Source organism: Streptococcus cristatus (genome assembly GCF_003943465.1).
Classification (GTDB): domain Bacteria; phylum Bacillota; class Bacilli; order Lactobacillales; family Streptococcaceae; genus Streptococcus; species Streptococcus cristatus_C.
Map to the genome: position 1 here is coordinate 1 of NZ_RJPR01000014.1, position 47,446 is coordinate 47,446.

A 47,446-nucleotide genomic window follows, 5' to 3' on the forward strand; every position below is an offset into this window, starting at 1 on the left:
TCCATTTATAAAGTCAGAGAGCTTGTCTACCGATAACGTTGTCGTATTTTTATACTCATGCTCAAGGCGATATTTTGGGGTACTCGTCGGTAGAGTGGATTAGTTTGTCCCGCGAAAGTGATATTCAAGAAATTATCAACCACAAAGCCCTCACTTAGATTATACTTCTAAATGAGGGCTGTTGTCTTTATTTTCATGTTTCTGTGGGTGACGGCTATGTCGTCATGGCTGTCTGTCCCACTCTCTTTTGGAAATCATTTTCCTGCCTTGTCAAAATGGCCAAAATCTGCTATAGTAATTAGTAGATGAATTCCAAAGGAGAAGAGAAATGAATCCAACAATGATGATTATTTTTTTTGTTGTGCTAGTAGGAATGATGTATTTCCAAGTACGGACACAGAAAAAGCAAGCTGAAAAACGGATGGAAAGCCTTAATAAACTGCAAAAAGGCTATGAAGTCATTACCATTGGTGGCCTTTACGGAACTGTTGACGAAGTTGATTCAGAGCGTAAGACTGTTGTCTTGGACGTAGACGGTGTTTTCTTGACATTTGAATTGGCAGCCATTAAGACGGTTTTGCCATTGACAGAAGGCATCCCAGCTGCTACGGGAGTGGAAGGCGATATCGCTGTGTCTGATGAAGATACTGCAATTGAAGAATAGGATATAGGGCAGTCGAGAGGCTGTCTTTTTTATTTTAAGGACATTTTGTAAGCTCATCTTTTACAATATTATAGTTGCACAATACTAGCGAAACCTGCCTACATCCACTACTAACTATTTATCATCAGCTCTGATAGACGAAAAATCAGCTCTCCTGCCCACATTTAAAGGATTTATGATATAATGAAATGATAAAACTTTAAATAGGATAAAAAATATGTTTAGTTTTAAGAAAAAAGAAAAGCTCGATGAGGCCTTGCTTGTTCCCAAGCATATAGGGATTATCATGGATGGCAATGGTCGTTGGGCTAAAAAACGTATGCAGCCGCGCGTCTTTGGCCATAAGGCAGGTATGGAAGCCTTGCAAGAAGTGACGATTGCAGCCAAGGAGATGGGTGTGCAGGTCTTGACGGTCTATGCCTTTTCAACGGAAAACTGGGCGCGGCCAGAAAAAGAAGTGTCTTTCATTATGAATTTGCCGGTTGAGTTTTATGATCGCTATGTGCCAGAATTGCACAGAAACAATGTGAAAATTCAAATGATTGGCGACACGAAGCGACTTCCTAAAGCAACCTTTGAGGCCTTGGAGAAGGCTGAGGAGCTGACTCGCTTGAATACGGGGTTGATTTTGAATTTCGCCCTGAACTACGGCGGCCGAGCTGAAATTAATCAAGCGGTTCAGAAGCTTGCCCAAGATGTTTTAGATGCGAAAGTCCAACCAGCTGATATTACAGAGGAAATGCTTGGAGCTTATCTCTACACAAGCAGTCTGCCTGCAAGTTTACGGGATCCTGACTTGGTCATTCGTACGAGTGGCGAGCTGCGCCTTAGCAATTTCCTCCCTTGGCAGACAGCATATAGCGAGTTGTATTTTACAGATATTCTTTGGCCGGATTTCGATGAGAAGACTTTGAAAGATGCGGTTGTAGAGTATAATCGCCGCAATCGCCGCTTCGGCGGTGTATAAAGGGGGAAGAAAAAGATGAGTTTTGATTTACAAAGACGTCTTCTTTTTGGAGGAATTGCTCTAGCTATTTTTATTCCTCTAGTGAAGATGGGAGGGATTCCCTTCCAGATCAGTGTTGGTCTTTTAGCTATGCTAGCAGTGCATGAATTGCTTAAGATGAAGGGGCTTCCGACAGCGACCTTAGAAGGCGGATTGGCTATGCTGGCAGCTTTTGTCTTAACCTTGCCACTTGAGAATTACTTGAAGTTCTTGCCCGTGGACGGCAATGTGATGGCTTATGGTTTGGTTGTTTTTGCCTTGCTAGGAGCGACTGTTTTAGGTTCCTCTTATAGCTTTGAGGATGCGGCTTATCCGATTGCTTCTAGTTTTTATGTCGGTCTAGGTTTTAATGCTTTGATCGATGCCCGTTTGGTGAATGTGGACAAGGTTTTGCTGGCTCTCTTTATCGTCTGGGCGACAGACAGTGGGGCCTATCTGGTTGGTACCCGCTACGGACGGAGAAAATTATTGCCAAAGGTATCGCCAAATAAAACCATTGAAGGCAGTTTAGGAGGCATTATCTCAGCAGTGCTGGTTTCTGCGATTTTTATGTCTGTTCGTCCGCAAGTTGCCACTCCGTATAGCTTTGTGACCATGCTGCTCTTGACTGTTGTCTTTAGTATTGCTGGCCAATTCGGTGACTTGGTAGAGAGCGCTATTAAGCGTCACTTTGGTGTCAAAGACTCAGGGAAGTTTATTCCTGGGCATGGCGGCGTTTTGGATCGCTTTGATAGCTTGCTTTTTGTCTTTCCACTGATGCACCTCTTTGGCCTGTTTTAAGGGGTTTGGTGGCCAAGCAGCCGAAAGCCTTCTTGGCTTAATGAACAATCTTAAGAGAAAGATTAGACTTATGCAGATTATTACATTTATTATTATTTTTGGGATCATCGTGGTGGTTCATGAGTTTGGACATTTCTACTTTGCCAAAAAATCAGGCATTTTAGTTCGTGAGTTTGCCATTGGGATGGGCCCGAAAATCTTTGCTCATATTGGCAAGGATGGAACAGCCTATACGATTCGGATTTTGCCGCTCGGTGGTTATGTCCGCATGGCTGGCTGGGGCGAGGATTCGACAGAAATTAAAACAGGTACGCCAGCTAGTCTGACCTTGAATGAAGATGGAAAAGTCGTCCGCATCAATCTGTCTAGCAAGAAAATTGATCAGACGGCTCTGCCTATGAATGTGACCAGTTTTGATTTTGAAGAAAAGCTGGAGATTACAGGGCTGGTCTTGGATGCGACCAGGACTTATTCTGTTGACCACGATGCGACCATTGTTGAGGAAGACGGAACGGAAGTTCGGATTGCTCCGCTGGATGTCCAGTATCAAAATGCGACTATCTGGGGGCGACTCATCACCAATTTTGCTGGCCCTATGAACAATTTCATTTTGAGTATTCTAGTTTTCATGCTCTTGGCCTTTCTGCAAGGTGGAGTCCAAGATGAAAGTAGCAATCATTTTCAGGTGCTGGAAGGTAGCGCCGTTGCCAAGGCAGGGGTGAAAAGCGATGACCAGATTCTGAAAGTCGACAATTATGAGATTGCAAACTGGGATGACCTGACTAAAGCAGTGTCAGAAGCGACGAAGGATAAGGCAGATGCACCAAAATTGACCATCACTTATAAGAGCGGCAGTCAGACTCATAAAGTGGACATCGAGCCTAAAAAAGAGGGGGATCGCTATCTATTGGGCGTTTCACCTGCTATCAAAACTGGTTTTTGGGACAAGGTGGTCGGAGGTTTTACCGCTACTTGGACGACCACTGGTCGGATTTTGACGGCTTTGAAAGATTTGATTTTTAACTTTAATTTAAATAAATTAGGCGGTCCAGTTGCTATTTATAATGTCAGCAGTCAGGCAGCTCAGCAAGGTCTGCCGGCTATTCTGAGTCTCTTAGCTATGCTGTCCCTTAATATCGGGATCTTTAATCTAATTCCGATTCCGGCTTTGGACGGTGGAAAAATTGTTCTCAATATCCTTGAGGCTATCCGTCGCAAACCCTTGAAACGGGAAACAGAAAGCTATGTTACCCTCGCAGGGGTAGCTGTCATGGTTGTCCTTATGATCGCTGTGACTTGGAATGATATTATGAAATTGTTCTTCTAACATTTTAAAAGATTTAAAAATATTCTATGAAGGAGTTTTGTTTTTATGAAACAAAGTAAAATGCTAATCCCAACGCTACGTGAAATGCCAAGTGATGCTCAGGTTATCAGCCATGCCCTTATGTTGCGGGCTGGCTATGTTCGCCAAGTTTCTGCGGGAGTTTACTCTTATCTGCCACTGGCCAACCGCGTCATTGAAAAAGCGAAAAAAATCATGCGGGAAGAGTTTGATAAGATTGGTGCGGTTGAAATGCTGGCGCCTGCCCTGCTTAGTGCGGACCTCTGGCGCGAGTCAGGTCGTTATGAAACCTACGGTGAAGACCTCTACAAGCTAAAAAATCGCGAAAAGTCAGACTTTATCCTAGGTCCTACACACGAAGAGACCTTCACTTCCATTGTCCGTGACTCTGTTAAATCATACAAGCAATTGCCACTCAACCTCTATCAAATCCAACCTAAGTACCGCGACGAAAAGCGCCCACGTAATGGACTTCTTCGTACTCGTGAGTTTATCATGAAAGACGGTTATAGTTTCCATGCCAACTATGATAGTTTGGATGTAACTTATGATGAGTACAAATCTGCTTATGAGAAAATCTTCACTCGCAGCGAGCTAGATTTCAAAGCCATTATTGGTGACGGCGGCGCTATGGGTGGTAAGGATAGTCAGGAATTTATGGCGATCACGCCTGCTCGTACAGACCTTGACCGTTGGGTCGTTTTGGACAAGTCAGTTGCCTCATTTGATGAGATTCCTGCAGAAGTGCAAGAAGAAATCAAGGCAGAATTGCTCAAGTGGATGGTCTCTGGTGAAGATACGATTGCTTACTCTAGTGAGTCTAGCTATGCAGCCAACCTAGAAATGGCGACCAATGCTTACAAACCAAACAAAAAAGTAGTGACTGAAGCAGAGTTGGTGCGTGTGGAAACTCCTGACTGCAAGACCATTGATGAGGTGGCAGCTTTCCTACAAGTCGATACAGAAAAAACAATCAAGACCTTGGTTTACATGGCTGATGAAAAGCCTGTCGTAGCGCTCCTTGTCGGCAATGACCAACTCAACGAAGTTAAGCTGAAAAATCATCTGGGAGCTGATTTCTTTGAAGTCGCTAGTGAAGAGGATGTTCGTCAGATCTTGGGCGCAGGCTTTGGCTCACTAGGCCCAGTCAATCTGCCAGAAGATGTGACCATTATCGCGGACCGTAGAGTCCAAGACCTTTCTAACGCTGTAGCAGGAGCCAATGAAGATGGCTATCACCTGACTGGTGTTAATCCAGGCCGTGACTTTAGCCCAGAGTATGTGGATATCCGCGAAGTTCGTGAAGGTGAAGTGTCTCCGGACGGTCAAGGTATCCTCAAGTTTGCTCGTGGGATTGAGATTGGGCACATCTTCAAGCTGGGAACTCGCTATTCTGACAGCATGAACGCCAATGTCTTGGACGAAAATGGCCGAGCAGTGCCGATGATTATGGGCTGCTACGGTATCGGTGTCAGCCGTCTCCTGTCCGCCGTTATGGAGCAACACGCTCGCCTCTTTGTCAATAAAACTCCTAAGGGTGAATTCCGCTATGCTTGGGGAATCAACTTTCCGAAAGAACTGGCACCATTTGACGTGCACTTGATTCCGGTCAATGTCAAGGACGAGGAAGCTCTGGCTCTGACTGACCAAATCGAGGCTAACTTGTTGAGTGCGGGTTATGAAGTCTTGGTGGATGATCGCAATGAGCGCGCGGGTGTCAAGTTCAGCGACAGCGATTTGATTGGTCTCCCAATCCGTGTAACAGTTGGTAAGAAAGCCGCAGAAGGCATTGTCGAAGTCAAGATTAAGGCTACCGGGGATACTATTGAAGTCCACGCCGATAATCTGCTAGAAACTCTGTCTATTTTGACAAAATAAAATCAACTGCCAGTTTTGTCTGGCAGTTTTCTTTTGCTTATTGGCCTTGAAAATGCTATAGTAGGGAAAAATGAATTGGAGGAATGAATGATGGGATTATTCAGCGGTTTATTGGGCAATGCTTCTCAGAAGGATATTGAAAAAACAGAAAGAGAGTTGGAGAACATTTTGACGCCAGCAGAAAATGTGGAGCTGGCATTCAGCCTCATTCGCGACTTGATTGTCTTTACAGATAAGCGGTTGATTTTGGTGGACAAGCAGGGAGTGACAGGTAAGAAAACGGCTTATAAGTCTTATCCTTATCGCTCCATTTCTCGCTTTTCGGTGGAAACGGCTGGCCACTTTGATCTAGATGCTGAGCTGAAAATCTGGGTTTCCAGTGCTGAGGAACCAGCTGAAACCCTAACTTTCCGAAGTGATAAAAGTGTCATTGCCATCCAAAAAGCGCTGGCAGAAGCAGTATTGAGATAAAAAGCGGTTTCAACCGCTTTTTTTGCAAACAAAAACTAACCATAGCTTATTAGCTCGGTTAGTTCATAAATAGAGATTGACGATCTGGAATACTTCCTATCTAGTTGTCTTCACTAGGGAAAGATTCACCAAAATGCAGCTCAGAGTATGGAGTTTCAAAATGACCTCCGTCATAAGTTACCTTGACTGAAGTTATTCCGAAGTCAACGATTATTGGTTTTGCAGCTGTTATAAAGACATAGCGATTAGCGTTTTGCTTTATATCATAGACTTTTACTGCTCCGTAAATGGAATCGGAAGAATAGATATCTCCATTTTTAATCGATTTGCTTATCTCAATGGTCTTCTTAGCAGGAGAGTAGGATAAATTATAGGCTTCTTTTTTTCCGATGCCTTGTGTAATAAAAGTTTCGTTGTCATCACTTTTAGCTTGAAAGTGAATAAAATTTTTATCAAAACTTTTCTGAGCGTTGTTCATAACGAGAAATAAATTTACTCCCCATGAAGCTAAGCCCAAAATAAGAAGAGAAGCGATACCAATAAAAACAGTTTTTTTAGTTAAGCGCATAAAAACTCCTTGAAAATCATGCTATTGGAGAAGTGAAAGTCAATAGCTTGCTCTAAAAAATATTTTCTAAGTTTTTTCTTGCTGGCGAACTAAGGAGCTGGCTAGCAAGACAGGATAGTTTCTAAAGTAAAAAATAAGTCAGAAAAGATTTCATTCTTCTGTGAAACCTTGAGATAGCAGAAAAGCAAAGAAATCTTCGGGCTTTTCCTTAAGCTTTTTGAATAGGTTATCTTTAGTTGTTTCCCCTAAAGCAGCCATGACTTGTTTTTCTTTTGCTTTGCTGAGATCAAAGTGGGCAACTTGTGCAACGGTTTTCTTGTCCTCTGAAACTTTGACTTCAAGTGTGACTCCATCTAACTTGCTGAATTTATCATAAAAGTCACTGGCTTTCAATTCTTCCTGATAAATGTTACTGATTTCTTCAGGACTCTTGTTTTGCTCGTCCTCTTGAGTCGGTTTCGTAGCCATAAAATCGAAGGCTCGAATCTTATCTTTTTGATAATAAGTAACAATTTTATTATTGTATCCGTTAGGCATGTTGTAAGCAAAAGTTTTGGTTTTTACCTTTTCTTCTTTTTGGGGCTTGCTTTGGCTCTGACTTTGGTTGGGTTTGTTTTCGTGCTTAGTTTGCTTAGGCATGCTGCAGGCAGTCAAAGCCAGCAGACAGGCGCTAGCTAAGAGAATTTTTTTCATGATTCAGACTCCTTTGGATAGATGTTCTGTTCTATTATAGCATAACTTAGTTTTAAGACAAGAAAATAGATAAATATATAGACATCAACAGCTTTACTCCGCTCTTTTTCTGTCGAAAAAAGTGCTGATTTATGGTAAAATAGGGTCACTACTGTACGAGGAAATACCATGTCAAACAAGTTTGAAATTTTAATGCATCAGCTGGATATGCCACTGGAAATGAGAAATTCAGAGGCCTTTTTGAATGCTGAAATTGAGAAGGTTCTGGTCCACAAGGTCAGTCGGGTCTGGGAGTTTCATTTTTCTTTTGCGAATATTCTGCCCATTGAGATTTTTCGGGAATTGCAGAAGCGCTTAGCTCAAGAGTTTTCTAAGACGGGCAATCAAGCCGTTTTTGAAATTCACTGTCAGAATCCTCAGGTATCGGACGAGCTCTTGCAGGCTTATTACCAGCTGGCCTTTGAGGAAGGGCCTTGTGCTAGTCATGGCTTCAAGAGCCTGTATCAGGATTTGCGGGTTCATTTGGATGGGGACAAGCTGCTGATTGAGGGGGCTTCGACCATTGATACGGAGCATTTTCGTAAGAATCACCTGCCAAATCTCAGTCGCCAGCTGGTCAAATACGGCTTCCCTCATCTGACTTGTCAGGTGCAGCACAGTGATGAGCTGACCCAGCAGCAAGCGGAGAATTTTCAAGCGGAGAATGACAAGATTGTTCAGGCGGCTAATGAAGAGGCACTCAAAGCCATGGAATCCCTGCAACAGATGGCACCACCGCCAGAGGAAAAGCCGACTTATGATTTCCAAGCTCGAAAGGCTGCGGCTAAACCAAATCTGGATAAGGCAGAGATTACTCCTATGATCGAAGTTCAGACTGAGGAAAACCGTCTGGTTTTCGAGGGAATGGTCTTTGACTTGGAGCAGAAGGTTACTCGGACCGGCCGAGTCTTGCTTAACTTCAAAATGACAGACTACACTTCTAGCTTCTCCTTGCAAAAATGGATGAAAAACGAAGAAGAAGCCAAGAAGTTTGACATGATTAAGAAAGGCGCCTGGCTGCGGGTGCGGGGAAATGTGGAGATGAACAATTTCACCCGCGACCTGACCATGAATGTGCAGGATGTTCAGGCTGTTACCCACTATGAGCGCAAGGACTTGATGCCTGAGGGCCAGAAGCGGGTTGAGTTTCACGCCCATACCAATATGTCTACTATGGACGCCTTGCCTGAGGTAGAGGAAATCGTTGCAACAGCAGCCAAGTGGGGCCACAAGGCTGTCGCTATTACCGACCATGGCAATGTGCAGAGCTTTCCCCATGGCTATAAAGCTGCCAAGAAAGCTGGTATTCAGCTGATTTACGGTATGGAGGCCAATATTGTAGAAGACCGGGTGCCCATCGTCTACAATGAAGTGGACATGGCGCTGAGCGATGCGACTTATGTAGTTTTTGACGTGGAGACGACGGGACTTTCGGCGGTATACAATGACTTGATTCAGGTTGCTGCCAGCAAGATGCACAAGGGCAATATCATCGCTGAGTTTGATGAGTTTATCAATCCTGGGCATCCTCTGTCGGCCTTTACGACGGACTTGACCGGGATTACGGATGAGCATGTTCGCAATGCCAAGCCGCTAGAGCAGGTGCTGAAAGAATTTCAGGAATTTTGCCAGGACAGTGTCCTCGTTGCCCATAATGCCACCTTTGACGTGGGTTTTATGAATGTCAACTATGAGCGGCATGGCCTGCCGAAAATCACTCAGCCAGTCATTGACACGCTGGAATTTGCCCGCAATCTCTATCCAGAGTACAAGCGCCATGGTCTGGGGCCTTTGACCAAGCGGTTCCAGATTGCTCTGGAGCACCACCACATGGCCAACTATGACGCGGAAGCGACGGGCCGTCTCCTCTTTATCTTTATCAAGGATGTAGCTGAAAAGCATGGTGTGACTAATCTCAAGGATTTGAATACGGATCTGGTCGATGAGAATTCTTACAAGAAGGCTCGGGTCAAGCATGCGACTATTTATGTTAAAAATCAGACGGGGCTCAAGAATATTTTCAAACTAGTCAGTCTGTCCAATACCAAGTATTTCGAAGGCGTCCCGCGGATTCCACGGACCGTGCTGGATGCTCATCGTGAAGGCCTGATTCTGGGCTCAGCCTGCTCAGAAGGCGAAGTCTATGATGCTGTTGTCTCTCAGGGGGTGGATGCGGCTGTCGAAGTAGCCAAGTATTATGACTTTATCGAGGTCATGCCACCGGCCATCTATGAGCCACTGATTGCCAAGGAGCAAATCAAGGACCAGGAAGAACTGCAGACCATTATTCGTAATCTGATTGAGGTCGGCGATCGTTTAGGCAAGCCTGTCCTTGCGACGGGGAACGTCCACTATATCGAGCCGGAAGAAGAAATTTATCGTGAAATTATCGTCCGGAGTCTCGGTCAGGGAGCCGTGATTAACCGGACCATTGGTCATGGTGAAAATGCCCAGCCGGCTCCGCTTCCTAAGGCTCATTTTCGGACCACTAATGAGATGCTGGACGAATTTGCCTTTCTAGGCGAGGATTTGGCTAAGAAGTTAGTCATCACCAATCCGAATCAGCTGGCGGAGACCTTTGAGCCGGTAGAGGTGGTCAAGGGCGATCTTTATACGCCTTTCATTGACAAGGCTGAGGAGACAGTTGCCGAGCTGACCTATCAAAAAGCCTTTGAGATTTATGGCAATCCGCTGCCAGATATCGTGGACTTGCGGATCGAAAAAGAGCTGACCTCCATCTTGGGGAATGGTTTTGCCGTGATCTATCTGGCTTCGCAGATGTTGGTGCAACGCTCTAACGAGCGGGGCTATCTGGTAGGTTCACGGGGGTCTGTTGGATCCAGCTTTGTCGCGACTATGATTGGGATTACCGAGGTTAATCCTCTATCGCCCCACTATGTCTGTGGCAAATGTCAATACAGCGAGTTCATCACGGACGGCTCCTATGGTTCTGGCTTCGACATGCCGGATAAGGACTGCCCAGAATGTGGTCACAAGCTGAGCAAGAACGGTCAGGATATTCCATTTGAGACCTTCCTTGGATTTGACGGGGACAAGGTACCCGATATTGACTTGAACTTCTCGGGGGAAGATCAGCCTAGCGCCCACTTGGACGTACGGGATATCTTTGGTGAGGAGTATGCCTTTCGTGCAGGAACGGTTGGTACGGTGGCTGCTAAGACGGCCTATGGATTTGTCAAGGGTTACGAGCGCGACTACGGGAAGTTCTACCGAGACGCCGAAGTTGAGCGTCTGGCGCAGGGAGCGGCCGGAGTCAAGAGGACGACTGGACAACACCCGGGCGGAATCGTTGTTATCCCTAACTACATGGATGTTTATGACTTTACACCGGTCCAATATCCAGCTGACGATGTGACGGCCGAATGGCAAACGACCCACTTTAACTTCCACGATATCGATGAGAACGTCCTCAAACTCGATGTGCTGGGGCATGATGATCCGACCATGATTCGGAAGCTTCAGGACTTGTCTGGCATTGATCCAAATGACATCCCTATGGATGACGCTGGTGTCATGGCCCTCTTTTCTGGAACAGACATTCTGGGGGTGACTGAGGAGCAAATCGGCACGCCGACTGGTATGCTGGGGATTCCGGAGTTTGGGACCAACTTTGTACGGGGCATGGTTGATGAGACGCATCCGACGACCTTTGCTGAGCTCTTACAGCTATCTGGTCTTTCTCATGGTACGGACGTTTGGTTGGGCAATGCTCAAGACTTGATTAAACAAGGGATTGCTGACCTGTCCACCGTAATCGGCTGTCGGGACGACATCATGGTTTACCTCATGCACAAGGGCTTGGATCCTAAGATGGCCTTTACGATCATGGAGCGCGTGCGGAAGGGCCTTTGGCTGAAGATTTCTGAAGAAGAGCGCAATGGCTACATCGCAGCCATGAAGGAAAACAATGTGCCAGAGTGGTACATCGAGTCCTGTGGAAAGATCAAGTACATGTTCCCTAAGGCCCATGCGGCAGCCTACGTTATGATGGCCCTGCGGGTAGCCTACTTCAAGGTACATCATCCGATTTATTACTACTGTGCTTATTTCTCCATCCGGGCTAAGGCCTTTGATATCAAGACCATGAGTGGCGGTCTTGATGCCGTCAAACGTCGGATGAGCGAAATCGCTGAAAAGCGTAAGAACAACGAAGCTTCCAATGTAGAAATTGACCTTTATACGACTCTGGAAATCGTCAATGAAATGCTGGAGCGGGGCTTCAAGTTCGGAAAGCTAGATCTCTACAAGAGCCATGCGACCGAGTTTCTCATCGAAGGAGATACCCTTATCCCACCATTCTCTGCCATGGACGGTCTGGGTGATAACGTTGCCCGCCAATTAGTTAGAGCGCGGGAAGAAGGTGAATTCCTTTCTAAGACAGAGCTCCGCAAACGTGGCGGCCTTTCTAGCACCCTAGTTGAAAAAATGGACGACATGGGCATCCTGGGCAATATGCCCGAGGATAACCAGTTGAGTCTCTTTGATGAATTTTTCTAAAATATAGAAAGAGGTTTTTATGAAATTGACCATTTCCGCTCAGGATAAGCCTGCGCAAAAGGTGTTTGATTACCAGCTGGAGTTTGACCCAGATACGATTTTGAAAATGACCGCTTTGATTTGCGGTACGGTGGCAGCGGTTAGCCTGCTATCCCTGTTTAAAGAGAAATAACGAAAGAAAAGGAAACATTATGGTTCTGCCAAATTTTAAAGAAAACTTAGAAAAATACGCTAAACTATTGGTTGCCAATGGTATCAATGTGCAGCCGGGTCACACGGTGGCGCTCAATATTGATGTGGAGCAGCGTGAGCTGGCTCACTTGATTGTCAAGGAGGCCTATGCTCTGGGAGCTCACGAGGTCATCGTCCAGTGGGCGGATGATTTGACTACGCGGGAGAAATTCCTCCATGCACCGATAGAGCGCTTGGACAATGTCCCAGACTATAAGGTGGCTGAGATGAACTATCTCCTCGAAAAGAAAGCCAGCCGCTTGGGCGTTCGTTCATCTGACCCAGGAGCTTTAAATGGCGTGGATGCCGAGAAATTATCGGCTTCTGCTAAGGCTATGGGGATAGCCATGAAGCCGATGCGAATCGCAACCCAATCCAATAAAGTCAGCTGGACAGTCGCTGCAGCAGCCGGTACAGAGTGGGCTAAGAAGGTCTTTCCAAACGCAGCCAGTGATGAGGAAGCGGTAGACTTGCTTTGGGATCAGATTTTCAAAACCTGCCGTGTTTACGAAGAAGACCCCGTGAAGGCTTGGGAAGAACACGCTGCTATCCTTAAGAGCAAGGCAGAAATGCTTAATAAGGAGCAATTTTCAGCTCTTCATTACACAGCGCCAGGGACTGATTTGACACTTGGCTTGCCTAAGAACCACGTTTGGGAATCAGCTGGTGCCATCAACGCACAGGGCGAAGGATTCTTGCCAAATATGCCGACAGAGGAAGTCTTCACAGCCCCTGACTTCCGTAGGGCAGATGGTTATGTCACTTCTACAAAACCACTTAGCTATAATGGAAATATCATCGAAGGTATCAAGGTGACCTTCAAGGATGGCCAGATTGTGGACATTACTGCTGAGAAGGGAGACCAGGTTATGAAGGATCTTGTCTTTGAAAATGCGGGTGCTCGTGCCTTGGGTGAATGTGCCTTGGTACCAGATCCAAGCCCAATTTCCCAGTCAGGTATTACCTTCTTTAACACCCTTTTCGATGAGAATGCTTCAAACCACTTGGCTATCGGTGCAGCCTATGCGACCAGCGTGGTTGGCGGAGCAGATATGAGCGAAGAAGAGCTTGAAGCTGCGGGACTTAACCGCTCAGATGTTCACGTGGACTTTATGATTGGCTCTAATCAAATGGATATCGATGGCATCCGCGAAGACGGCAGCCGTGTAGCAATCTTCCGCAATGGAGATTGGGCAATTTAAGATTTTAAGTTGTTTTGACGGGCACTTTTAATCTGACAGCTCCCACCTGCTTCTTGAAAAGTATTCTTAGAAGCATAGAAAGAAGGATCCTATATGATTGGTAGTATGTTTGTCGGTTTTATTATTGGTCTCATGGCTGGGGCTGTCACCAGCCGCGGGGAACGTATGGGCTGTATCGGAAAAATCCTCTTGGGCTGGTTTGGTTCATGGCTTGGGCAATTGCTTTTTGGCCACTGGGGACCGATGTTAGCGGGCACAGCCATTCTTCCCTCAGTCTTGGGTGCTGTGATCCTCTTGGCTCTTTTCTGGGATCGAGGCACCTAGAATAGTGTAAAAGAAATACCTAGACGTGAAAACGTCTAGGTATTTTTGATTGCAATATATGGTCGTTTATTCCAGCACCAGCATGCCGTCCTTCACTGCAAATGGATCTTTTTCATTGATGCGGTCGTAAAACATGATGCCGTTGATATGGTCAATCTCGTGTTGAACCACGATAGAATTATAGCCTTTGAGTTTGATGCGGTGTTTTTGGCCATCCTTGTCAAAGTAATCCACGGTCACTCGTGCATGACGCACAACATAGCCTGGCACTTCTCGGTCAACAGAAAGGCAGCCTTCTCCATCAGCTAGAGCAGCATCTTGCACAGAGTGGGCAACAACTTTAGGATTGTACATGACCTGAGCTAGGGAGTAGGCTTCTTTAGGTGGATTTCCTTCTTCGTCCTCCAGATTTGGCACTAACACAGCGATAATCCGCTTAGAAATATCCAGCTGAGGCGCTGCTAGACCAACTCCGCCACGGAGTCCCATTTTTTCAGCCATGACAGGATCTTGAGAATGTTTCAAGAACTGCATCATTTTCTCACCTAAAATGATTTCCTGATCAGATAAGGGGAAGCTGACTTCTTCAGCCACCGCACGCAAGGTAGGATTTCCCTCGCGAATAATATCGCTCATATCAATCAAATGAGCTGCTTTGGTTAATTTATCCATAACCGATTTTTTTTCACTAACAGACATGATTCTCTCCTTTTTCTTTCTTTCATCATAACACAAATCCCTCCAGAAATAAAGAAAGGGCTTGTCCTTTTATCAGAGGAGAAATTTTTCGAAAGAATACTCTTTTTAATGGCTGAATTTTTAAGAAAAGATGATTGCGTCTTTTTCTAAAAAGCTGTATGATAGAATGAGTGTGATTTTTAAAGGAAAATAGAATGAAAAAGTTTATGGAAAAAGTGAGTATTCTCTCACTTTCTTTAGTGTTGACGACCTCCTTTTCGATTTCCAGTGCCCAATCGGCTATGTTTGCTTTTTATAAAGACTTGCCAGAAAGTTGGATTGAATTGTTGGTCTCTTTGCCATCGGCTGGGATTATGCTCATGCTAGTTTTAAATGGCCTAGTGGAGAAATATTTATCGGAACGAAAGATGATTGTGACGGGGCTCTTGATTTTCTCTCTTTGCGGCTTTGTTCCTCTCGTGAATAAGGAATATTGGGTGATTTTTGCCTCGCGCCTGATCTTTGGTATGGGAGTTGGTTTGCTCAATGCTAAGGCCATTTCGATTATCAGCGAACGTTATGAGGGCAAGGAACGGATTCAGACCCTCGGTCTACGTGGATCGGCTGAAGTTGTCGGGACGGCTCTCTTGACACTTGGAGTGAGCCAGTTGCTTCGCTTTGGCTGGGAAATCTCTTTCTTGGTCTATGCGTCGGGGCTGATTGTTTTAACTCTCTATCTGCTCTTTGTTCCCTATGGCAAGGAGGAGAAGCATCATGAGGCTCATCAGGAAGGAAAGGGTCTGACAGCTGCACAGTGGTTTCTGACAATCGGCCTAGCCCTGGTAGCAGCCGTGATTGTCTTGACGAATGTAGTTATCAACGTGCGCGTGCCCGGCCTGGTTGAAAAGTCTGGTATGGGCAGCGTTCAGACGGCAGGTTTGATTCTTTCAAGCATGCAGTTGATTGGTATTGCCGCAGGCTTGTCCTTTGCACCTCTTCTTCATTATTTCAAGGAAAATTTATTGACGGTTGCAGGAGTGGTCTTTGGTTTTACTGCGATCATGATTGGTTTGGCACCCAATCTCTTGCTCTTGAGTGTGGTTACCATCGCTTCTGGCTTTGTTTATAGTGTCAGTCTGACAGCGATTTTTCATATTCTTTCCGAGAGAATCCCTAGCAAATCCCTGAATAAAGTGACTTCGATTGTGATTTTAGGTTGTAGTGCTGGAGCTACCGCTACAACTTTCTTTTTGTCATTGATTAGTCAATTTTCAAGCCAAGCTTCCTTTATTTTTTGCGTTTTGGGAAGTCTGATGGTTTTAATGGCAGTGCTGGCATTCGGCATTCTCAAGAAAAAGTCTGCTTAGGAGAAGAGTATGCGTTTGGATAAATTTCTAGTGGAAAGTGGGCTTGGCTCACGTAGTCAAGTCAAGCAACTATTGAAAAAAGGTCAAGTCTGGGTCAATGGGGCAGCAGTCACGTCGGCCAAGACACAGATTGATGAGCGGTCGGATAAGATTGTGGTGGATGGTCAGACCTTGGTTTATGAAAAATTTGTCTACTATCTCTTAAACAAACAAAAGGGTGTCATTTCTGCCACTGAAGATGACCGCCATAAAACGGTTTTAGATTTGTTGGACCATACTGCCCGTCAAAAAGAAGTCTTTCCTGTGGGGCGGTTAGATGTGGATACGCATGGTCTTCTGCTTTTGACCAATAATGGTCAGTTATCGCACGCTATGCTGTCTCCCAAACGCCATGTGGCTAAGGTTTATCAAGCTCAGGTTGCCGGTCTGATGGATCAGGCAGATGTTGAGCGTTTTGCTCAAGGAATCGAACTCAAAGATTTCACTTGTCAGCCTGCCCAACTCGAAATTCTTGAAAGAGATGAGGTGGCGAAGACCAGTCTGGTCCGTATCACCCTATCAGAGGGTAAGTTTCATCAGGTGAAGCGGATGGTTTTAGCTTGTGGGAAGGAAGTCACGGACCTTCAGCGTTTGTCTATGGGACCTTTGCAGCTAGATCCAAATCTGGAACTGGGGCAATGGCGACGCTTGACTAAAGAAGAAATGCAGAGCTTGGAAATTTTTCAAGTTGAACTATAGAAAGCTAGGAAAGTGGAGCAATATATTGCTTCGCTTTTTTGCTCTATTTGACAGTTAAGCCTTGATATGATAAGATTTAGGTAACTATATCTAGAAAAAGTTTCAGAGGAAATTATGGCAATTGAAAAGACAGTCAGCGAGCTGGCCGAGATTTTAGGAGTCAGCCGTCAGGCAATCAATAATCGTGTCAAGGCCTTGCCGCCAGAGGATACAGAAAAAAATGAAAAAGGTGTCACAGTCGTGACCCGTAGTGGCCTGATTAAGCTAGAAGAAATTTATAAAAAGACCATTTTTGAAGATGAGCCTGTCAGTGAGGAAGTCAAGCAGCGCGAGTTGATGGAAATCTTAGTGGATGAAAAAAATGCTGAGATTTTGCGTCTTTATGAGCAACTCAAGGCTAAAGATAATCAGTTGGCTAAGAAAGACGAACAACTCCGTGTCAAGGACGTGCAAATTGCTGAAAAAGATAAGCAGCTAGACCAGCAGCAACAGTTGACAGCCAAGGCTATGAGCGAGCGGGAAACCCTTCTTTTGGAGCTGGATGAAGCCAAAGAGAAGGTGCAGAAGCAGGAAAACAAAGGTTTTTTTGCTCGTTTGTTTGGTAAATAAGAAAGAAAATCTCAGTTGAAAAGCTGAGATTTATTTTTCAAAGAAAGAGTAGAGATAAGGCAGAGAAACTGCCAAACGCAGATTTTCAGGAGCCATTTAGTCTTTGTTAGAGTTTGCCTATCCCTTTTTCGCCCAAATTTCTGAAAGAAGAAAATAAGATGAAACCAGAAAAACTTAGCTTTAAGCGCTTTTATCATAATTTAGATAAGATCCTAGTTCTCTTTTTCATGGTCTTTATGATGATGGAGTATGCATGGATCCCCTTTAATTCCTACGCAGCAGAATACCTGCTCAAACAGACAGGCTATCTCTTTTTGTCTTATAACAATGCCTGGGCAGTCCTCAGCTCTAATTGGCTGGTCGGTCTAGGTTTTCTAGTCCTCGTTGTGGTTAATCTCTTTGTCGCCTATTTCCAGAGCGGCATGATTTTCATGGGGATTCGCAACCTTTTGGACCAAGAAAATCGACCAGTATTCGCTTTTCTTGGAAAAACATTTAGGGACAGTTTTGCTATTGTCAAGAAGGCTGGACCAGGGAAAATGCTCTTTATCGTACTTTATATGGGCTTTCTTTTTCCCTTCTTGCGCCAAATTTTGAAAATATACTATCTCAATAAAATTTTGGTTCCGGATTTTATTGTCACCTATTTGGCAAATAATATTTTGTTCGCTGTTTTCATGGGACTTCTTGTGGTCGGCATGCTTCTGGTGGCAGTGCGACTAATGTTTGCCCTACCACAGCTCTTTTTTGAGCATGCGACAGTTCCTCAGGCAATTCGCTTTAGTCTGGCCAAGACTAAGAACCGCCTTTTCTTTTACACTAGGCATCTTTTTTGGATTATTATCAAAAGCTTTCTGCTTTATACTTTTCTCGCAGCTCCAGCTATACTAGGACAGCGGTACATGCACACTCAACCAAATGAGGTTGTCCTCTTTAGCGGTATTGTAGCTTTTGTCCTGATTAAGTTTGCCTACTATGCTATGTTGTCCTATTTCCTTCTCAAATTTGTCTCCTTCCTGACAGATCGTACCTTAAATGACTATCCAACGAAAAGAGGCCTGTCTCTAATGCGTTGGTTTGTTCTGACTATTGCCAGCTTAAGCTTCGCATTAGAAGGTTATGTCTATCTAAATTTCCCTTTGGAGAACGTTCCGATTACGATTTCCCATAGAGGGGTTTCGAGGGAAAATGGAATCCAAAATACCGTAGAAGCGCTGGAAAAAACAGCCTTGCTCAAACCTGACTTGGTAGAAATGGATGTGCAGGAAACCAAGGATGGGCAATTTGTCATGATGCATGACGCAAATCTGAAGCAGTTGGCAGGTCTTGATGCCCAGCCTCAAGACCTAACCTTGGCCGAACTAACTTCGCTAGAGATTTCAGAAAATGGCTATCGGGCTAAGATTTCTAGCTTTGACGATTACTTTACTCGTGCCAATCAACTCGGACAGCGCCTCTTGATAGAAATCAAGACCAGCAAGAAAGACTCCAAGGATATGATGGAGCGATTCTTGAGCAAGTATGGTGCCAAAATCAAGGTTTATCAACACCAGATTCAGTCTTTGGACTACCAAGTCATCGATCAGGTAGTCAAATATGACTCTTCTATCCCCAGCTTTTTTATCCTGCCCTATAATACAATCTTTCCACGGACTAAAGCTTCTGGCTACACCATGGAATATTCAACCTTGGATGAAAATTTTGTCAATAAACTCTGGCAATCCGACAAACGCCTCTATGACTGGACTATTAATGATGAGGATAGCATCGTCAAATCTTTTCGCTTAGGAGTGGATGGGATGATTACAGATAATTTGGAGTTGGTTCAGACTTCCATAAAAGAACTCAAGGATGATCCGGACTATACTACCCTTCTATTAAATAAGTCTTTAGACTTGCTAAGTTTTTCTTAGAATAGCAGTGGAAAATGAACACGAGTAATAGAGTAGAGTTATTGCATGTCTACCATAATATTCAGAAAATTTAGTTTACTTTTTTCCTTTCTTGTGCTATAATCCTAAGTAAACCTAAAAAACAAAATTGGAGAATTCGTATGAAAAAAAGCAAAGTATTAGCTTTAGCTGGGGTTAGCCTTCTTTCAGTAGGCGTTTTAGCTGCTTGTTCTGGTTCATCAAAAGGAAACAGCGCAGCAAAAGCTTATAATTATGTCTATACTGCTGAACCAGAAACATTGGACTATGTGACGTCTGGTAAGGCTTCAACATCTGACCTCGTGACTAACGGTGTGGACGGTTTGTTGGAAAATGACCAATATGGTAATTTTGTACCGTCTATTGCAGAGTCTTGGACTGTTTCTAAAGATGGTTTGACTTATACCTATAAAATCCGTAAAGACGCTAAATGGTATACTTCAGAAGGTGAAGAATACGGGAATGTGACAGCTCAGGACTTTGTGACTGGCCTCAAGCATGCTGCTGATAAGAAATCTGAAGCCCTTTATCTTGTGCAACAATCTGTAAAAGGCTTGGATGACTACGTAAATGGTAAAACACCTGACTTCTCTACTGTTGGAGTTAAGGCAGTTGACGACCACACTCTCCAATATACTTTGAACCAACCTGAACCACAGTGGAATTCAAAGACAACTTCACAAGTTCTTTGGCCAGTTAATGCTGAATTCCTTAAGAAACAAGGGGACAAATTTGGTCAATCTACTGACCCATCTTCTATCCTTTACAATGGACCATTCTTGATGAAGTCTATCACTGCTAAGTCTGCTGTTGAGTATCAAAAGAATGAAAACTACTGGGATAAGGAAAATGTTCATGTCGATACTATCAAGTTGTCTTACTTTGATGGACAAGACCAAGATGCCCTTGCTCGTAACTTTAAAGATGGCGCCTACACAGTAGCTCGTCTCTACCCTACAAGCTCAAACTATGCTGGAGTAGAAAAAGACTTCAAGGATAATATCTTTTTCACACCGCCAAGTGCTGGTGTAGCTGTTATGGGTGTCAATATTGATCGTCAAAGTTACAACCATACAAGCAAAACAACAGATGCTCAGAAGTCTGCTACTAAGAAAGCGATTCTTAACAAAGACTTCCGTCAAGCCTTGAACTTTGCTATTGACCGCACATCATACTCAGCACAGATCAATGGTAAAGAGGGTGCTCCTTACGCTGTCCGTAATACTTATGTACCACCTTCATTTGTTCAAGTTGGCGATAAATCTTTTGGTGACGTTGTAGAAGAGAAAGTTGCTGCATTGGGTGACGAATGGAAAGGTGTTAAACTTGAGGACGGTCAAGATGGCCTCTTTAATGCTGAGAAAGCAAAAGCAGAGTTTGCCAAAGCAAAAGCAGCTCTACAAGCTGACGGAGTGGAATTCCCAATCCATCTGGATCTCCCAGTTGCTCAGACTTCTAAGCCAATGGTTAACCGCGCACAATCGCTTAAGCAATCTGTTGAAAAGACTTTGGGAACTGAGAATGTTGTTGTAGATATTCAACAAATGTCAGAAGATGATCTTTACAACATTACTTACTATGCACCAAATGCTGCTGGCGAAGACTGGGATATCTCAACAGCTGTTGGTTGGAACCCTGACTATCAAGATCCATCAACTTATTTGGATATTTTGAAAACTACATCAACTAAAACTACAAAGACTTACCTTGGTTTTGAGGGAGCAGACAATGCAGCCGCTAAGCAAGTTGGTTTAGATGAATTTGACCGCTTGGTAGATGAAGCTGGTAAAGAGACTTCAGATGTTGCTACTCGCTACGAAAAATATGCAGCAGCTCAGGCTTGGTTGACAGACAACTCTCTTGTTGTTCCATTGATGGCAAATCCTGGTGCAGCACCATTTATCTCACGTATCGAGCCATTCTCAGGCGCTTATGCTCAAACTGGTAATAAGACAAGTTCTACTTACTTCAAACGTCTTAAAGTTACAAATGACGTAGTAACGAAGAAAGACTACGAAGCAGCTCGTAAGAAATGGCTGAAAGAAAAAGAAGAGTCAAATGCGAAAGCACAAAAAGATCTCGAAAGTCATGTAGAATAAATCGTTCACTAGAACTTTCTCTAATAACGAGAGAAAGTTCTTTTGAAATTTAAAGGAAACGATAAATGAAGAAATACATTTTTATGCGTATTTTACGCTCAATTGTGTCGATTTTCTTGGTAACGACCTTGACCTATACCATTATTTATACAATGGTTCCGAGAAGATTGATTTTCAAACAAGACCCGAACTACAATAAGATAGCCACAACCGAAGATAAAAAGACAAACTATGAAAATACAGTCTATGAACGGATGGGTTATATTGACTATTATGATACAAAAGAGTTACAGGAAAAAGCCAAGAAGGAAAATAAATCTGTAACTACTGAGGCAACTGATGAGAATAAAAAGATCTACGAAGCCTACGTTGAAAAACTTGGCAAAGGTTGGAAATTGTATCAATTCAAAGAAAGCAAAGAATTCTATGCTGTTCGTGAAGTTCCAGTTTACGAGCGTGTACTTGAGTTCTATGCTAATCTGATTCAGATTGATCATCCAAATGTGATTCAAGATGAGGAAAATCCAAATCTTAAGCGCTATATCCGTATCGAAAATGACCCTGCCATTGGTTGGTCAGTCGTAGGTTCTGGTACTCGTCATAAATATCTTCTATATTTTAATGGCCAATTCCCATTTGTTCACCAAAACTTTGTTAGTTTGAACCTAGGAAATTCTTACCCTACTTATGCGAATACACCTGTACTACAAGTTATTTCCCAAGGACAAGGTCAAACAAAATCATCAGAAGTTCAATTCCCAACAGGTAAGAAAACTTCTGCTGTAGATATTTACTCTCGTACCTACAAGACTCCAAGTAAGGCAGACTCTCAGGATATTGCTAAATATGGCAAGGGAGATGCTTACACTGCAACCAAGAATAACTATCAAAACCCATCGATGATTGTCAGCTCATCTATTATTGGTCTGATTGGTGTGGCGCTTTCTTATTTGATTGCTGTTCCTCTTGGTTCTTATATGGCTCGTTTGAAAAATACTTGGTTTGATAGTATTTCAACAGGTGGCTTGACCTTCATGATGTCACTGCCAACCATCGCTCTTGTTTATATTGTTCGTTTGGCTGGTTCAGCTATTGGTCTTCCAGATTCCTTCCCAATTTTGGGAGCAGGTGACTGGCGTTCCTATGTTTTGCCATCGCTGATTCTTGGACTTCTAAGCGCACCTGTGACAGCTGTCTGGATTCGTCGTTATATGATTGACTTACAATCCCAAGACTTTGTTCGCTTTGCTCGTGCCAAAGGTCTTTCTGAGAAAGAAATTTCGAACAAGCACATTTTCAAGAATGCGATGGTGCCGTTGGTATCTAGTATTCCAGCTTCTATCGTTGGTGTTATTGCAGGTGCGACCCTGACAGAAACTGTCTTCGCCTTTCCCGGTATGGGTAAAATGCTGATTGATTCTGTTAAGGCATCAAATAACTCAATGGTGGTTGGTCTTGTATTTATTTTCACCTGTCTTTCAATTTTTGCCCTCTTAGTTGGTGATATCTTGATGACAATGCTTGACCCACGTATTAAATTAACATCTAAAGGAGGTAAATAATGGCTACAATTGATAAAAGTAAATTCCAATTTGTCAAACGTGACGATTTTGCCTCTGAAACGATTGATGCTCCAGCTTATTCATACTGGCGCTCCGTTATGCGTCAGTTCTTGAAGAAGAAATCAACGACGATCATGTTAGGAATTCTGGTTGTCATCGTTTTGATGAGTTTCATTTATCCAATGTTTTCGAATTTCGATTTCAATGATGTCAGCAAGGTAAATGACTTTAGTATGCGTTATATCAAACCAAACGCTGAACACTGGTTTGGTACAGACAGTAATGGTAAATCTTTGTTTGACGGTGTTTGGTTTGGTGCGCGGAATTCTATCTTGATTTCCATTATTGCAACACTCATTAACCTGATTATCGGAATTATTATTGGTGCTATCTGGGGAATTTCCAAAGCGGTTGACCGGATCATGATGGAAGTCTACAATGTTATTTCAAATATTCCAGCACTCTTGATTGTCATTGTCTTGACTTACTCTATCGGTGCTGGTTTCTGGAACTTGATCTTCGCCATGACCATCACTGGCTGGGTAGGGATTGCGTATACGATCCGTATTCAAATTATGCGTTACCGTGATTTGGAGTATAACTTGGCATCGCGTACCTTGGGAACTCCAACATATAAGATTGTGACCAAGAATATCATGCCCCAGTTGGTATCTGTTATCGTGACGACAACTTCTCAAATGCTTCCAAACTTTATCTCTTACGAGGCATTCCTATCCTTCTTTGGACTTGGTCTTCCTGTAACAGTACCAAGTTTGGGACGCTTGATTTCCGACTATTCACAAAACGTAACAACCAACGCTTACCTTTTCTGGATTCCATTGACAACCCTGATCTTGGTATCCCTGTCCTTCTTCGTAGTTGGTCAAAACTTAGCCGATGCAAGTGATCCACGGACACATAGATAGGAGTAAATATGACAAAAAATAAAAATGTAATATTGACTGCTCGCGATATTGTCGTGGAATTTGACGTTCGTGACAGAGTATTGACCGCCATTCGAGGCGTTTCCCTTGACCTAGTTGAAGGTGAAGTTCTAGCTCTAGTTGGAGAATCTGGCTCTGGTAAATCTGTTTTGACAAAAACATTTACTGGAATGTTGGAAGAAAATGGCCGTGTAGCGCAAGGAACGATTGATTACCGAGGAACTGATTTGACGGCCCTAAAGAGCAACAAAGACTGGGAACCCATCCGTGGTGCTAAAATTGCGACTATTTTCCAAGATCCGATGACTAGTTTGGATCCGATCAATACCATCGGAAGTCAAATTACCGAAGTAATCGTCAAACACCAAGGAAAAACAAGCAAAGAAGCCAAAGAAATGGCAATCGACTACATGACTAAAGTCGGAATTCCTGATGCTGAGAAGCGTTTTGAAGAATATCCATTTCAATATTCAGGCGGGATGCGTCAACGGATTGTTATCGCGATCGCCTTGGCTTGCCGTCCAGACATTCTGATCTGTGATGAGCCTACAACGGCCCTCGATGTGACGATTCAAGCCCAAATTATTGACTTGCTCAAGTCATTGCAGGCAGAATACCATTTCACGACTGTCTTTATCACCCACGACCTTGGTGTTGTAGCAAGTATTGCTGATAAAGTGGCGGTTATGTATGCTGGCGAAATCGTTGAATATGGAACGGTTGAAGAAATCTTCTACGATCCAAAACATCCATATACATGGAGCCTGCTGTCTAGCTTGCCGCAGTTAGCTGAAGCAAATGGTGAACTCTACTCGATTCCAGGTACACCACCATCGCTATATACTAGCATTAAAGGGGATGCTTTTGCGCTTCGTTCGGACTATGCAATGGCTATCGATTTCGAAGAAAAAGCTCCTGCCTTTCAGGTTTCCGATACGCACTGGGCTAAGAGTTGGCTCTTGCACGAAGATGCACCAAGAGTTGAGAAGCCAACTATTATCGAAAACCTTCATGATAAAATTCGTTCAAAAATGGGCTTCAATCACTTAGAAGCTTAGGAGGAAGGAAATGACTGAAAAATTAGTTGAAATTAAAGATTTAGAAATTTCCTTCGGCGAAGGAAGTAAGAAATTTGTAGCTGTAAAAAATGCAAATTTCTTTATCAATAAAGGAGAAACTTTTTCCCTAGTAGGTGAATCTGGTTCTGGGAAGACAACCATTGGCCGTGCTATCATCGGCTTGAACGATACCAGTGCAGGGGACATCTTATACGAAGGTAAAAAGATCAACGGGAAGCAATCTAAAGCTGAGGAAGCTGAATTGATCCGTAAGATTCAGATGATTTTCCAAGACCCAGCTGCCAGTTTAAATGAGCGTGCGACGGTTGACTATATCATTTCAGAAGGTCTTTATAACTATCATCTTTTTGAAAATGAAGAAGACCGTCAGCAAAAGGTTAAGAATATCATTCGTGAAGTTGGTCTTTTAGCTGAGCATTTGACACGCTATCCCCACGAATTTTCTGGTGGTCAACGTCAGCGGATTGGGATTGCTCGTGCCCTAGTCATGGAGCCAGATTTCGTTATTGCGGATGAGCCAATCTCTGCCTTGGACGTTTCCGTTCGTGCGCAAGTCTTGAATCTTTTGAAAAAATTCCAAAAAGAACTTGGCTTGACCTATCTCTTTATCGCTCACGATCTTTCTGTAGTTCGCTTTATTTCAGATCGAATCGCTGTTATTTATAAAGGGGTTATCGTTGAGGTGGCAGAGACAGAAGAGTTGTTTAACAACCCAATCCACCCTTATACGCAGTCCCTTTTGTCTGCTGTACCGATTCCAGACCCAATTTTGGAGCGCAAAAAGGTCTTAAAGGTTTACGATCCAGAGCAGCATGACTACTCAGTGGATCAACCTAGCATGGTTGAGATCCGTCCTGGTCACTATGTCTGGGCTAATCAGGCAGAAGCTGACCGCTATAAAAAAGAATATAAATAAAAAGAAGCTGTAGAAACATGAAATTGAATGTTTCTCGGCTTTTTTTTATTTATATTTCAGCAAATTTATGGAAATATACGCAATCGCTTGCATACTAAAATTTCACCTTATTCTATATATTATTCCACTAAATATAGGAAAAAGTCCCGAAATAATTTTTATAAAAGCCTTTACAAAATTAAAAATAGTGGTATAATAGTATTATTCAATGCAAACGATTTCATCAAGGAGTGGTTTGTGAAAATATAAGGAGGTCTGGATGATGAAAGATTCATTCAAAAACATTTTTAGCTTTGAATTTTGGCAAAAATTCGGTAAAGCTTTGATGGTGGTTGTTGCGGTTATGCCCGCAGCAGGTTTGATGATCAGTATTGGTAAGTCAATTCCGATGATCAATCCTGAGCTAGGTTTTCTAGTGACTACTGGTGGCGTTTTAGAACAAATTGGTTGGGGGGTTATCGGTAACCTGCATATCCTCTTTGCTCTTGCTATTGGAGGTAGCTGGGCGAAAGAACGTGCTGGTGGTGCCTTTGCAGCAGGTTTATCCTTCATTTTGATTAACCGTATCACTGGGGTTATGTTTGGTGTATCAAGCGATATGCTGAAAGATTCTAAAGCAGTAGTTAGCACTTTCTTAGGAGGAAGCATCAAGGTTTCTGATTACTTTATCAGTGTTCTTGAGTCTCCTGCTTTGAATATGGGGGTTTTCGTCGGAATCATCGCTGGTTTTGTCGGAGCAACAGCTTACAACAAGTACTACAACTTCCGTAAATTGCCAGATGCTTTGTCATTCTTTAATGGTAAGCGTTTTGTACCATTCGTTGTTATCTTGCGTTCAGCAATCGTAGCAATTGTTTTGTCATTCGTATGGCCAGTTGTTCAATCAGGTATCAACAACTTCGGTGTTTGGATTGCAAATTCACAAGATACTGCACCAATCCTAGCACCATTCATCTATGGTACTTTAGAACGTCTCTTGCTTCCATTTGGTTTGCACCACATGTTGACTATCCCAATGAACTATACACAACTTGGGGGAACTTATGAAGTATTGACTGGTGCTGCTAAAGGAACTCAAGTATTCGGACAAGATCCACTTTGGTTGGCTTGGGCAACTGACTTGGTTGGTACTAAGACAGCTGATCCTACTAAGTACCAATATTTGCTTGACACATTCCACCCGGCTCGCTTCAAAGTTGGACAAATGATCGGTTCATTTGGTATCCTTATGGGTGTTGCTGCAGCTATTTACCGCAATGTAGATGCTGACAAGAAGCACAAATACAAAGGTATGATGATTGCGACTGCTTTGGCAACCTTCTTGACAGGGGTTACTGAACCAATCGAGTACATGTTCATGTTCGTTGCAACACCACTGTATATCATCTATGCTTTTGTACAAGGTGCTGCATTTGCAATGGCTGACATCGTCAACCTTCGTGTACACTCATTTGGATCAATCGAATTCTTGACTCGTACTCCAATGGCAATCAATGCTGGTTTGGGTATGGATGTCATCAACTTTATCTGGGTTACAGTTCTCTTTGCAGTGATCATGTACTTCATTTCTAACTTCATGATCAAGAAATTCAACTATGCAACTCCAGGACGTAACGGTAACTATGAAACAGCAGAAGGTTCAGATGAGGCTTCTTCATCAGAATCTGGTAATGGTAAAGTTGCTGCAGCTTCTCAAGCCGTTAATGTTATCAATCTTCTAGGTGGTCGCGCTAATATCGTTGATGTAGATGCATGTATGACGCGTCTGCGTGTGACTGTCAAAGATGCTGAAAAAGTTGGAACAGCAGAGCAGTGGAAAGCTGAAGGCGCTATGGGCTTGGTTATGAAAGGTCAAGGCGTTCAAGCTATCTACGGACCAAAAGCTGACGTTCTTAAATCGGATATCCAAGACTTGTTGGATTCAGGAGAAGTAATTCCTGAAACTCTACCAAGTCAAAAAGCTGAGTCTGCAGCTGCAGCAGTTAGCTACAAAGGCGTGACAGAAGCAATTGAAACCGTTGCTGATGGTGAAGTTGTCAAGTTGGAAGATGTTAAAGATCCAGTCTTCTCACAAAAAATGATGGGTGACGGATTTGCGGTTGAACCAGCAAATGGCAAGATCTATTCTCCAGTAGCTGGTAAAGTGACAAGTGTCTTCCCTACAAAACATGCTCTTGGTCTTTTGACTGAAGCTGGTCTTGAAGTTCTTGTTCATATCGGTTTGGATACTGTTAGCCTTGAAGGCAAACCTTTTGAAGTACATGTAGCAGAAGGACAAACCGTTGCTGCAGGTGATCTATTGGTAACAGCAGATTTGGCGGCTATTAAAGAAGCAGGTCGTGAAACAACCACTATCGTTGTCTTCACAAATGCTCCAGCAATCAAATCAGTAGCAGTTGAGAAATTCGGTAAAGTCGCTGCTAAGACAGTTGTGGCTAAAGTAGAATTGTAAGATAGAAAAGAGAAATCATGGCAAAATTCCTGACTTTAAATACTCATAGTTGGATGGAAGAAGAGCAAGAAAACAAGCTAAATCAGCTAGCTGAGCGGATTCTTCAAGAAAAATATGACGTCATTTGCCTGCAGGAAGTCAATCAATTAGTGGAGTCTGAACAGGTTGTTCAGGCTCCCTTCTATTATGCGGTAGATGGCGCTATTCCGATTCACCAGGATCACTATGCCCTGCGTCTGGTTGAGAAACTAGCTGAGGCAGGTCTGGACTATTACTGGTCTTGGGCTTATAATCATATTGGTTTTGATATTTACAATGAAGGGGTTGCAATTCTGTCCAGAAAGCCCCTGAAGGCAAGAGAGCTCTTGGTGTCTGATGTCAATGATCCAAGTGACTATCATACGCGTAAAGTCTTGCTGGCAGAAACGGAGCTCGATGGTCAGCCTATCACGGTGGCTTCTTGTCACTTGTCTTGGTGGGATAAAGGTTTCCAAGGAGAGTGGGCTAAGTTTGAATCTGAGCTCTTGCAAGTTGAGACTCCGCTAGTTCTCATGGGTGATTTTAATAATCCCGTTGATTACGAAGGCTATCAGCACATTATCCAAAGTCCACTTGCTCTTCAGGATAGCCATAAGGTGGCTGACCAAACGATTGGTACAGCGACGGTTGAAGGCGATATTGCTGGCTGGGCAGGAAACAAAGATGCTCTAAAAATTGATTATATCTTTACAAGTAAAGATTTCAATATTGAAAGATCTGCTGTTGTTTTTGATGGGCAACGTGGTCCAGTCGTTAGTGACCATTTTGGCTTGGAAGCACAAGTCCATTTCTAAGCTTGTCTGAACAATAGAAATAAACTAAAAAATCGTTTTAAATGTTTGTTTTGCTTAAACAGCATTTGAAGCGATTTTTTGCTTTTTAGAGGAAAAGTGCAAAGAAGTCTAGAGCCTAGAAGTTCTGCTGCTAAAGATAGGATAATCTTTCCATTTCATGCCTCAGACGGAGGTTTTTTTGCTTAATTTTGTTACAATAGAGATGTAAGGAAGGGAATAGCTATGTGGAAAGTTCAATTATTCATCTTTGTTGAAGCGATTCTATTATCAATGGCACTGGTTACCATGCTGGCTGCCGATTTTTCGCGTGTTGTTCTCATCATGCTACTCTTTCTTTTGTTTTTATATTATTATTTCGGCAAGCAGAGAGGCAATTCGCTATTAGTCGCGACCATGATTGTCTTCTTTTTCATTGTCATGCTCAATCCTTACGTCATAGCTGCTGTCCTTTTCGCCTTGATTTACGGCATGATCGTAGCCTATCCTTATCTGTACAAGGAAAATCAAGAGACTCATCTTTTCTTTGAAGATGCGACCGAAGTTCGGGCTGAAAAAAATCGTTGGTTGGGAGATTTACAGCATTTCTCAAAGGATGACTGCCAGTTTCATGATATCAATCTCTTGAGAATGATGGGTAAGGACACCATTCACTTAGAAGACGTCATTGTGGTCAATCATGATAATGTCATCGTGATTCGCAAGGGCTTTGGGGATACCAAGATCGTCATTCCTTTGGATGTGGAAATTCAGCTTCAGATCAATACCCTATACGGAGACTTGAATTTTTTAAATCATCCGCCACGCAAGCTGCGCAATGAAACGATTTCTCTGACAACGCCTGACTATAAGCGAGCCAGCAAAACCGTAAAAATTGTTTTGGTCAGCTTTTTAGGAAATGTGGAGGTTGTTAGAAAGTGAAAAAAACAAGTTATTTGCTTATTTTTCTATATACCTTCTTTGTTTTAGGGATTATCTTTCATTACATTTTTAATCTTTTTAATTTAGAATGGCAAAAACTGCTGAATAATCTGGACTTGCTTCGTTCTTTTGCTTTCTTTGTTCTGGTTCTGGGCTCAGCGCTGACTATCCTCTTGGCCGCTGCTGCGCGCTTCCTTCAGCACCTGTCCCTTTCTCAAGTTCAAAAGAATTTAAAAGCTATTTTAGAAGGCAGAGGCATACAAGAAACCGGGCAGTTGGAATTGGACGATTCTCTCATCCGCTTAAAAGAAAAGGTGGATAGTCTAACCGAAAATTTGCAGAAATCTGAGAATCAGGCCTTGCAGGCGGAAGAAAAGATTATTGAAAAAGAACGCAGGCGGATTGCTCGCGATTTGCATGATACGGTCAGTCAGGAGCTATTTGCTGCCAATATGATTCTTTCAGGTGTCGCTGGGAATGTGGAGCGTCTTGATAAAGACAATCTCCAACAACAGTTAAAGGGAATCGCTGACATTCTGGATACAGCACAAAAAGATTTGCGGATCTTGCTCTTACATTTACGGCCGACAGAGTTGGAAAATCGGACCTTGGTAGAGGGCATGAATGTCTTAATCAAAGAATTGACAGATAAGTCGGACTTGACTGTCCAGTTTAAGCATGAGGTCATCGGTCTACCCAAGCAGATAGAGGAGCATATTTTTAGGATTATTCAAGAAATCATCAATAATACCTTGCGCCATGCTCAGGCCAGTCGTCTGGACATCTATCTCTATCAGACGCCAAATAGACTCAAACTCAAGGTTTCTGATGACGGAATCGGTTTTGATCCAGCTAGCTTGGCTGACATGAGTTATGGTTTGAAAAATATTGAAGATCGAGTGCATGATATGGCTGGCACCTTGAAGATTCTGACGGCTCCCAAAAAAGGAGTTTCTATCGAAGTCAGTGTTCCATTGTTAGAGGGGGAAAAGGATGAGAATATTACTAGTGGATGACCATCAAATGGTCAGATTGGGCTTGAAAAGCTTTTTTGAATTACAGGACGATATTGAAGAAGTGACAGAGGCTACCAATGGTAGAGAAGGTGTCGAAAAGGCTCTGGAAAGCCGTCCAGATGTGATTATGATGGATATTGTTATGCCAGAGATGAGTGGCATTGATGCCACCTTGGCTATCTTGAAAGAATGGCCAGAGGCAAAGATTTTGATTTTGACATCCTATCTGGACAATGAAAAAATCTATCCAGTGTTGGATGCGGGTGCTCGTGGCTATATGTTGAAGACTTCTAGTGCGGATGAAATTCTCCATGCCGTCAGAAAGGTTGCAAAGGGTGAATTTGCCATTGAAACAGAAGTCAGTAAGAAGGTCGAATACCATCGGAATCATATAGAGCTTCACGAGGATTTGACAGCGCGGGAGCGGGATATTTTGGGGCTTTTAGCCAAAGGCTATGAAAACCAGCGGATTGCTGACGAGCTCTTTATTTCCTTGAAAACGGTCAAGACGCATGTGTCTAATATTTTGTCTAAGCTAGAAGTGAGCGATCGGACCCAGGCAGTTGTCTATGCTTTTCAGCATCATCTTGTTCCGCAAGATGATTTTTAATGATATAATAGAGAAGATTAAATTGAAAGAGGAAGATATGAAGGCAAAATTAAAATATAAGGCGAAAAAGATTAAGATTGTTTTCTTTGATATCGATGATACCTTGCGGGTCAAGGAAACGGGCTTCATCCCAGAATCGATCAAAGTTGTATTTAAGCAGCTGAGAGAAAAGGGAATTCTGATAGGAATTGCTTCTGGTCGTGGCATTTTTGGAGTTGTTCCAGAAATTCGTGACTTGGATCCTGATTTTTTTGTTACCTTGAATGGGGCTTATGTTGAAAATCGAAAGGGCGAAGTCATTGCGAAAACGGTCATTCCACAAGAGTGTGTGGAATCCTACATTTCCTGGACCAAGGAAGTGGGCATTGAGTACGGTTTGGTAGGCAGTCACGAAGCGGCTTTGTCTGTTCGCAATCCTATGATTTCGTCAGCAATTGATATCATTTATCCAGATCTGGCTGTCAATCCTGATTTTTACCAAGATCATGAAATCTATCAAATGTGGACTTTTGAGGATGTAGGTGACAGTTTGCAGTTACCAGAAGATTTGGCCAAGTCTCTCCGTATGGTGCGTTGGCATGAGCATTCATCGGATGTCGTACCGAAAGAAGGTTCAAAGGCAGCTGGTGTTGCCAAGGTAGTGGAACACCTCGGTTTCAAACCAGAAAATGTCTTAGTTTTTGGCGATGGACTTAATGATTTAGAATTATTTGACTATGCAGGGCTCAGTATTGCTATGGGAGTTTCCCATGAGGAATTGCAGAAAAAGGCTGATTTTGTCACAAAAACGGTCGAAGAAGACGGCATCTTTGACGCCTTAGAGCAATTGGGCATGGTGGAGAAAGAATTGACCTTCCCACAGCTCCATCTTGATGTGGTTCAAGGCCCAGTTGCAAAGATCAAGACAAATCATGGTGAACTGAAGATTCAACTCTTCCCAGAGCAAGCACCCAAAACAGTTGCCAACTTTATCGCCTTATCAAAGGATGGCTACTATGACGGAGTAATCTTCCACCGAGTTATCAAAGATTTTATGATTCAAGGTGGCGATCCGACAGGTACTGGTATGGGCGGAGAGTCTATCTACGGCGAACGCTTTGAAGATGAGTTTTCACCTGAGCTTTACAATATTCGTGGGGCTCTTTCCATGGCGAATGCTGGACCGAATACCAATGGCAGTCAGTTCTTTATTGTCCAAAATAACAGTCTCCCCTATTCAACAAAGGAACTGACTCGGGGAGGATGGCCGAAGTCGATCGCTGAAGTTTATGCTAGCAAGGGCGGGACACCGCATTTGGACCGTCGACATACTGTGTTTGGGCAGCTAGTGGATGAGGCATCTTATGAAGTTTTGGATAAAATTGCAGCGGTTGAAACAGCTTCAATGGATAAACCACTTGAGGATGTTGTCATTGAGACGATTGAGGTTATAGACTAATGAAAATCGGAGATAAGTTAAAGGGCAAAATTACTGGGATTCAGCCCTACGGTGCCTTTGTCGAACTAGAAAGCGGTCTGATCGGCCTCATTCATATTTCTGAGATTCGGACGGGCTATATCGACAATATTCACGATATTTTGAAAATTGGTGATCAGGTTCTTGTGCAGGTAGTAGATTATGATGAGTTTTCTGGTAAGGCCAGCCTGTCAATGCGGACTTTAGAGGAAGAAAAACATCGTTTACCAAGACGGCATCGCTTTTCAAACGATCGTTGCAAAATTGGATTTGCGCCCTTAGGTAAGCAATTGCCAATCTGGATAAAGGAAGCCAAGGCTTTTCTGAAAGAACAAAAAGAGTAAAAAATTCCTACCCAAACGGGTAGGAATTTTGTTAACTCTTTTCACGATTAAGCGTCAAATTCATAGAGAGCGGTAGATAGGTAACGTTCACCATTATCAGGTGCAAGGGCAAGGACTTTCTTGCCAGCTCCTAGTTTTTTAGCGACTTCAATGGCTGCAAAAATAGCCGCAGCAGATGAAATTCCGACTAGGAAACCTTCCTGACCGCCAATGTAGCGTCCTAATTCTAGCGCTTGATCAGAAGTCACGCGGACAATGCTATCATAGGCTGCTGTATCCAAGGTCTCTGGAATGAAGCCAGCTGAAAGTCCTTGGATTTTGTGAGGACCTGGTTTCTCACCAGAAAGGATAGCAGATTCGTCTGCTTCAACCGCATAGATTTGGACATTTGGATTCGCTTTTTTAAGAGCATGAGAGACACCAGAGATAGTCCCACCAGTTCCGACACCACCGACAAAAGCGTCCAGTCCAGTTTCACCGAAAGCAGCGACAATTTCTGCTCCTGTTGTTCGTTCGTGAACCTCTGGATTAGCCGGATTGTTAAACTGCAGTGGCAACCAGCCATTTCGCTTTTTAGCAATTTCTTCTGCCTTGGCAATAGCCCCTTTCATTCCTTCGCTACCCGGAGTCAAAACTAGCTCCGCTCCATAAGCTTGGATAATCTTGCGACGCTCCACACTCATAGTTTCTGGCATCACAATGACAACCTTGTAGCCTTTAGCTGCTCCAACCCATGAAAGGCCAATACCGGTATTTCCGCTGGTTGCTTCAACGATAGTATCGCCAGGCTTGATAAGGCCATCGCGTTCAGCTGCCTCAATCATGCTGAGAGCAATCCGGTCTTTGACAGAAGAGCCAGGGTTGAAGGCTTCTAACTTGACATAAACCTCAGCTGCTCCTTCAGGAACGATATTATTTAGTTTAACAATTGGCGTTCTTCCAACTAATTCTGTGATATTTTGATAAATGTTTGCCATTTTTCCTACCTCAATACTTTAATGAGACTAGTATAAGCTGAAAGAGGCACTTTGTAAAATATAAAAAAGCTATGACCACGATAAAAATTATTTATCACTAGGACTAGCTGTTAAGATTATTCAACTGTTAAAGGAATTTCAACCTCGCGCAAACCTTGATCATCAATTTGGATTTTTCCATTGAAAAACTCGATTAATTTCTGCTCTAGTGGTTCTTTTTCCTGCTTGTCGATATAGATGGTTGTAGCCACTAGATCCGTGAACTCTGTATCAAATTCGATCAGATCCTCGGCTTTCAAAAAGTTATCGAAATTTTGGTACTGGCTGTAAGACATTTTGAGACGCAAACCGGCCTGTTCCTTGATTTCGATGAGACCAATTTCTTTGATTGCAAAGGCAACGCTGCCTGCATAAGCCCGAATGAGCCCACCAGCTCCTAGCTTAATACCGCCAAAATAGCGCGTGACCACAAAGCAGACATTGGTCAGTTGGTGATTCTCCATGACACCGAGCATAGGAACGCCCGCTGTACCGCTGGGCTCACCGTCATCACTGGTTCGTTTGATTTCACTTTTCTCCCCGACAATAAAAGCAGAGCAATTATGAGTGGCTTTATAGTGCTCTTTTTTGATGGCAGCAATAAAATCCCTGGCTTCCTCTTCTGAGTAAACGCGCTTGGCGTGGCAAATGAAACGAGATTTTTTAATTTCTTCTTGGGCTTGGCCGTCTTGTCTAATTGTTCTATATTCCATAGTTTTATTGTACACAAAAAAATAGATTTTTCCAAAAGTTTTACGAATAAAAAAGTATGTTAGAAAGAAATGATTGCCTAGGTAGAATATTTACAGAAGATCAGCTTAGTCCTGAACTGCGCAAGCATGCTCAGCAGCTGCCAAGTATGCGAGAGGAAAGGAGAAAGTTATTTTGCGGCCGCTGTGGTTCTCAAGTGGACAAGGAGAACTACCAGCTACCTGTCAATGCCTACTATTGTAGGGAATGCGTGATTTTGGGGCGAGTCCGGAGTGACCAAGAACTTTATTATTTTCCGCAGGAAGATTTTCCTAAAAATCAGGTACTCAAGTGGCAGGGACAATTAACGACCTTTCAAGAAAGAGTTTCTCAGGGACTGTTAGAGTCAGTTACTCAAAAGCAGAATAGCCTAGTCCATGCAGTGACGGGGGCGGGCAAAACAGAAATGATTTATCAGGTGATTGCAGAAGTGATTGACTGTGGAGGTGTCGTTTGCCTAGCCAGCCCTCGGATTGATGTCTGTTTGGAGCTTTATCGCCGGCTCAAGCTGGATTTTGCCTGTCCTATTTCACTTTTGCATGGGGAATCCGAGCCATATTTTCGCAGTCCCTTGGTCATAGCCACCACCCATCAGCTTCTTAAATTTTATAGAGCCTTTGATTTGCTGATTGTGGACGAGGTAGATGCTTTTCCTTATGTGGACAATCCTGTGCTCTACCATGCCGTGGAGCAGTCGGTCAAGGAGGAGGGAACGACAATTTTCTTAACTGCCACTTCGACGGATGAGTTGGATAAAAAAGTCCAAAAAGGAGAATTAAAACGACTTAGTCTTCCTCGTCGCTTCCATGGCAATCCTTTGATTGTGCCCCAAAAAGTTTGGCTGGCAGATTTTCAAAAATATCTATTGAAAAAGAAACTACCGCCTAAATTGAAGAAATATATCGAGAGACAGAGAAAAACGGGCTTTCCCTTACTGATCTTTGCCTCGGAAATCAAAAGAGGTCAAGAATTTGCGCAAGTTTTGGAGGAGATATTTCCATCGGAAAGAGTTGGATTTGTGGCTTCGACAACTGAAGATCGTTTAGAAATCGTGGAAGAGTTTCGCAAGCGAGAAATTACCATTTTAGTCACGACGACCATCCTAGAGCGTGGCGTGACCTTTCCCTGTGTAGATGTCTTTGTTCTAGAAGCCAACCATCGTCTCTTTAGCCGTAGCGCCTTGGTGCAGATTTCTGGCCGAGTGGGACGTAGCATGGAGCGACCGACGGGAGATTTATTCTTCTTTCACGACGGCACTACACGTTCAATCGAAAAGGCGATTCGTGAAATCAAACTGATGAACAAGGAGGCTGGTCTATGAGAAATTGCCTGTTGTGCAGCCAGGCAGTAGAAGAAAATAGGACTTTTTCTTCCTTGATTTTATTGCAAAAAGAACAAAATACAATTTGTAAACATTGCCGAGCAGGATTTGAAGCGATTTCCTCTATCCATTGCCCGCGTTGCTGGAAAGATCGGGAAGCGAAAGTCTGCTCAGATTGTCAAATATGGGAAGCGCAAGGCTATTTGGTGCAGCATCAGGCTTGCTTTCTTTATAATGATTTGATGAAGGATTTCTTCAGCAAATACAAGTTTCAAGGGGATTATCTTCTGAGATTTGTGTTTGCAGAAGTTCTCAAAAAAAGTCTCAAAAACTTCAAAAAATATACTCTGGTTCCTATTCCGGTCAGCCCTGAAAAATACCAAAGTCGAGGTTTTAATCAGGTGGAAGGCTTCTTGCAAGCAGCTGGCTTGCCTTATAAACATTTGCTGGAAAAGCAGGATGCGCTTGCCCAATCCAGTAAAAATCGCGAAGAACGATTAAACAGTCAACAATGTTTTACATTGGTAAAAGATGTCCTTCTGCCAGAAAAAATTCTTCTGATAGACGATGTGTACACGACTGGAAAAACCTTACAATTGGCTCGAGAATTATTGCTGGAAGCAGGTGTGAAAGAAGTTTTGACATTTTCACTCGCAAGATAAGAAAATATTTGCAAAAAAAGAATGAAAGCGTTATAATGATATTGTAAATAAAACATTTATGTTTAGAAAGAAGGTACTTATATGCTTAAATATAGTATCCGTGGTGAAAACCTAGAAGTAACTGATGCTCTCCGTGACTACGTAGTTTCTAAACTTGAGAAGATTGAGAAGTATTTCCAAGCAGAGCAAGAACTTGATGCACGGGTAAATTTGAAAGTGTACCGGGAGAAGACGGCAAAAGTCGAAGTAACGATTCCTCTTGGTTCTATTACCCTTCGGGCAGAAGATGTTTCGCAAGATATGTACGGATCTATCGACCTAGTTATCGATAAGATTGAACGTCAGATTCGTAAGAATAAGACAAAAATTGAAAAGAAAAATCGGAACAAGGTTGCAACTAGCCAGTTGTTCACTGATGCTCTAGTAGAAGAAGCTGATGCAGCATCTTCTAAAGTAGTACGTTCTAAGCATATTGACTTGAAACCAATGGATCTAGATGAAGCTATTTTGCAAATGGATTTGTTGGGACATGACTTCTTCATCTACACAGATGTTGAAGATAGTACAACGAATGTTATCTATCGTCGTGAAGATGGAGATATCGGTTTGTTAGAAGTAAAATAATGAAAAAAAGCCGTCCAATGGACGGCTTTTTGTTGTAGGGAAAACTCTCGCTCATTCTACTCTAAATAATGTTTGCAAATAAAGAAATTCTATTTTATTTTTATAGCTGTCCTATGGTATAATAAAGGGATAAATGTTAGGTGGTAGGTATGGCTAAATTAATTCCTGGTAAAATTCGAACGGAAGGAATTGCCCTCTGTGACAGCAAAAAAGTCCAAATTCTTGACGTCAAAGATTCCTTTTTATACACGCGCGTGGATCAGTACAATCTGCGCTATAGTCTAGATGATGATGCAGTTTTCTGCTCCTGTGAGTTTTTCCAAAAGAAGAAGTACTGCGCCCATCTGGCTGCCTTGGAATATTTTTTGAAAAATGATTCGGCGGGTAAAGATCTGCTGGCGAAGATGACAGAAAAAGAGTCTTCTAGTCAGGAAGCCCAGAAATTGGTTTCTTTTGGTAGTCTTTTTTTGGATAAGATTTTGCTAGATAAATCCAGTCAGCAAGTCCGTTATGAGCTATTGGCGACCGGTCAGGAAGATACTTACACTGGACAATTCTTATGGAGTCTGCGGATCAGTCGACTGCCAGATGAGCGTTCTTATGTAGTGCGTGATATTTTGTCCTTTTTGAGAACCTTGAATAAGGGTGGCCATTATCAGATCGGCAAGAACTACTATGAGCCTATTCGCATGGATAATTTTGATGAAGCTAGTCAAGATTTGCTAGAATTTTTACGAGGCTTGGTGACGGATTATAAGGGGCAGGACTCTTCGTTGGTCTTTCCCAATGCTGGGCGGCACCTTTATTTTCCAGCCAGTCTTTTTGAGGAAGGCGTGACTCGCTTGATGAATCTCACTTCGTTTCGTTTGGAATATAGCTTTTATGATTATGCCGAGGTATTTTTCCAAGACTTGCATGAAGAGGCGGAGATTTATCAGTTTGAGGTGCAAGAGCGTGAAAACTTTTTTGAGCTGCTGATATCTGAAAAGAATTATAAGATGCTCTATGGAGGTCAATTTCTTTTTCATAATCAGACCTTCTATCAGCTGACGACTGAGCAGACCAAGTTAGTCAAGGCTTTACAGGAATTGCCGATTGAGCAAGAGCGGGGCAAGCGCCTGCAGTTTGATGTGTCTGAGCAGTCCAAACTGGCAGTGAGTCTGCTTGAGTTTAAAAAAATTGGCCGTGTGACAGCACCTGAGCGTCTGTTCATTCATGATTTCACCGTGGATTTCAATTTTTATTTGGGAGCTGACAAGCAAGTATTGCTGGACCTTGTCTTTGATTATGGTAGTCACACTGTCACCAGTCGTGAAGAGCTGAGAAAGCTGCCTTTTTCCAGCAATTTTGAGCGGGAACAGCAAGTTTTTAAAGCAATGCTGGAGGCAGGTTTTGCAGATGATTTTATCAGCCAGCGTCCGCCATTACGACCCGAAGAAATTTACCGTTTCTTCTCCGTCTTGATTCCACGCTTTAGAGCATTGGGCAATGTCTACTTGTCAGATGAGCTACTGGGCCTATCTCAAACAGAACCTCCGAAGGTTTCCATCAGTATGAATGGTGGGCTCTTGGATATTGGCTTTGACTTTACTGGTATCGATCAGTCTGAGGTGGATGATGTTCTAGATTCGTTGCTGAGCCAAAAAGATTACTTTATCAGCAAGACGGGTCAAGTTGTGATTTTTGATGAGAATAGTAAGCGAATCAGCCAGACCTTGCAACAATTGAGAAGCAAACATTCTAAAAATGGGGTTATCCAAACGCATAGCTTGGCTGCCTATCAACTCTCTGAATTGTTCAAAGATCAGGAAAGAGTTAACTTGGCGCAGGATTTTCGCCAGCTGGCTTATGATTTGACCCATCCTGAGGATTTTCCTCTGCCTAAGCTGAAAGTTCAGGCAGAGCTTCGAGATTATCAAGAAACGGGTGTAAAATGGCTATCCATGCTGAATAAATATGGATTTGGTGGCATTCTAGCCGATGACATGGGCTTGGGAAAGACCCTTCAGACCATTTCTTTCTTGACTGCTCATTTGACCAAGTCTAAGAAAGTTTTGATTTTGGCGCCGTCGAGTCTAATTTACAACTGGAGCGATGAGTTTGCCAAATTTGCTCCAGACTTGGATGTGGCCGTTGTGTATGGACTGAAAAATGTTCGAGATGCTGTGATTGCAGAAGACCATCAGATTACCATTACCAGCTATGCTTCCTTCAGACAAGATGTTGAAGAGTATAAAGGAGTTCATTTTGACTATTTGATATTGGACGAAGCGCAAGTCATGAAGAATGACCAGAGCAAGATTGCTCAATATTTGAGAGCATTTGAGGTGGAGCGGACTTATGCCTTGTCTGGCACGCCGATTGAAAATCATCTCGGTGAACTTTGGTCAATTTTTCAGATCGTCCTTCCGGGCTTATTACCGAGCAAGAAAGCTTTTTTGAAGATGCCTGCGGAAACAGTTGCGCGCTATATTAAACCCTTTGTCATGAGGCGTAAGAAAGAAGAAGTCTTGCAAGAACTTCCTGATTTGATTGAGGTTTCTTACCGTAACGAACTTGCAGACAGCCAGAAAACAATTTATCTAGCCCTGCTCAAGCAAATGCAGGAGCGAATTCTCCATGCAACGGAGGAAGAAATCAATCGCAGCAAAATTGAAATCTTGTCTGGACTTATGCGACTCCGTCAAATTTGTGATACTCCCAAGCTTTTTATGGATGATTACGATGGGGAAAGCGGTAAGCTGGAAAGTTTGCGTGAGCTGTTAGAGCAGATCCAAGACGGTGAACATCGTGTTCTCATATTTTCACAATTCCGTGGCATGCTGGATATTATCGAGCAAGAACTGAATCAGATGGGAATGGAGTCCTTCAAAATTACAGGCTCAACTCCGGCAAAAGAACGTCAGGAGATGACAAAAGCCTTTAATCAAGGAGAAAGATCTGCCTTTCTGGTTTCTCTTAAAGCTGGTGGTGTCGGTCTCAATCTAACTGGTGCAAATACGGTTATTTTAGTGGATCTTTGGTGGAATCCCGCAGTAGAAGCTCAAGCTATTGGTCGGGCTCATCGCATCGGGCAGGAACGGAATGTAAAAGTTTATCGTATGATTACACGGGGAACTATAGAAGAAAAAATTCAGGAATTACAGGACACTAAACGAAATCTGGTTTCAACGATTCTAGATGGTGCAGAGTCTCGCTCTAGTCTTTCGATGGAAGAAATTCGAGAAATTCTTGGAATTTCTTCTGAATCGCTTGAAAAATAGTTTGAATAGTTTATAATAATGAAGAGTTGAAAGGACATGCTATGACAAATACTAAATTTCCTATAATTGCTGATGACGAAATCATGTTGACAGAAATGCCACACATGAATTTGTACGATGAGTTGGATCTGATTAGCAACATTAAAGGGGACTACCAGGACCGTAATTATTTAGAGTGGATGCCGATTGCGAAGCCAGAAAATCCTGCTCCTAGTCAAACTGTAAGTAAAGCTAGAAAGAAGCAAGCTCCAGTTACGGATTTTAAAAAGCCGATTGATAAGAAGGATCCAGCTATTCGCTATGCTGAGCAAGCACGAGAGGAAGCTCGGGCTGATCTGAGGAAAAAACGTTCGGCTGCTTATTTGACGAGCAAGCTCCCAAATAAGGTTCGTAGTCGGAAGGTGGCACCTCCTTTTGAGGGAAATCCAGTTAAACCAACAGCCCCTTTCCAAAAGGAAAATCCAGGTGAGTTAACGAAGTTCAGTGATAAGCTAAAGCAAGATAGCTACATATTAGCAGATGTTCAGTCTCAACCTCTCATAGAAGTACCAACGAATCCAGAAAAAAAGAAAAAGAATAACTACGATTTTCTCAAAACCAGCCAAGTCTATAACAAGGGCAAGAAGCGAGAAAAACACAATAAACATAAAAAAGCTCAGGAATTGGACATCACCAAGTTGAGTTCAGATGCCCAAGGGCAATAAGGCTTCAGTTGTTTAAGATTTAAGGAGTAATCATGACGAAAACTTATCATTTTATCGGAATTAAGGGCTCAGGTATGAGCGCTTTGGCTTTGATGTTGCATCAGATGGGCCATAAGGTTCAGGGAAGCGATGTTGATAAATATTATTTCACTCAGCGGGGTCTGGAGCAGGCTGGGATTCCCATTTTGCCTTTCGATGAGAAAAATCTCCAGTCGGATTTTGAAATTATTGCCGGTAATGCCTTCCGTCCAGATAACAACGTGGAAATTGCCTATGCAGATGCCAATGGTATTAGCTACAAGCGCTACCATGAATTTTTGGGTAGCTTTATGCGTGACTTTGTCAGCCTAGGTGTGGCTGGTGCTCACGGGAAAACTTCGACAACGGGTATTCTTTCTCACGTTCTGTCCAACATCACAGATACTAGCTATCTGATTGGGGATGGTACAGGTCGCGGTTCTGCTAATGCCAAGTATTTTGTCTTTGAATCAGACGAGTACGAGCGTCATTTTATGCCTTATCATCCGGAATATTCGATCATCACCAATGTTGACTTCGATCATCCGGATTATTTCACAAGCTTGGAAGATGTCTTTAATGCTTTCAATGATTACGCCAAGCAGATTACAAAAGGGCTCTTCGTTTATGGAGAAGACGAGCAACTACGCCGCATTACTTCAAATGCACCGATTTACTACTATGGTTTCAAGGAAGAAGGCAACGACTTTGTTGCTCACGACCTCTTGCGCTCTACCAGTGGTTCAGGATTTAAAGTTTCTTTCCGTGGGCAAGAGCTGGGTGAGTTCCAGATTCCAAGCTTTGGCCGTCACAACATTATGAATGCAACAGCGGTCATCGGTCTCCTCTACATTGCAGGTATTGACTTGAATCTAGTAAGGAAACATCTCACGACCTTTAGTGGGGTTAAGCGCCGCTTTACAGAAAAGATTGTCAACGACACAGTCATTATTGATGACTTTGCCCATCATCCAACGGAAATTATCGCAACACTGGATGCAGCCCGTCAGAAGTATCCAAGCAAGGAAATCGTGGCCATCTTCCAGCCGCACACCTTCACTCGGACTATTGCTCTCTTGGACGAATTTGCGGAAGCCCTCAATCAGGCTGACTCAGTCTATTTAGCTCAGATTTACGGATCTGCGCGTGAGGTGGATAAGGGCGATGTTAAGGTTGAGGATTTGGCTGAAAAGATTGTGAAGCGTGCCAAGGTTATTGATGTGGACAATGTCTCTCCACTTCTTGACCACGATAATGCAGTTTACGTCTTTATGGGAGCTGGAGATATCCAGACCTATGAATATTCCTTTGAACGTCTCTTGTCCAATCTGACTAGCAACGTTCAGTAGGAGGAGACTTGATGGAAGCACCGATTCGAATCAGACAGGCTGACTTGAGCGACTGGGAGGAAATTCTTGCAATCGAGCAGCTGAATTTTCCAGCAGCAGAAGCAGCCAGTGCAAAAGTTATCAAAGAGCGGATTGAACGCATCTCGGATACTTTTTTGCTGGCAGAGCTACATGGTCAGCTGGCGGGCTATATTGTTGGGCCAGCTGTTCAAACGCGATATTTGACAGATGATCTCTTTAGCAAGGTGGGTGTTAATCCTTCAGAAGGTGGCTTCATTGCCGTCCAAAGTCTGTCCGTCCATCCGGATTTTCAGAGGCAGGGTGTCGGAACCTTGTTGCTTGCAGCTCTCAAGGAGACAGCTGTTCAGCAAAACCGGCGGGGCATTAGCTTAACCTGCCATGATGAGCTGATACCTTATTATGAGATGAATGGCTTTGTCCACGAAGGGATTTCTGACTCAACTCACGGTGGGACTATCTGGTCAAATATGGTATGGGAAAATCCCAATTTTAAGGAGAAGTGATGATTATCCGTCAAGCTCAAATGGCTGACTTAGATGCCATTTATGCTATCGAATTGGAAAATTTTAATCCAGAAGAGGCTATTAGTCGTGAAATATTGGCAAAGCACATTGAAATGATCCCTTCGACTTTTTTGGTTGCAGAAAAAAATGGCAAGATTTTGGGCTATTTAGAAGGTCCTGTCCGACCAGAACGCTATTTAAAAGATATTTCCTTTACGGAGGACGTTGAAGATTATAGCTATCTGGCTGGCGGATTTATCTCTGTAACCAGTCTATCTATTTCTAAAGAAGCACAGGGCTTAGGAGTCGGAAAATCCTTGTTGAACACTATGAAGGAAATTGCGATTGCTGATGAACGCCACGGCATTAATCTCACTTGTCATGATTATTTGATAGCCTATTATGAGCAACATGACTTTGTCAACGAAGGCCGTTCAGCCTCAACGTATGCAGATGAAGTATGGTTTGATATGGTCTGGGAAAATCCCCAGATATAACTTTCATAAATAATATAGTTTTAAAAGTCGGATATGATTGCATTTATCTGACTTTTAAGATATAATGTTAGGGATTATGAAGAAGGAGATCAAGTTTTTGACTGAAAATTCACAGGATAACGAAAAGACGCTGAGTTTTAAAGAGAAAATTTTGAATGAGTTGGCAGCAGCCAATGGTACCCAAAATCACTCAGTTCAGGAAGAAGCGCAGCCTCTTTTAGGTAAAGAAATGGAATTGGCGGAGAGCTTGGAATCTCTCGTTTCTGCTGTTGAAAAATCTCATGAGGTTCTAGAGAAGGATACTTCAGTAGAGGAAGAACCTAGTAAGATCAAAGTAGAAGAGCCAATGGGACAAAGCGAGCCTACTGTTCATACTCAGGCAGATGTGCTAGAAAATATAGTTCGTAATTCTACGATTTCAGAAGTTCCATCAAATGTTGATGGACCAGGACAAGCTGATGTTGCTAAGAAGGAAAGTATAGAGTCTGGAGAGGTTCAAACCTCTGTGCCTCATTCAGAAGCTTATCAAGAAAAGGTAGCGTCTGTTGCAGGTGAGATAAAAGAAACAGTGTTACCTGATTCAAACACTACAGATGAAAGAGAAGCTAAAAAAGACTTTTCTACTGCAGAACCAACGCTAAGCCGTAGAGATGTTGCTCATGGAAAGAAACGTTCACGTGCAGATCGTACCAATAGTAGTAAAAAGAAAAAACGTAAAAATGGCCTAGCCAATCGAATCGTGATGACAGTCTTGGTACTTTTCCTATTGGGCCTTGGTATTACTGGTTTTGTAGGATACAATTATGTCTCTTCCGCGCTGAAGCCAGTAGATGCCAAATCGACAGAATATGTGACGGTGGAGATTCCTGCCGGTTCTAGTACCAAACAAATCGGAGAGATTTTAGAAAAGAAAGGCCTGATTAAGAACGCTCAAGTCTTTAATCTTTATTCAAAAATCAGAAGTTATGGTAATTTCCAATCTGGCTACTATAATCTTCAAAAGAGTATGGATTTAGACACGATTGCTAAGCAATTACAAGAAGGTGGGACAGATACACCACAGCCTCCAGTTCTTGGCAAGATAACAATTCCTGAGGGATATACCTTGGAGCAAATCGCCGAGGCAACTACTGTCAATGCTGCAAAAACTGCGAACAAGAATACTAAAACACCATTCAGCAAGGAAGATTTTCTAAATAAAGCTCAAGATGAGGACTTTATTGCAAAAATGGCAGCTAAATATCCGCAGCTTCTAGCAACTTTGCCGAGCAAGGATAGTGGTGTTAAATATCGTCTTGAAGGTTATCTTTTCCCAGCTACTTATGATTATGGAAAAGAAACCACGGTTGAAGAACTGATTGACCAAATGTTAGCTGCTATGAATACAAATCTGTCGCAGTATTACTCAACAATTGAGTCTAAGAATCTGACGGTCAATGATGTTTTAACCCTCGCCTCTTTAGTTGAAAAAGAGGGATCAACTGATCAGGATCGCAAAGATATTGCGAGCGTCTTTTATAATCGTTTGAACCAAGCTATGCCACTTCAGAGCAATATTGCGCTTCTTTACGCTCAAGGAAAACTTGGTCAAAAGACAACTCTTAAAGAAGATGCTGAAATTGATACAAATCTTGACTCGCCTTATAATGTGTACAAGAAGCAAGGTTTGATGCCTGGTCCAGTAGATAGTCCAAGCCTGTCTGCTATCGAAGCTACTATTAATCCAAGCAAGACAGAGTACTTGTATTTTGTAGCAAATGTGGAAACAGGGGCTGTATATTTTGCAAATACTTACGAAGAACACGCTAAGAATGTGGAAGAACACGTTAATAGCAAATTAAACCAATAAGGTGAAAGTTCTAACAAAATTATGTGGTTTTCCACATAATTTTGTTTTATCAAAAAATAGAAAGAAGAGAGAAAATAAAGTAATGGCTGAAAAAACTTATCCTATGACCCTTGTAGAAAAGGAAAAATTAGAACAAGAATTAGAAGAATTGAAATTGGTCCGACGTCCAGAAGTAGTAGAACGCATTAAAATTGCTCGTTCTTACGGAGATTTATCAGAAAATAGTGAATATGAAGCAGCAAAGGACGAGCAGGCTTTCGTTGAAGGACAAATTTCAAGTCTGGAGACTAAAATTCGCTATGCTGTGATTGTTGATAGTGATTCAGTTGCTAAAGATGAAGTTGCCATCGGTAAAACTGTTACTATCCAAGAAGTCGGTGAGACTGAAGAAGAAGTATACATTATCGTTGGTTCAGCTGGTGCGGATGCTTTTGCTGGAAAAGTTTCAAATGAAAGTCCAATTGGTCAAGCATTGATTGGTAAGAAGACTGGTGATATTGCAACAGTAGAAACACCAGTTGGCAGTTATGATGTCAAAATCCTAAAAGTTGAAAAAACAGTCTAAGAAAGGTCGAGCACGCTCGGCTTTTTCTTTATCAATTTATGCTATAATATAGAACAAGCAAAGGAGATTGTATACTGATGGTTTTATCAAAAAAACGAGCACGCCATGTCATCGAGGAGATCATTGCCCTATTTCCCGATGCCAAACCAAGTTTAGATTTTAGAAATCACTTCGAGCTACTCGTGGCAGTCATGTTATCCGCTCAAACGACAGATGCTGCAGTCAATAAAGCTACACCGAATCTATTTTTAGCTTATCCTACTCCAGAAGCTATGGTAGCAGCATCCGAGGCAGATATTGCCAAGCACATTTCACGCTTAGGCCTTTATCGAAATAAGGCCAAATTTCTGAAAAAATGTGCTCAGCAACTCTTGGACGATTTCAATGGACAGGTGCCTCAGACTCGGGAAGAATTAGAAAGTTTAGCTGGGGTGGGGCGTAAGACAGCTAACGTGGTCATGAGTGTAGGGTTTGGTATTCCAGCTTTTGCCGTTGATACGCATGTTGAACGCATTTGTAAACACCACGATATTGTCAAAAAGTCAGCAAGTCCTTTAGAAGTTGAAAAACGTGTTATGGACGTTCTCCCACCTGAACGCTGGCTAGCTGCGCATCAGGCTATGATCTACTTTGGTCGGGCTATTTGCCATCCCAAAAATCCAGAGTGTGATCACTATCCTCAACTTTACAACTTTGATCATGTTTAAGATAGTGTCTGTGGAAACAAATTTTTACTAGGCGATGAGCGGTTTAAGGGACGTAAAAGACTGTTGCGAGAGTTAGAGGAATATTTAATAGACTTTAGCAGCACGGTGATATAGTGGATAGGGGAGAGGTAAGAAGAGTTAACCTTTCCCTTTTAGTTATTGATTTATAGGTGATTTTAGAGGGGGTTGGAAGAAAAGATGAAAAAAAGATAAAAAAATTTCAAAAAGGTGTTGACAAGGGAGTGGATAGGTGATATACTGATATAGTTGTCGCTTGAGAGAGCGGTAAAGACCTTTGAAAACTGAACAAGACGAACCAATGTGCA

At 42.8% G+C, this 47,446-nt stretch carries 42 protein-coding genes; 37 read left to right on the forward strand and 5 right to left on the reverse strand.

Annotated elements, in window-relative coordinates:
* Positions 1-328: 328 nt before the first annotated feature.
* The 6 genes from yajC to D8793_RS10785 all read left to right on the forward strand — a co-directional run bounded on the left by yajC (position 329) and on the right by D8793_RS10785 (position 6,144).
* Positions 329-664 carry a preprotein translocase subunit YajC gene (yajC, locus tag D8793_RS10760; RefSeq protein WP_125372110.1) on the forward strand — a complete coding sequence of 112 codons (336 nt, stop codon included), beginning with the start codon at positions 329-331 and terminating at the stop codon, positions 662-664.
* 217 nt (positions 665-881) lie between these two features.
* Complete coding sequence (uppS, locus tag D8793_RS10765; protein ID WP_125372112.1) at positions 882-1,631, forward strand: undecaprenyl pyrophosphate synthase; 750 nt, start codon at positions 882-884, stop codon at positions 1,629-1,631.
* A gap of 15 nt (positions 1,632-1,646) precedes the next feature.
* On the forward strand, positions 1,647-2,450 hold the full coding sequence (locus tag D8793_RS10770) for a phosphatidate cytidylyltransferase (RefSeq protein ID WP_125372114.1): 804 nt from the start codon (positions 1,647-1,649) through the stop codon (positions 2,448-2,450).
* Positions 2,451-2,520: 70 nt separating this feature from the next.
* The gene (rseP, locus tag D8793_RS10775) at positions 2,521-3,777 is read left to right on the forward strand and encodes an RIP metalloprotease RseP (RefSeq protein ID WP_125372116.1); all 1,257 of its coding nucleotides are present in this window, start codon (positions 2,521-2,523) and stop codon (positions 3,775-3,777) included.
* A 45-nt stretch (positions 3,778-3,822) separates the two neighbouring features.
* Positions 3,823-5,673 carry a proline--tRNA ligase gene (locus D8793_RS10780; RefSeq protein ID WP_125372118.1) on the forward strand — a complete coding sequence of 617 codons (1,851 nt, stop codon included), beginning with the start codon at positions 3,823-3,825 and terminating at the stop codon, positions 5,671-5,673.
* An 87-nt stretch (positions 5,674-5,760) separates the two neighbouring features.
* Positions 5,761-6,144, forward strand: coding sequence for a PH domain-containing protein (locus D8793_RS10785; protein WP_185760303.1), 384 nt, complete (start codon positions 5,761-5,763; stop codon positions 6,142-6,144).
* A 100-nt stretch (positions 6,145-6,244) separates the two neighbouring features.
* On the opposite strand, the gene D8793_RS10790 is transcribed toward D8793_RS10785, so the two are convergent.
* A complete protein-coding gene (locus D8793_RS10790; RefSeq protein WP_125372120.1) occupies positions 6,245-6,712 on the reverse strand; it encodes a hypothetical protein in 468 nt (155 codons plus the stop codon).
* Positions 6,713-6,862: 150 nt separating this feature from the next.
* Positions 6,863-7,405, reverse strand: coding sequence for a DUF1307 domain-containing protein (locus D8793_RS10795; protein WP_125372122.1), 543 nt, complete (start codon positions 7,403-7,405; stop codon positions 6,863-6,865).
* Between the two features lie 168 nt (positions 7,406-7,573).
* Here D8793_RS10795 and D8793_RS10800 point away from each other — a divergent pair, with 168 nt between their 5' ends.
* The 4 genes from D8793_RS10800 to D8793_RS10810 all read left to right on the forward strand — a co-directional run bounded on the left by D8793_RS10800 (position 7,574) and on the right by D8793_RS10810 (position 13,719).
* Positions 7,574-11,962 (forward strand): PolC-type DNA polymerase III, encoded by a 4,389-nt coding sequence (locus D8793_RS10800; RefSeq protein WP_125372124.1) that lies wholly within the window; start codon positions 7,574-7,576, stop codon positions 11,960-11,962.
* A 19-nt stretch (positions 11,963-11,981) separates the two neighbouring features.
* On the forward strand, positions 11,982-12,134 hold the full coding sequence (locus D8793_RS11945; protein ID WP_005591870.1) for a hypothetical protein: 153 nt from the start codon (positions 11,982-11,984) through the stop codon (positions 12,132-12,134).
* Positions 12,135-12,153: 19 nt separating this feature from the next.
* On the forward strand, positions 12,154-13,395 hold the full coding sequence (locus D8793_RS10805) for an aminopeptidase (protein WP_125372126.1): 1,242 nt from the start codon (positions 12,154-12,156) through the stop codon (positions 13,393-13,395).
* A 93-nt stretch (positions 13,396-13,488) separates the two neighbouring features.
* A complete protein-coding gene (locus tag D8793_RS10810; RefSeq protein WP_125372128.1) occupies positions 13,489-13,719 on the forward strand; it encodes a GlsB/YeaQ/YmgE family stress response membrane protein in 231 nt (76 codons plus the stop codon).
* Between the two features lie 66 nt (positions 13,720-13,785).
* On the opposite strand, the gene def is transcribed toward D8793_RS10810, so the two are convergent.
* On the reverse strand, positions 13,786-14,418 hold the full coding sequence (gene def / locus D8793_RS10815; RefSeq protein WP_005591873.1) for a peptide deformylase: 633 nt from the start codon (positions 14,416-14,418) through the stop codon (positions 13,786-13,788).
* A 194-nt stretch (positions 14,419-14,612) separates the two neighbouring features.
* On the opposite strand from def, the gene D8793_RS10820 reads away from it, so the two are divergent.
* The 16 genes from D8793_RS10820 to D8793_RS10895 all read left to right on the forward strand — a co-directional run bounded on the left by D8793_RS10820 (position 14,613) and on the right by D8793_RS10895 (position 33,271).
* A complete protein-coding gene (locus D8793_RS10820; RefSeq protein ID WP_125372131.1) occupies positions 14,613-15,764 on the forward strand; it encodes an MFS transporter in 1,152 nt (383 codons plus the stop codon).
* Between the two features lie 9 nt (positions 15,765-15,773).
* Positions 15,774-16,502: a pseudouridine synthase gene (locus D8793_RS10825; RefSeq protein ID WP_125372134.1), complete on the forward strand. Its 729-nt coding sequence runs from the start codon at positions 15,774-15,776 to the stop codon at positions 16,500-16,502.
* 114 nt (positions 16,503-16,616) lie between these two features.
* Complete coding sequence (locus D8793_RS10830; RefSeq protein ID WP_005591876.1) at positions 16,617-17,111, forward strand: DUF536 domain-containing protein; 495 nt, start codon at positions 16,617-16,619, stop codon at positions 17,109-17,111.
* Between the two features lie 158 nt (positions 17,112-17,269).
* Positions 17,270-19,024: a glycerophosphodiester phosphodiesterase gene (locus D8793_RS10835; protein WP_125372136.1), complete on the forward strand. Its 1,755-nt coding sequence runs from the start codon at positions 17,270-17,272 to the stop codon at positions 19,022-19,024.
* A 140-nt stretch (positions 19,025-19,164) separates the two neighbouring features.
* Positions 19,165-21,141 (forward strand): peptide ABC transporter substrate-binding protein, encoded by a 1,977-nt coding sequence (locus tag D8793_RS10840; protein WP_125372138.1) that lies wholly within the window; start codon positions 19,165-19,167, stop codon positions 21,139-21,141.
* Positions 21,142-21,206: 65 nt separating this feature from the next.
* On the forward strand, positions 21,207-22,703 hold the full coding sequence (locus D8793_RS10845; protein ID WP_125372140.1) for an ABC transporter permease: 1,497 nt from the start codon (positions 21,207-21,209) through the stop codon (positions 22,701-22,703).
* Positions 22,703-23,629, forward strand: a complete 927-nt coding sequence (oppC, locus tag D8793_RS10850; protein WP_125372142.1) for an oligopeptide ABC transporter permease OppC — start codon at positions 22,703-22,705, stop codon at positions 23,627-23,629. Before D8793_RS10845 ends, oppC begins: the two co-directional genes overlap by 1 nt.
* An 8-nt stretch (positions 23,630-23,637) precedes the next feature.
* Positions 23,638-24,705: an ABC transporter ATP-binding protein gene (locus D8793_RS10855; RefSeq protein WP_125372144.1), complete on the forward strand. Its 1,068-nt coding sequence runs from the start codon at positions 23,638-23,640 to the stop codon at positions 24,703-24,705.
* Between the two features lie 10 nt (positions 24,706-24,715).
* Complete coding sequence (locus D8793_RS10860) at positions 24,716-25,642, forward strand: ATP-binding cassette domain-containing protein (RefSeq protein ID WP_061423515.1); 927 nt, start codon at positions 24,716-24,718, stop codon at positions 25,640-25,642.
* Between the two features lie 259 nt (positions 25,643-25,901).
* Positions 25,902-28,094, forward strand: a complete 2,193-nt coding sequence (locus tag D8793_RS10865; protein ID WP_125372146.1) for a PTS transporter subunit IIBC — start codon at positions 25,902-25,904, stop codon at positions 28,092-28,094.
* Between the two features lie 17 nt (positions 28,095-28,111).
* Positions 28,112-28,927 (forward strand): endonuclease/exonuclease/phosphatase family protein, encoded by an 816-nt coding sequence (locus D8793_RS10870; RefSeq protein WP_125372149.1) that lies wholly within the window; start codon positions 28,112-28,114, stop codon positions 28,925-28,927.
* 222 nt (positions 28,928-29,149) lie between these two features.
* On the forward strand, positions 29,150-29,845 hold the full coding sequence (gene liaF, locus D8793_RS10875) for a cell wall-active antibiotics response protein LiaF (protein ID WP_045500900.1): 696 nt from the start codon (positions 29,150-29,152) through the stop codon (positions 29,843-29,845).
* Complete coding sequence (locus tag D8793_RS10880) at positions 29,842-30,861, forward strand: envelope stress sensor histidine kinase LiaS (protein WP_125372151.1); 1,020 nt, start codon at positions 29,842-29,844, stop codon at positions 30,859-30,861. Before liaF ends, D8793_RS10880 begins: the two co-directional genes overlap by 4 nt.
* Entirely contained in the window at positions 30,839-31,471 is a 633-nt protein-coding gene (locus D8793_RS10885) for a response regulator transcription factor (protein WP_045500904.1), read from the forward strand. Before D8793_RS10880 ends, D8793_RS10885 begins: the two co-directional genes overlap by 23 nt.
* Before the next feature lie 37 nt (positions 31,472-31,508).
* Positions 31,509-32,909, forward strand: a complete 1,401-nt coding sequence (locus D8793_RS10890; RefSeq protein WP_125372153.1) for a bifunctional Cof-type HAD-IIB family hydrolase/peptidylprolyl isomerase — start codon at positions 31,509-31,511, stop codon at positions 32,907-32,909.
* Positions 32,909-33,271: a S1 RNA-binding domain-containing protein gene (locus D8793_RS10895; protein WP_061910473.1), complete on the forward strand. Its 363-nt coding sequence runs from the start codon at positions 32,909-32,911 to the stop codon at positions 33,269-33,271. The genes D8793_RS10890 and D8793_RS10895 overlap by 1 nt, the downstream gene beginning before the upstream one ends.
* A gap of 47 nt (positions 33,272-33,318) precedes the next feature.
* Here D8793_RS10895 and cysK read toward each other — a convergent pair whose 3' ends face one another.
* Both cysK and D8793_RS10905 read right to left on the reverse strand, forming a co-directional pair.
* Positions 33,319-34,248, reverse strand: a complete 930-nt coding sequence (gene cysK, locus D8793_RS10900) for a cysteine synthase A (protein ID WP_125372155.1) — start codon at positions 34,246-34,248, stop codon at positions 33,319-33,321.
* Positions 34,249-34,364: 116 nt separating this feature from the next.
* A complete protein-coding gene (locus D8793_RS10905) occupies positions 34,365-35,000 on the reverse strand; it encodes a YigZ family protein (RefSeq protein ID WP_125372157.1) in 636 nt (211 codons plus the stop codon).
* Positions 35,001-35,056: 56 nt separating this feature from the next.
* Between D8793_RS10905 and D8793_RS10910 the strand changes: the two genes are divergently transcribed.
* The 11 genes from D8793_RS10910 (at position 35,057) to nth (ending at position 47,120) form a co-directional block, all read left to right on the forward strand.
* Positions 35,057-36,358: an ATP-dependent helicase ComFA gene (locus D8793_RS10910; protein WP_125372159.1), complete on the forward strand. Its 1,302-nt coding sequence runs from the start codon at positions 35,057-35,059 to the stop codon at positions 36,356-36,358.
* Positions 36,355-37,020 carry a ComF family protein gene (locus D8793_RS10915; protein WP_125372161.1) on the forward strand — a complete coding sequence of 222 codons (666 nt, stop codon included), beginning with the start codon at positions 36,355-36,357 and terminating at the stop codon, positions 37,018-37,020. The genes D8793_RS10910 and D8793_RS10915 overlap by 4 nt, the downstream gene beginning before the upstream one ends.
* Positions 37,021-37,101: 81 nt before the next feature.
* The gene (hpf, locus tag D8793_RS10920; RefSeq protein ID WP_045500914.1) at positions 37,102-37,644 is read left to right on the forward strand and encodes a ribosome hibernation-promoting factor, HPF/YfiA family; all 543 of its coding nucleotides are present in this window, start codon (positions 37,102-37,104) and stop codon (positions 37,642-37,644) included.
* A 149-nt stretch (positions 37,645-37,793) separates the two neighbouring features.
* Positions 37,794-40,907 (forward strand): pilus expression-regulating Snf2 family helicase, encoded by a 3,114-nt coding sequence (locus tag D8793_RS10925; RefSeq protein WP_125372163.1) that lies wholly within the window; start codon positions 37,794-37,796, stop codon positions 40,905-40,907.
* 41 nt (positions 40,908-40,948) lie between these two features.
* On the forward strand, positions 40,949-41,611 hold the full coding sequence (zapJ, locus tag D8793_RS10930) for a divisome accessory protein ZapJ (protein ID WP_125372165.1): 663 nt from the start codon (positions 40,949-40,951) through the stop codon (positions 41,609-41,611).
* 32 nt (positions 41,612-41,643) lie between these two features.
* Entirely contained in the window at positions 41,644-42,978 is a 1,335-nt protein-coding gene (gene murC / locus D8793_RS10935; RefSeq protein ID WP_125372167.1) for a UDP-N-acetylmuramate--L-alanine ligase, read from the forward strand.
* Between the two features lie 11 nt (positions 42,979-42,989).
* Positions 42,990-43,502, forward strand: a complete 513-nt coding sequence (locus tag D8793_RS10940; protein WP_125372169.1) for a GNAT family N-acetyltransferase — start codon at positions 42,990-42,992, stop codon at positions 43,500-43,502.
* Positions 43,502-43,999 carry a GNAT family N-acetyltransferase gene (locus tag D8793_RS10945; protein WP_125372171.1) on the forward strand — a complete coding sequence of 166 codons (498 nt, stop codon included), beginning with the start codon at positions 43,502-43,504 and terminating at the stop codon, positions 43,997-43,999. Before D8793_RS10940 ends, D8793_RS10945 begins: the two co-directional genes overlap by 1 nt.
* A gap of 64 nt (positions 44,000-44,063) precedes the next feature.
* The gene (gene mltG / locus D8793_RS10950; protein WP_185761064.1) at positions 44,064-45,848 is read left to right on the forward strand and encodes an endolytic transglycosylase MltG; all 1,785 of its coding nucleotides are present in this window, start codon (positions 44,064-44,066) and stop codon (positions 45,846-45,848) included.
* Positions 45,849-45,930: 82 nt separating this feature from the next.
* Positions 45,931-46,413 carry a transcription elongation factor GreA gene (greA, locus tag D8793_RS10955; protein ID WP_005592281.1) on the forward strand — a complete coding sequence of 161 codons (483 nt, stop codon included), beginning with the start codon at positions 45,931-45,933 and terminating at the stop codon, positions 46,411-46,413.
* A 77-nt stretch (positions 46,414-46,490) separates the two neighbouring features.
* Positions 46,491-47,120, forward strand: coding sequence for an endonuclease III (gene nth / locus D8793_RS10960; protein ID WP_125372175.1), 630 nt, complete (start codon positions 46,491-46,493; stop codon positions 47,118-47,120).
* Positions 47,121-47,446 lie beyond the last annotated feature (326 nt).

Coding starts and splice junctions, on each gene's coding strand:
- D8793_RS10790 (WP_125372120.1), bottom strand. CDS start 6,712: ATGCGCTTAACTAAAAAAACTGTTTTTATTGGTATCGCTTCTCTTCTT.
- murC (WP_125372167.1), top strand. CDS start 41,644: ATGACGAAAACTTATCATTTTATCGGAATTAAGGGCTCAGGTATGAGC.
- hpf (WP_045500914.1), top strand. CDS start 37,102: ATGCTTAAATATAGTATCCGTGGTGAAAACCTAGAAGTAACTGATGCT.
- D8793_RS10925 (WP_125372163.1), top strand. CDS start 37,794: ATGGCTAAATTAATTCCTGGTAAAATTCGAACGGAAGGAATTGCCCTC.
- rseP (WP_125372116.1), top strand. CDS start 2,521: ATGCAGATTATTACATTTATTATTATTTTTGGGATCATCGTGGTGGTT.
- D8793_RS10845 (WP_125372140.1), top strand. CDS start 21,207: ATGAAGAAATACATTTTTATGCGTATTTTACGCTCAATTGTGTCGATT.
- D8793_RS10915 (WP_125372161.1), top strand. CDS start 36,355: ATGAGAAATTGCCTGTTGTGCAGCCAGGCAGTAGAAGAAAATAGGACT.
- D8793_RS10780 (WP_125372118.1), top strand. CDS start 3,823: ATGAAACAAAGTAAAATGCTAATCCCAACGCTACGTGAAATGCCAAGT.
- D8793_RS10795 (WP_125372122.1), bottom strand. CDS start 7,405: ATGAAAAAAATTCTCTTAGCTAGCGCCTGTCTGCTGGCTTTGACTGCC.
- D8793_RS10825 (WP_125372134.1), top strand. CDS start 15,774: ATGCGTTTGGATAAATTTCTAGTGGAAAGTGGGCTTGGCTCACGTAGT.
- D8793_RS10860 (WP_061423515.1), top strand. CDS start 24,716: ATGACTGAAAAATTAGTTGAAATTAAAGATTTAGAAATTTCCTTCGGC.
- D8793_RS10835 (WP_125372136.1), top strand. CDS start 17,270: ATGAAACCAGAAAAACTTAGCTTTAAGCGCTTTTATCATAATTTAGAT.
- nth (WP_125372175.1), top strand. CDS start 46,491: ATGGTTTTATCAAAAAAACGAGCACGCCATGTCATCGAGGAGATCATT.
- D8793_RS10840 (WP_125372138.1), top strand. CDS start 19,165: ATGAAAAAAAGCAAAGTATTAGCTTTAGCTGGGGTTAGCCTTCTTTCA.
- D8793_RS10910 (WP_125372159.1), top strand. CDS start 35,057: ATGTTAGAAAGAAATGATTGCCTAGGTAGAATATTTACAGAAGATCAG.
- D8793_RS10890 (WP_125372153.1), top strand. CDS start 31,509: ATGAAGGCAAAATTAAAATATAAGGCGAAAAAGATTAAGATTGTTTTC.
- D8793_RS10855 (WP_125372144.1), top strand. CDS start 23,638: ATGACAAAAAATAAAAATGTAATATTGACTGCTCGCGATATTGTCGTG.
- D8793_RS10810 (WP_125372128.1), top strand. CDS start 13,489: ATGATTGGTAGTATGTTTGTCGGTTTTATTATTGGTCTCATGGCTGGG.
- cysK (WP_125372155.1), bottom strand. CDS start 34,248: ATGGCAAACATTTATCAAAATATCACAGAATTAGTTGGAAGAACGCCA.
- D8793_RS10865 (WP_125372146.1), top strand. CDS start 25,902: ATGATGAAAGATTCATTCAAAAACATTTTTAGCTTTGAATTTTGGCAA.
- yajC (WP_125372110.1), top strand. CDS start 329: ATGAATCCAACAATGATGATTATTTTTTTTGTTGTGCTAGTAGGAATG.
- D8793_RS10770 (WP_125372114.1), top strand. CDS start 1,647: ATGAGTTTTGATTTACAAAGACGTCTTCTTTTTGGAGGAATTGCTCTA.
- D8793_RS10940 (WP_125372169.1), top strand. CDS start 42,990: ATGGAAGCACCGATTCGAATCAGACAGGCTGACTTGAGCGACTGGGAG.
- liaF (WP_045500900.1), top strand. CDS start 29,150: ATGTGGAAAGTTCAATTATTCATCTTTGTTGAAGCGATTCTATTATCA.
- def (WP_005591873.1), bottom strand. CDS start 14,418: ATGTCTGTTAGTGAAAAAAAATCGGTTATGGATAAATTAACCAAAGCA.
- D8793_RS10800 (WP_125372124.1), top strand. CDS start 7,574: ATGTCAAACAAGTTTGAAATTTTAATGCATCAGCTGGATATGCCACTG.
- uppS (WP_125372112.1), top strand. CDS start 882: ATGTTTAGTTTTAAGAAAAAAGAAAAGCTCGATGAGGCCTTGCTTGTT.
- D8793_RS10905 (WP_125372157.1), bottom strand. CDS start 35,000: ATGGAATATAGAACAATTAGACAAGACGGCCAAGCCCAAGAAGAAATT.
- greA (WP_005592281.1), top strand. CDS start 45,931: ATGGCTGAAAAAACTTATCCTATGACCCTTGTAGAAAAGGAAAAATTA.
- D8793_RS10805 (WP_125372126.1), top strand. CDS start 12,154: ATGGTTCTGCCAAATTTTAAAGAAAACTTAGAAAAATACGCTAAACTA.
- D8793_RS10895 (WP_061910473.1), top strand. CDS start 32,909: ATGAAAATCGGAGATAAGTTAAAGGGCAAAATTACTGGGATTCAGCCC.
- D8793_RS10945 (WP_125372171.1), top strand. CDS start 43,502: ATGATTATCCGTCAAGCTCAAATGGCTGACTTAGATGCCATTTATGCT.
- D8793_RS10885 (WP_045500904.1), top strand. CDS start 30,839: ATGAGAATATTACTAGTGGATGACCATCAAATGGTCAGATTGGGCTTG.
- D8793_RS10870 (WP_125372149.1), top strand. CDS start 28,112: ATGGCAAAATTCCTGACTTTAAATACTCATAGTTGGATGGAAGAAGAG.
- oppC (WP_125372142.1), top strand. CDS start 22,703: ATGGCTACAATTGATAAAAGTAAATTCCAATTTGTCAAACGTGACGAT.
- mltG (WP_185761064.1), top strand. CDS start 44,064: ATGTTAGGGATTATGAAGAAGGAGATCAAGTTTTTGACTGAAAATTCA.
- zapJ (WP_125372165.1), top strand. CDS start 40,949: ATGACAAATACTAAATTTCCTATAATTGCTGATGACGAAATCATGTTG.
- D8793_RS11945 (WP_005591870.1), top strand. CDS start 11,982: ATGAAATTGACCATTTCCGCTCAGGATAAGCCTGCGCAAAAGGTGTTT.
- D8793_RS10820 (WP_125372131.1), top strand. CDS start 14,613: ATGAAAAAGTTTATGGAAAAAGTGAGTATTCTCTCACTTTCTTTAGTG.
- D8793_RS10785 (WP_185760303.1), top strand. CDS start 5,761: ATGATGGGATTATTCAGCGGTTTATTGGGCAATGCTTCTCAGAAGGAT.
- D8793_RS10830 (WP_005591876.1), top strand. CDS start 16,617: ATGGCAATTGAAAAGACAGTCAGCGAGCTGGCCGAGATTTTAGGAGTC.